At 71.7% G+C, this 57671-nt stretch carries 44 protein-coding genes, 2 tRNA genes and 1 riboswitch; of the genes, 21 read left to right on the top strand and 25 right to left on the bottom strand.

The annotated features are described in order from the left end of the window. Nucleotides 1–191 precede the first annotated feature (191 nt). From AB1578_02180 to AB1578_02140, 9 genes are all read left to right on the top strand, one after another. Entirely contained in the window at nucleotides 192–869 is a 678-nt protein-coding gene (locus AB1578_02180) for a hypothetical protein (GenBank protein ID MEW6486706.1), read from the top strand. Nucleotides 870–1192: 323 nt separating this feature from the next. Then, a complete protein-coding gene (gene gap, locus AB1578_02175) occupies nucleotides 1193–2224 on the top strand; it encodes a type I glyceraldehyde-3-phosphate dehydrogenase (GenBank protein ID MEW6486705.1) in 1032 nt (343 codons plus the stop codon). A gap of 122 nt (nucleotides 2225–2346) precedes the next feature. After that, complete coding sequence (locus tag AB1578_02170) at nucleotides 2347–4707, top strand: PAS domain S-box protein (protein MEW6486704.1); 2361 nt, start codon at nucleotides 2347–2349, stop codon at nucleotides 4705–4707. A gap of 600 nt (nucleotides 4708–5307) precedes the next feature. Beyond that, complete coding sequence (locus AB1578_02165) at nucleotides 5308–5910, top strand: GNAT family N-acetyltransferase (GenBank protein ID MEW6486703.1); 603 nt, start codon at nucleotides 5308–5310, stop codon at nucleotides 5908–5910. 87 nt (nucleotides 5911–5997) lie between these two features. Continuing rightward, nucleotides 5998–6119: riboswitch (molybdenum cofactor riboswitch) on the top strand. Between the two features lie 144 nt (nucleotides 6120–6263). Further along, nucleotides 6264–6902 carry a hypothetical protein gene (locus AB1578_02160; GenBank protein MEW6486702.1) on the top strand — a complete coding sequence of 213 codons (639 nt, stop codon included), beginning with the start codon at nucleotides 6264–6266 and terminating at the stop codon, nucleotides 6900–6902. After that, complete coding sequence (locus AB1578_02155; GenBank protein MEW6486701.1) at nucleotides 6872–7681, top strand: substrate-binding domain-containing protein; 810 nt, start codon at nucleotides 6872–6874, stop codon at nucleotides 7679–7681. Before AB1578_02160 ends, AB1578_02155 begins: the two co-directional genes overlap by 31 nt. Nucleotides 7682–7938: 257 nt before the next feature. Continuing rightward, nucleotides 7939–8631 carry an ABC transporter permease gene (locus AB1578_02150; protein ID MEW6486700.1) on the top strand — a complete coding sequence of 231 codons (693 nt, stop codon included), beginning with the start codon at nucleotides 7939–7941 and terminating at the stop codon, nucleotides 8629–8631. Next, a complete protein-coding gene (locus tag AB1578_02145; GenBank protein ID MEW6486699.1) occupies nucleotides 8628–9626 on the top strand; it encodes an ATP-binding cassette domain-containing protein in 999 nt (332 codons plus the stop codon). Before AB1578_02150 ends, AB1578_02145 begins: the two co-directional genes overlap by 4 nt. Before the next feature lie 159 nt (nucleotides 9627–9785). Then, nucleotides 9786–10670: a four helix bundle suffix domain-containing protein gene (locus tag AB1578_02140; GenBank protein MEW6486698.1), complete on the top strand. Its 885-nt coding sequence runs from the start codon at nucleotides 9786–9788 to the stop codon at nucleotides 10668–10670. Between the two features lie 180 nt (nucleotides 10671–10850). Here the strand turns inward: AB1578_02140 and AB1578_02135 are convergent, their stop codons facing one another. The 7 genes from AB1578_02135 to AB1578_02105 all read right to left on the bottom strand — a co-directional run bounded on the left by AB1578_02135 (nucleotide 10851) and on the right by AB1578_02105 (nucleotide 19692). After that, a complete protein-coding gene (locus AB1578_02135) occupies nucleotides 10851–11330 on the bottom strand; it encodes a DUF3368 domain-containing protein (protein ID MEW6486697.1) in 480 nt (159 codons plus the stop codon). A gap of 1 nt (nucleotide 11331) precedes the next feature. After that, entirely contained in the window at nucleotides 11332–11583 is a 252-nt protein-coding gene (locus tag AB1578_02130; GenBank protein MEW6486696.1) for a UPF0175 family protein, read from the bottom strand. Between the two features lie 172 nt (nucleotides 11584–11755). Next, nucleotides 11756–12586 carry a methyltransferase domain-containing protein gene (locus AB1578_02125; GenBank protein MEW6486695.1) on the bottom strand — a complete coding sequence of 277 codons (831 nt, stop codon included), beginning with the start codon at nucleotides 12584–12586 and terminating at the stop codon, nucleotides 11756–11758. Beyond that, nucleotides 12583–13377, bottom strand: a complete 795-nt coding sequence (locus tag AB1578_02120; GenBank protein ID MEW6486694.1) for a class I SAM-dependent methyltransferase — start codon at nucleotides 13375–13377, stop codon at nucleotides 12583–12585. The genes AB1578_02125 and AB1578_02120 overlap by 4 nt, the downstream gene beginning before the upstream one ends. A gap of 20 nt (nucleotides 13378–13397) precedes the next feature. After that, on the bottom strand, nucleotides 13398–13976 hold the full coding sequence (locus tag AB1578_02115; GenBank protein ID MEW6486693.1) for a flavin reductase family protein: 579 nt from the start codon (nucleotides 13974–13976) through the stop codon (nucleotides 13398–13400). A 23-nt stretch (nucleotides 13977–13999) separates the two neighbouring features. Continuing rightward, nucleotides 14000–16588, bottom strand: a complete 2589-nt coding sequence (locus AB1578_02110) for an amino acid permease (GenBank protein MEW6486692.1) — start codon at nucleotides 16586–16588, stop codon at nucleotides 14000–14002. 62 nt (nucleotides 16589–16650) lie between these two features. Further along, a complete protein-coding gene (locus tag AB1578_02105; GenBank protein ID MEW6486691.1) occupies nucleotides 16651–19692 on the bottom strand; it encodes a DNA methyltransferase in 3042 nt (1013 codons plus the stop codon). Between the two features lie 258 nt (nucleotides 19693–19950). Between AB1578_02105 and AB1578_02100 the strand changes: the two genes are divergently transcribed. Further along, on the top strand, nucleotides 19951–21582 hold the full coding sequence (locus AB1578_02100) for a methyl-accepting chemotaxis protein (protein MEW6486690.1): 1632 nt from the start codon (nucleotides 19951–19953) through the stop codon (nucleotides 21580–21582). 64 nt (nucleotides 21583–21646) lie between these two features. On the opposite strand, the gene AB1578_02095 is transcribed toward AB1578_02100, so the two are convergent. After that, a tRNA-Leu gene (locus AB1578_02095) sits at nucleotides 21647–21733 on the bottom strand. A 115-nt stretch (nucleotides 21734–21848) separates the two neighbouring features. On the opposite strand from AB1578_02095, the gene AB1578_02090 reads away from it, so the two are divergent. The 4 genes from AB1578_02090 to AB1578_02075 all read left to right on the top strand — a co-directional run bounded on the left by AB1578_02090 (nucleotide 21849) and on the right by AB1578_02075 (nucleotide 23725). Then, nucleotides 21849–21924, top strand: a tRNA-Ala gene (locus AB1578_02090). A gap of 241 nt (nucleotides 21925–22165) precedes the next feature. Further along, entirely contained in the window at nucleotides 22166–22516 is a 351-nt protein-coding gene (locus AB1578_02085; GenBank protein ID MEW6486689.1) for a helix-turn-helix domain-containing protein, read from the top strand. Then, entirely contained in the window at nucleotides 22513–22656 is a 144-nt protein-coding gene (locus AB1578_02080; protein MEW6486688.1) for a HipA N-terminal domain-containing protein, read from the top strand. The genes AB1578_02085 and AB1578_02080 overlap by 4 nt, the downstream gene beginning before the upstream one ends. Nucleotides 22657–23095: 439 nt before the next feature. Next, nucleotides 23096–23725, top strand: coding sequence for a CatB-related O-acetyltransferase (locus AB1578_02075; GenBank protein MEW6486687.1), 630 nt, complete (start codon nucleotides 23096–23098; stop codon nucleotides 23723–23725). A gap of 38 nt (nucleotides 23726–23763) precedes the next feature. Here the strand turns inward: AB1578_02075 and AB1578_02070 are convergent, their stop codons facing one another. From AB1578_02070 to AB1578_02035, 8 genes are all read right to left on the bottom strand, one after another. Then, nucleotides 23764–25422 (bottom strand): hypothetical protein, encoded by a 1659-nt coding sequence (locus AB1578_02070; protein MEW6486686.1) that lies wholly within the window; start codon nucleotides 25420–25422, stop codon nucleotides 23764–23766. 11 nt (nucleotides 25423–25433) lie between these two features. After that, nucleotides 25434–26045, bottom strand: a complete 612-nt coding sequence (locus AB1578_02065) for a histidine phosphatase family protein (protein MEW6486685.1) — start codon at nucleotides 26043–26045, stop codon at nucleotides 25434–25436. Between the two features lie 7 nt (nucleotides 26046–26052). Continuing rightward, nucleotides 26053–26790, bottom strand: a complete 738-nt coding sequence (gene cobS, locus AB1578_02060) for an adenosylcobinamide-GDP ribazoletransferase (protein MEW6486684.1) — start codon at nucleotides 26788–26790, stop codon at nucleotides 26053–26055. A 1-nt stretch (nucleotide 26791) separates the two neighbouring features. Further along, nucleotides 26792–27832, bottom strand: coding sequence for a nicotinate-nucleotide--dimethylbenzimidazole phosphoribosyltransferase (gene cobT / locus AB1578_02055; protein MEW6486683.1), 1041 nt, complete (start codon nucleotides 27830–27832; stop codon nucleotides 26792–26794). Nucleotides 27833–28007: 175 nt separating this feature from the next. Then, on the bottom strand, nucleotides 28008–28526 hold the full coding sequence (cobU, locus tag AB1578_02050) for a bifunctional adenosylcobinamide kinase/adenosylcobinamide-phosphate guanylyltransferase (GenBank protein ID MEW6486682.1): 519 nt from the start codon (nucleotides 28524–28526) through the stop codon (nucleotides 28008–28010). A 143-nt stretch (nucleotides 28527–28669) separates the two neighbouring features. After that, nucleotides 28670–31414, bottom strand: a complete 2745-nt coding sequence (gene bamA, locus AB1578_02045) for an outer membrane protein assembly factor BamA (GenBank protein MEW6486681.1) — start codon at nucleotides 31412–31414, stop codon at nucleotides 28670–28672. 53 nt (nucleotides 31415–31467) lie between these two features. Further along, nucleotides 31468–36216, bottom strand: coding sequence for a translocation/assembly module TamB domain-containing protein (locus tag AB1578_02040; GenBank protein MEW6486680.1), 4749 nt, complete (start codon nucleotides 36214–36216; stop codon nucleotides 31468–31470). 114 nt (nucleotides 36217–36330) lie between these two features. After that, nucleotides 36331–36717: a hypothetical protein gene (locus tag AB1578_02035; protein MEW6486679.1), complete on the bottom strand. Its 387-nt coding sequence runs from the start codon at nucleotides 36715–36717 to the stop codon at nucleotides 36331–36333. A 241-nt stretch (nucleotides 36718–36958) separates the two neighbouring features. Here AB1578_02035 and AB1578_02030 point away from each other — a divergent pair, with 241 nt between their 5' ends. Both AB1578_02030 and aroF read left to right on the top strand, forming a co-directional pair. Continuing rightward, nucleotides 36959–37450, top strand: coding sequence for a YbaK/EbsC family protein (locus AB1578_02030; GenBank protein MEW6486678.1), 492 nt, complete (start codon nucleotides 36959–36961; stop codon nucleotides 37448–37450). A gap of 26 nt (nucleotides 37451–37476) precedes the next feature. Further along, nucleotides 37477–38490: a 3-deoxy-7-phosphoheptulonate synthase gene (gene aroF / locus AB1578_02025; GenBank protein ID MEW6486677.1), complete on the top strand. Its 1014-nt coding sequence runs from the start codon at nucleotides 37477–37479 to the stop codon at nucleotides 38488–38490. Between the two features lie 18 nt (nucleotides 38491–38508). Here the strand turns inward: aroF and AB1578_02020 are convergent, their stop codons facing one another. Together AB1578_02020 and AB1578_02015 are read right to left on the bottom strand one after the other, a co-directional pair. After that, nucleotides 38509–40191, bottom strand: coding sequence for a radical SAM protein (locus tag AB1578_02020; GenBank protein ID MEW6486676.1), 1683 nt, complete (start codon nucleotides 40189–40191; stop codon nucleotides 38509–38511). Further along, nucleotides 40188–41630: an MFS transporter gene (locus AB1578_02015; protein MEW6486675.1), complete on the bottom strand. Its 1443-nt coding sequence runs from the start codon at nucleotides 41628–41630 to the stop codon at nucleotides 40188–40190. The genes AB1578_02020 and AB1578_02015 overlap by 4 nt, the downstream gene beginning before the upstream one ends. 210 nt (nucleotides 41631–41840) lie before the next feature. Here AB1578_02015 and AB1578_02010 point away from each other — a divergent pair, with 210 nt between their 5' ends. From AB1578_02010 to AB1578_01990, 5 genes are all read left to right on the top strand, one after another. Next, the gene (locus AB1578_02010; GenBank protein ID MEW6486674.1) at nucleotides 41841–42611 is read left to right on the top strand and encodes a Ku protein; all 771 of its coding nucleotides are present in this window, start codon (nucleotides 41841–41843) and stop codon (nucleotides 42609–42611) included. A 57-nt stretch (nucleotides 42612–42668) separates the two neighbouring features. After that, nucleotides 42669–43481 carry a Ku protein gene (locus AB1578_02005; protein MEW6486673.1) on the top strand — a complete coding sequence of 271 codons (813 nt, stop codon included), beginning with the start codon at nucleotides 42669–42671 and terminating at the stop codon, nucleotides 43479–43481. After that, nucleotides 43478–44383: a non-homologous end-joining DNA ligase gene (gene ligD / locus AB1578_02000; protein ID MEW6486672.1), complete on the top strand. Its 906-nt coding sequence runs from the start codon at nucleotides 43478–43480 to the stop codon at nucleotides 44381–44383. Before AB1578_02005 ends, ligD (AB1578_02000) begins: the two co-directional genes overlap by 4 nt. Nucleotides 44384–44446: 63 nt before the next feature. Then, a complete protein-coding gene (ligD, locus tag AB1578_01995; GenBank protein ID MEW6486671.1) occupies nucleotides 44447–46057 on the top strand; it encodes a non-homologous end-joining DNA ligase in 1611 nt (536 codons plus the stop codon). Nucleotides 46058–46059: 2 nt separating this feature from the next. Next, entirely contained in the window at nucleotides 46060–46770 is a 711-nt protein-coding gene (locus AB1578_01990) for a DUF72 domain-containing protein (GenBank protein MEW6486670.1), read from the top strand. A 286-nt stretch (nucleotides 46771–47056) separates the two neighbouring features. Here the strand turns inward: AB1578_01990 and AB1578_01985 are convergent, their stop codons facing one another. The 7 genes from AB1578_01985 to AB1578_01955 form a co-directional block, all read right to left on the bottom strand. Next, complete coding sequence (locus AB1578_01985; GenBank protein ID MEW6486669.1) at nucleotides 47057–48481, bottom strand: phosphoglucomutase/phosphomannomutase family protein; 1425 nt, start codon at nucleotides 48479–48481, stop codon at nucleotides 47057–47059. Continuing rightward, nucleotides 48478–49575, bottom strand: coding sequence for a 4-hydroxythreonine-4-phosphate dehydrogenase PdxA (gene pdxA, locus AB1578_01980; protein ID MEW6486668.1), 1098 nt, complete (start codon nucleotides 49573–49575; stop codon nucleotides 48478–48480). The genes AB1578_01985 and pdxA overlap by 4 nt, the downstream gene beginning before the upstream one ends. 55 nt (nucleotides 49576–49630) lie before the next feature. Beyond that, the gene (locus AB1578_01975; GenBank protein ID MEW6486667.1) at nucleotides 49631–50548 is read right to left on the bottom strand and encodes a peptidyl-prolyl cis-trans isomerase; all 918 of its coding nucleotides are present in this window, start codon (nucleotides 50546–50548) and stop codon (nucleotides 49631–49633) included. 85 nt (nucleotides 50549–50633) lie between these two features. Continuing rightward, nucleotides 50634–54173 carry a transcription-repair coupling factor gene (mfd, locus tag AB1578_01970; protein MEW6486666.1) on the bottom strand — a complete coding sequence of 1180 codons (3540 nt, stop codon included), beginning with the start codon at nucleotides 54171–54173 and terminating at the stop codon, nucleotides 50634–50636. A 16-nt stretch (nucleotides 54174–54189) separates the two neighbouring features. Further along, a complete protein-coding gene (gene nadA / locus AB1578_01965) occupies nucleotides 54190–55107 on the bottom strand; it encodes a quinolinate synthase NadA (protein ID MEW6486665.1) in 918 nt (305 codons plus the stop codon). Nucleotides 55108–56341: 1234 nt separating this feature from the next. Then, a complete protein-coding gene (locus AB1578_01960; protein MEW6486664.1) occupies nucleotides 56342–56854 on the bottom strand; it encodes a hypothetical protein in 513 nt (170 codons plus the stop codon). 11 nt (nucleotides 56855–56865) lie between these two features. Continuing rightward, nucleotides 56866–57552 (bottom strand): S24 family peptidase, encoded by a 687-nt coding sequence (locus AB1578_01955; GenBank protein MEW6486663.1) that lies wholly within the window; start codon nucleotides 57550–57552, stop codon nucleotides 56866–56868. Nucleotides 57553–57671 lie beyond the last annotated feature (119 nt).

Below are 57671 nucleotides of genomic sequence, written 5' to 3'. Positions count from 1 at the left end.
GAAGAGCTCACGGGATCCTGCGCCGCCGCATGGGAGGCCCCCGGCCCGCCCATGCCTCGACGGTCTGACACGCCGCCTCGTTGGACGTGGGGCGTGGAGAACCCACGACCCTTGACCCCGGTCATGGCCGGCGCCTGCGCGCAACGGGCACCCTGGGCGCAACCCGTGAACCCGGAACCCGCGGAGGCCCGATGCGTACCCGACTCCTCGCCCTGGCCCTTTTCGTGCCCCTGGCCGCCGTCCCCTTCGAGGCGGCGGCCGCCGTTTCGTGCCACTGCTTCCGCGACCGGTCCTTCGACCCCCTCCGACCCGCCGCGGCGGACCCCTACGTGCTCGCCACCGCCCAGAACTCGGTGCTGGCGGCGGTCTTCGGCCTGGAGAAGAAGTCCGTGGTGCAGGCCAAGATGACGGGCGCGGCCAACGAGGACCTGTGGCTGGCCCACTTTGCGGCCGCCCGCACCGGCCTGCGCCCGGCAGAGCTCCTCGACGCCCGGGCCCGCGCCGGCACCTGGGGGGAGGCCCTGGGCTCCCTGGGGGTGGCTCCCGAGCGCCTGGGGGGCGCGTTCCCGGACTTCCTGGAGCGCAACGGGGCAGACGCCCTCCTGGCTTCGGCAGTGGTCGACGCCGTTGCCGCCGAGCGCCTGGCAGCGGTTCCGGCAGAACTAGAGGCCTTGCGGGCCGCCGGGGCGTCGGACGCCGAGACCGTGGCCGGGGCGCTCCTCTTCCGGCTCACGGGCACCCCACCGGTGCAGACCCTCGCCGCCGTCCGCAAGGGCTCTGCGACCTGGGGAGGGCTCTTCCACGCCGCGGGGCTGGAACCCGCTGCCATCGGCGACGCCGCCGCCCGCCTGCTGCGCCCGCCCCCGTAAGGGGGCGCTGTTCCGATCCGTGTGGGTTCGCGTAGCGGCTGAGAGCTCGGGAATACGGCCGTTCACCCGTAGGGGCGCACAGTGTGCGCCCGCGCTCGGACCCACCCCGAACCCTCCGGGCGCACGCAGTGCGCCCCTACGCGCCGAGACGCCGGGGTTCGCTCACCAGCGGATCCACCCACACGATCCGTAAGAGCCCCCGCCGCGCCGCCCGGCGGGAGGGCCGGCGCCTCAACTCGGGTTGCGGTCCGGCCGATCCTGGGTAGGCTGGCCGCGGTTGCGGCCTCGCCGCCCCCTTCTTCCATCCCACAGGAGGAACGTCCATGGCAGTGCGCATCGCCATCAACGGCTACGGCCGCATCGGCCGCCTCGTGCTCCGGGCGGCCAAGAAGTACAAGAAGGACTTCGACTTCGTCGCACTCCACGACCTGGCGGACATCGAGGCCCTGTACATGGTCACCAAGTACGACTCGATCCACGGCCGGTTCCCGGGCAACGTGGAGCTCCAGGGCGACAAGCTCGTCATCGACGGCGACGCCATGCAGGTCATCAGCGGCGCGAGCAAGCGCAGCAGCGACCCCCTGGATCTTCCCTGGAGGGACTACGGCGTCGACTACGTGGTGGAGTCCACCGGCGTCTTCCGCAAGGTGTCCCAGCTCGAGGGGCACCTGCGCTCGGGCGCCCGGCGGGTGATCCTCACCGTACCCTCCAAGGATCCCCTGGAGGCGACCATCGTCATGGGCGTGAACGACGGCGTCATCGGCCCGGACCACACCATCATCTCCAACTCGTCGTGCACCACCAACTGCGCGGCGCCGGTGGCCAAGGTGCTGCACGAGCACTGGGGCATCGCCAAGGGGTACCTCTCCACGGTGCACGCCTTCACCAACGATCAGCGGCTCTTCGACTACCCCCACAAGGACTTCCGGCGGGCGCGGATGGCGACCCTCTCCATCATCCCCACCTCCACCGGGGCGGCCCAGGCCCTGGGGCTCGTGATCCCGGAGCTCGACGGGCGCATCGAGGGAATCGCCTTCCGGGTCCCCGTGCCCACCGGCTCGCTCATCGACCTCACCGTGATGCTCGAAAGGAAGGCCACCGCCCCGGAGATCAACGAGGCCATGCGGGCCGCGTGCGAGGGAGGGCTGCGGGGCATCATGGCCTACAACACCGACCCCATCGTCTCGGTGGACATCATCGGAAACCCCCACTCCGCCATCTTCGACGCCGAGCTCACCCACGTGCGCAAGGACCGCATGGCCAAGGTCGTGGCCTGGTACGACAACGAGTGGGGCTACTCCGTACGCGTAACCGACCTCATCGAGAAGGTCGCGCGGATGGACGGGCTGCTGTAGAGGAGCGGTCCGCCCTAAGCTCTCAACGGACAGCGGGCAGCTCGGAGCGGGGGGAGCTTGGGGAGGAAAGCGGGTGCTGGGCCGCTCTGCCCGGGCAACCCTAGTTTCTCACTCGGTGTGACATGGAAGACAGCCGCGACGCCACAGCCAGGGACAGGCTCCGCATCCTGGAGACCGCGATCCAGGCTTCCATCGAAGCCATCGCCCTTGGCGACCTCCAGGGGCGGCTCACCCAGGTCAACCCCGCGTTCCTGCGCCTGTGGGGGTACGACGACGAAACCCAGGTGCTGGGGCGCTCGTCCCTCGAGTTCTGGAGAGACCCCGGCGCGGCCCAGGCTGTGGTAAGAGCCCTCTGGGCCGGGGGAAGCTGGCGGGGCGGGCTCACCGGAGTTCGGCGGGACGGCGGGGAGATCGAGGTGGAGGTCTCGGCCACCCTGGTCCGGGACGAGGGGGAAAACCCCCTGTGCCTGCTCGCCTCCTTTGCCGACGTCACCGAGCGCAACCGGGCCGACCGGGAGCTCCGGGAGTCCGAGGGGCGCTACCGGAGCATCGTCGACGCCTCCCCCTGGGGCATCCTCCAGTACCGCCTGGAGCCCGGGGACCGGCTCGTCTTCGCGGGCGGGAACCCGGCGGCCGACGCCATCCTCGGCATCCGCTGCGCCGCACGGGTGGGAAAGACGATCGAGGAAGCGTTTCCTCCTCTGGCGGCCACCGCCATTCCCGGCGCCTACCGCGAGGTGGCCCGCACCGGCCGGCCCTGGGCATCGGAGCACGTCACCTACGAGGACGAGCGGATCTCGGGCGTCTACGCCGTGCGCGCCTTCCGGGTGGCCCCGGGGGAGCTCGCGGTGGCCTTCGAGGACATCACCGAACGGCGATCCGCAGAAGACCACCTGCGCGCCTCGGCCCAGCGTATCGAAGAGCTCTACCGAAAGGCCGTGGAGCAGGAAGAGCTCTATCGCTCCCTCCTGCGCTCCATCCCCGACCCGGTGGCCCTCTACGACCTGGAGGGCAACGCGGTCTACCTGAACCCGTCCTTCACCGAGACGTTCGGTTTCACCGCCGAGGAGATGGTCGGCCGGCGCATCCCCTTCGTCCCGGAGGCCGAGGCCCCGGGAACCGCCGAGACGATCCGCCAGGTTCTCGCCGGCCAGCCCTGCCGGGGGTTCGAGACCCGGCGCCTGGCCAGGGACGGCCGCATCCTCGACGTGGTGCTCAGCTCCTCGGTCTACCACGACCACCGGGGAAAGGCGGCCGGCATCGTGGTCGTCCTGCGCGACGTGACCCGCAGCCGGCAGGTGGAGCACCAGCTCCTCCAGGCCCAGAAGCTGGAGGCCGTGGGTACCCTGGCGAGCGGCATCGCCCACGACTTCAACAACCTCCTCCAGGCCATCACCGGGTATGCCGAGCTCTCCCTGGCCGAGCGCCCCGAGGGCCGCACGGCCCGCTTCCTCGCCGGCATCGAGGAGGCCGCCCGGCGCGGGTCCGACCTGGTGAAGAATCTCCTGGCCTTCAGCCGCGCCGGTCAGCCCAGGCGGCACGTCGTGGACCTGGGGGCCGAGGTGCGCCGCATCGCCGAGATCCTGGAACGCACCTTTCCCAAGATGATCCGGATCCGTCAGGAGGGGGCAGACCATCCGGTCCTGGTGTGGGGGGACCCGGCCCAACTCGAGCAGGTGCTCCTGAACCTGGCTACCAATGCCCGGGACGCCATGCCCGACGGAGGAACCCTGACGTTTCGCCTCGAAACACTCGCCGCCGACTCCCCCCTGCTTCCTTCCGGGGCCGGACCCCCGGCCCAGCGGTGGGTGCTCCTGGCGGTAAGCGACACCGGCAGGGGCATGGCCCCGGAGGTCGCGGAGCACGCCTTCGAGCCCTTCTACACGACCAAGGGCGTGGGGCAGGGCACAGGGCTCGGGCTCTACAGCACCTACGGCATCGTGCAGCGCCACGGAGGGCACCTCACCTTCGAGACCGCCCAGGGTCGGGGTACGGCCTTCCGGCTCCTCCTCCCGGCCGCCGAGGCGCCCGACGTTGCCCCCGCCCCGGAGGACCCGGCGGCTCCCGCCGCCGGGCGGGAGGCCACGGTGCTCGTGGCCGACGACGACCCTGCCGTCGTAGAGGTCGTCGCCGACTACCTCGACCACGCAGGCTACCGGGTGCTCACCGCCCGCAGCGGAGAAGAGGCCCTGGCGGTCTTCGGGCGCAACCCCGAGGCCGTGGACCTCGTGCTGCTGGACCTGGGCATGCCGGGGATGGGCGGGAGGAAGTGCCTGCGCCAGCTCCTGCGCATCCGGCCCGCAGCGCGGGTCCTGGTGGCCAGCGGCTACTCCCCCGCCGAACACGCCGAAGCCACGGTGGAGGAAGGAGCCGCGGGCTTCGTGGGCAAGCCCTACCGGCTGCGAGAGCTCGGCGCCCGCATCCGCGAGACCCTGGCGAGCCCGATTCCTCCCTCTCCCCCCCGGGGGAGAGGTTTGGGGTGAGGGGGCAGGCACCTGGCTCCGCGAAGGCGGTGGGTGTCGGCTGTGATTTGGATTGCGATTCGATCCGGGCCGGGGGGGAGGGGGTACCCCCTCCCCACCCCTTTCGGTATCCGCCCTGCCGGGTCCCCACCGCGGGACGGGACGCCCCTCCGCAGTGGAAACCTCCGTCCCGCCGGGCTCGCCGCGAACCCGAATCCCGACATCGAGAACGGCGTTTCGCACGCGGGCAGGTCCGCAAGTCCTGCTCCGGCCGCCGCCGAGACACCCCCTGCGTCCCGCTTCGCCCACTCCCCCCTTTCGGCAGCTCCAGGCCTGCCAGGGCTCCGCGGCAAAGCCCACCGCGGGTCCGGTTGCACAAATGGCATTTGGAACGCCGCCTGTTCCTGGATTTGTGGAGCTGCTGCGCTTGCCGTCCGACGAACCACCCACGGCCTCGGTCCATACAGTGGTTCCGCACGGACGGCATTGGAACCGAACAAAGACAAGCAAACAGCGTCTTGTAGGATTCGGAGATGCCGGGTTCGGCTCTTCTTGGAACGTCGGGCACGCTCTGCTATCTTTCTGGCATTCTTCTTTGCGTGTCTGACAGGATTCCATTCCATGGATGCCGCCCTCGACCCCGTGCCTTCTCCCGTCTCCTGCTCTCTGATCCAGAAGGAAGGGGCCGGTAAGCTGTACCGGCTGCGGGGCAAGACCTACCGCGTCTACCCCATCGGCCCCGGCGAGCCGCGCCGCATCGCAGAGGCCGCGGGCGAGGCGGCCCATGCCCGGGACTTCGATCCGGCGCGGTGGGTGGTGGGGCTGGCCGTCGCGGAGGCGGCGGCAGACGACGGCCCTGCCTCGGAAACCGGAGCACCCCTGGGCTTCTACGCGGTGGCCCACAACGGCGATCCCACCTGCTTCGACGACACGTTCCTGTTCGTGTGCCCCGAGGCCCGCGGAAAACACGTGAGCCTGCTCCTGCTCTACGCCATGTACTCGGAGCTCCTGCGAACGTCGCTGTCGTTTCGGCTGCGTGAAGCCATCGACCACCCCCGGTTGCGCCTCCACGCCCGCTGCGGCTTCGCCCCCCCGGTGCGCCGGCTCGTGGACGGCAAGGTGGAGATCGGCGGCTACGACCTCCACGCCCTGCTCGCCCGCATCGAGTCCGAAGACGAGATCGTGGACCTCTCCCTCCAGGCGCCCCCCTTCCCCCTGCACTGAGCCAGGGCCCGTTCGCGCCCAAGGGCCGCGCACCCCAGCCGCCGCTCCGGAATGCTCGCACTTGACACGGGCACGCCGCCCCGGTAAGTTCGCCCCCGTCTCCGAGCGAAGCGGCCTACCGGCGAGAGAGCCTACGGTCGCCAGCCAACGGGCCCGGGTGGAAACGCCCCGGCCTCCCGCGCTTGGAAAGGAGACCGGAAGGGTGCCTTGCACGAGCTACAGGCCCTCCCCTGCGCGGGGAGGGCTTTTTTGCGTCGCCCCTCCCCGCGCCTCCTTTCCCTGTTTTCGCCCTGGGGTCGCCCCTTCGGGGCATTCTTGCGGGACGCGATCCCGCACAGGAAGAGGAGGAGAGCATGAGAAGGCCTGCGGTCATCGGGATCCTGGTGTCGGGGATGCTCCTGTGCGCCGCCGCGCAGCCGGCGGCGGCCGCGGTGGATCTGCTCCAGCGGCTGGTGGAGAAGGGCATCCTCACGGAGGAGGAGCGAAAGGAGCTCGCCAAGGAGCAGGACGTGGTCTCCGCCCACCGGGGGCGGGGCTTCTCCTGGGCGACCCCGGACGGCAGGTTCCGGGCGGAACTCTACGGGTACGGGCAGGTGCGCTACACCTTCGACGACCGGGACCAGGGCGACAACCGCAGCAACTTCTCGGTGCAGCGGGCCCGGCTGGGCCTTCGCGGCAACGCCTTCCTCAAGGACCTCAAGTACCAGCTCTTCCTCAACGTGTACTCGGGCGACCAGAACGCCGTGTCCCTTTTCGATTGGTTCGCCGACTACACCCCCCTGCCACAGCTGGGTCTCCGGGTTGGCCAGTCCAGTTGGCGTTCTGAGGGGGGACGGACCACAGGCGTGGGGCGGGCGGTTCCGCACAGCGGGTTCGCCCGCGGGAGGGCGGCGGGGCGAGCCCCGCCCTACGGCTGGGGTTTCCAGGGCTCACCCCGAGAACAGACACAGGAGGATGACCCATGCGACGCGTTCTTTCTGCATTGTTCATGACGGCGCTGATGGTCCTCGCGTTTGCCGCTCCGGGCCTCGCCCAGGAGCGCCTGCGCCTGAGCACCACCACCAGCACCGAGAACTCGGGGCTCCTCAAGGTGCTTCTGCCGCCCTTCGAGGCGGCCCACAACGTCAAGGTCGACGTGATCGCCGTGGGCACGGGAAAGGCCCTCAAACTCGGCGAGAACGGCGACGTGGACGTGGTCTTCACCCACGACCCGGCCCTGGAGGACCAGTTCATGGCCGCCGGCTTCGGGGCGAACCGGGAGAAGGTGATGCACAACGACTTCGTCGTCGTGGGGCCGGCGGCCGACCCCGCCGGACTCAAGGCCGCCCAGACCGCCGCGGAGGCGTTCCAGCGGCTCGCCGAGGGCAAGGCGTCTTTCATCTCCCGGGGCGACGAGTCCGGCACCCACCAGAAGGAGAAGGCCCTCTGGAAGGCCGCCGGCGTCGAGCCAAAGGGCGCCTGGTACGTCCCGGCCGGCCAGGGGATGGGCGAGGTCCTGAACATGGCCGACGAGAAGCGCGGCTACGCCCTCACCGACCGCGGCACCTACATCGCCTACCAGAGCAAGATCGAGCTGCCCATCCTCTTCGAGGGCGACCCGGTCCTCTTCAACCCGTACAGCATCATGGCGGTACATCCCGCCAAGCACCCCCACGCCAAGTACGATCTTGCAAAGAAGCTCGTGGCGTTCGTCGTGAGCCGCGAGGGCCAGAAGCTCATCGCCGGGTACACCCTGCACGGCCAGCAGCTCTTCTTCCCGGACGCGAGGTAGGGAGAGGCGGGTTGCGGGTTGCAGGTTGCGCGTTGCAGAAGTGGCTGAGCGTCGCTAGCCAGGCCCTCGACCCGCAGCACGCCTTGCGCAACGAGCAATCCTACGCGTTGTAGAAGCCGCCAACCCCAGCGAGAAGCTCCCCAACTCGCAACGAGAGTTCCTGCGCGTGGCGTGTTGCCCGTGGCGCGTTGGAGAAGCGAACCGCCGACGCCAGCCAGGTCCCCAACCCGCAACGCGCCACGCGCAACGAGCGAGCCTTGAACTACTTCCTCACCTCCTTCGCCGCCGCCAGGAAGCTTTTGACGGCCTTCGACCCCGAGGTCTACTTCGTGGTCTGGACGTCGCTCAAGATCGCCACGGTCTCGGCGCTCCTGGCGGCGGTGGCCGGGATTCCCCTGGGGCTCGGCCTGGCCCTGGCGCGGTTCCGGGGGCGGGGCTTCCTTCTCCTGCTCCTGAATACGGCCATGGCCTTGCCCACGGTGGTGATCGGGCTCTTCGTGTACGCGCTCATCAGTCGCAGGGGACCCCTCGGGGAGCTTGGGCTCCTCTTTACGCCCACAGGGGTGATCATCGGCCAGTTTCTTCTCGCCCTTCCCGTGGCCGTCCACTACGCCCACTCCGCGATCCAGGCCCTGGACCCGCGCCTTTTTCTCACCATCCGCACCCTGGGCGCCCGGAGGAGCGCCGCGGCCTGGAAGATCCTGGCCGAGGCCCGCTTCGGCGTCATGGCCGCCGTGGTGGCCTCCTTCGGGCGCACCATCGCCGAGGTGGGGGTGGCCATGATGCTGGGCGGCAACATCGAAGGCTTCACCCGCACCATGACCACGGCCATCGCGCTCGAAACGAGCAAGGGCGAGTTCGAGCTCGCGCTCGCTTTGGGGCTCGTCCTGATGGCGGTGGCGTTTGCCGTCAACGCCGGCCTGTTCCTGATCCAGAGGAGGGCACCGTGAACGCCTATGCCCTGCACGGCGTCGCCTTTTCCTACGGCGGGCCGACGGTTCTCTCGATGCCGGAGCTCGCCATCCCCGCGGGGGATATCACGGCCCTCCTGGGGCCCAACGGCTCGGGAAAGACCACTCTCCTGCACCTCCTGGCCTTCCTCGCCCAGCCGTCGGCGGGCGAGCTCTCCTTCTTCGGGGAGCCTGTCCGCCCGAGGGCCTTCGCCAGCCTGCGGCTGCGCGTGAGTCTGCTGCTCCAGAGCCCCTACCTCTTCCACGGTTCGGCCTCGGCCAACGTGGATTGGGCGCTTCGGATTCGGGGCGTCCCAACAGCCCAGCGGGGGCCGCGGGTCGAAGCGGCCCTCGGGCGAGTGGGCCTTGCCGGCCTGGCCCACCGCCCCGCCCGCCAGCTCTCGGGGGGAGAGGCCCAGCGGCTGGCCCTGGCGCGGGTACTGGCCCTGGAGCCCCAGGTCCTCTTGCTGGACGAACCGACCAACCACCTGGACCAGACGAGCGCGACGGCCATCGAGGAAGCCGTCGCCGCATACAACAGGGAACGGGGGACCACGGTCGTGCTCGCCAGCCACGACCTCGGCCTGGCCCGCCGCCTGGGCGCCCGGATCCTGCGGGTGGAGGATGGCTCGGTGCGGGGAGGGGAAGCGGACAACGTCTTCCGGGGCCATCCCGTGCCCGGGGAGCCCGGCGCCTTCGACACGGGGCGCCTGCGCCTGGCGGTCCACCGGCTGCCCCCCACGGCGTCGTGCGTCGAGGTGAGCCCCCGGGAAGTCGTCCTTGCTACAGGCGACTTTCCCTCCTCGGCCCGCAACCACCTGGCGGGAACGGTGGTGCGCGCCGAGATGATCAACGGCGACCAGGTCCGCGTGGTCGTGGACTGCGCAGAGCCCGTGGTCGCCCTCGTGACCCGCGCGTCCTGGGAGGAGCTGGGGCTCACCGTGGGCCGAAACGCCGTCGTCTCCTTCAAGGCCACCGCGGTGCGGGCGTACTGACGGCTCGGTAGTTCCGAGCGACTTGACACCTCGCAGAGCGTGGGATAGGAGGGCGCCTGCGGCGGGAGACGCCGAGGCTGGCGGCATCTCTGCCAGGCCACGCACCTCGGCTCCGGAGCCATCGCAGGGGGGGAAGCCGTCGGGGAGGGTTCTGCGGGCATGAAAAATGGCGAACAACCACAGGCGCCGGGCGGATCCCCCAAGCTGCGCCCCAGCGGCGGGTACCGGAAGCTGCGGTCCTTTCAGTCGGCGACCGTCGTGTACGACGCCACGGTCCTCTTCTGCTCCCGCTTCCTCGACAAGCGCTCCCGCACGGTCGACCAGATGGTGCAGGCCGCGCGCAGCGGCCGCCAGAACATCGCCGAGGGAAGCCGCGCCTCGGCGGCATCGAGCCAGACCGAGCTGCGGCTGGTAAGCGTGGCGCGGGCCAGCCTCGACGAGCTCTTGCTCGACTACGAAGACTTCCTGCGCCAGAAAAAGCTGCCCCTCTGGGGCAAGAGCTCCCCGGAGGCGCGGCAGGTGCGGGAGGTGGGGCGGCAGCAGGGTTTCGACCGCTCACATCCGTCCGATCCGCCCGATCCGACCGATCGGCCCGATCCGACCGATCGGTCTGACCCTGGCGCCCCGGCAAGCCTCTTCGGCCCCTATGCCCCCTGGCTCGACCATGGCGACCCCGCCGTGGTGGCCAACGCCGTGATCTGCCTCATCCACCAGGCGAACTACCTCCTGGACCGCCAGATCGCCGGCCTGGAACGGAATTTCATCACCGAGGGCGGCTACAGCGAGCGGCTGGCCGCGGCGAGGATCGCCGAGCGGCGCCGGCAGGGCGGCGCCCCCGGGCCCGATGCCGCCCCCGAGGCGCCGGCCTGCCCCCTCTGCAGCCAACCCATGGCCCTGCGCACCGCCCGCCAGGGCCCGCGACCGGGCTCCCAGTTTTGGGGCTGCTCGGCCTTCCCGCAGTGCAAGGGCACGCAATCGCTCCAGGGATCGTCTCCATCGGCCCCATCGGCCCGATCCGCCGGATCCGACCGATCGGTCCGATGAAGAGCACCCCGCCGCCCCGGCCGCAGCGTGCGAGGCCGCCGGGGCGCCGCCAGGTCCTCGAAGGCCCGCCGGTAGATCTCGGCTTCCTCGGCGTAGTCCCCCGGGGGCGTGAGCAGGGGGAACCAGCTCGCCAGGTCGCGGTAGAGGCGGGGGAGGGAGTGGGGCGGGGCGGCGGCCCGGCTATGGTGCCTCTCCCGCGAGGGCGAGCACTGCAGCCCGGGTCCTGGAGGCCAGCCGAAAGCCGAGCGCGTCGAGCGAGTCGAGGAGAGGGGCAACGGCATGCAGGAGACCTGCTTTCTTCGCGTCGACGAGTACCCCCAGTGTGCCTGTCAACGGAAGATGCAGGGATTCGGCCATTCGCCGGGCGAGTGCGTCGTCGAGGATCGCCACAGCCCCCGCCGACTCCAGCACCAAGGCGAGCACTTCGGCCTCGCCGGGGCCGAGGTCGGCCAGAAGAGGCAGCGCAGGTGTACTGCGGGGGACGCGGACGACGATCCAGTCAAGGGACTCGGGATCAGGCAGATCGATGCCACGGGCGCGGCCTTCAGCCAACTCCCGCACCACCGCCGGGGGAATGACGAGGGTTCCGACCAGGGTGCGCAGAAGATCGAGTCCACCAACCTGATGCAGGTACTGGAGTGGAGACGTGTTGCTGATCACCTCACGCAAGGCGCGTCTCTCTCGCCAGCTCTTCTTGCGTGAGACGGAAGGTGTCGACGTCGAAATCGGCCAATCGCGTCAGGAACACGGTGCGAGGCACGCCGGCGAGCCGGGCAGCGGCACCTGAAGACAGGCGGCCAAGCTCGAAGAGCTTGACCGCAGCCGCCATGCGCAACGCATCGCCCACCTTCTCTTCTGGAACCTTCAAGGCCAACGCGACCTGGCTCGGCACATCGAAAACGATCTGGCTCATGGGGGATACCTCCATTCGTGCTTCCCGGGGCAGGCTAGCCTGGACACGCAGAGCGGTCAATGGGCGAGACAGCCGCACCGAAGGGCGATACACGATCCGCACCCACCGCCTGCCCCACGCGTTGAGGGATCCGACCGATCGGTCCGGCAATGAGAACCCCGTCGCTCCCCTCCTACCCCCCGACCCCGAATCGTACCCCCAGGGCCGCGTCGTAGAGGTTCAGGCTTTCCTTCTCCGAGCGCCGTGCGGTCACCCGCACGAAGCCCACGTAGCGCCCCTGGTCGCGGTCCAGGGCTTCGGCGTCGGAGGGAAAGGGGCTCTTCCCGGTCTTCTCCACCTCCCGCTCGAAATCGCGCCAGTGGCGCCACCCGTCGGGCTGCATCCCCGCCTTCACGTCCGCCACCTTGCCGCACCGGCTCCAGAGCTCCTGCCACCACGCCGCCGTGTGAAAGCTCCAGCACTCGTCTTCCCAAAAGACCTTTCCGTTGGACTGGGGCTCGGCGAGGTGGGCCGGGACCCCTGCCTCGAAAGGGCGCACGAGGCCGGGCACCACGACCCCCAGCACCCCGCCGGGGCGCACGAAGCCGCTCCAGTACCCCAGGTAGAGGTCGTCGGTGCCGAAGTAGTGGTAGGCGTCGATCGAGACGGCGGCGTCGAAGAAGCCCTGGGGAAAAGGCAGCGCGTGGGCCTCGGCCCGCAGGGGGTACACGAGCTCGCCCGCCCCGGCGGCGCCCACCCGGCGCCAGTTGGCGTCGGGGTCGATCCAGAGGTCGCAGGCCCACACCCGCACCCCGAACTCCCGGGCGAGGAAGACGCTCGTCAGCGCCGTGCCGCAGCCCAGGTCGAGCACCCGCATCCCGGGCTCCAGGCCGAGCTCCTCGCAGAGCCACTCCGCCAGCCACAGGGGGTTCGGTCCCATCTGGTGCTCCAGAACCCAGGCCGGGTCGTAGCGGTTGGAGCGGGGAAACTCCGGCCGTGACAGGGCGGACGCCGTCTCGCTCATGAATTCCCCTGCGCGGCCCTGCGGCCCGCAAACAGCTCGTGGGCTCCGGAAGGCAGCGTGCTGTGGGCGAAGGGCCGCGCCTCGAAGCCGAAGCCCGCTGCGGTGATGGCCTGGGCCCAGGTCGCCCGGGGGAAGAGCCCCAGCACGTGCCGGTCGGCCACCGCCTCGAGGGTGCCGTCGGCGTGGCGCAGCAGGTACGCCATGTCCGCCAGGTACGTGTCGTCGCCCGGGTCCGGGTCCCACACCCACTCCAGGTACCGGAGTCCCCGCCCGGACCCGCCGGGTTCGTCGCTGCCGCCGTGCTCGGTGCCCGGCCGGAAGCTCTCCCGCACGAAGTCGGGGCAGAAGAGCGCCGCACCCCCCGGCGCGCAGTGGGCGAAGGCAGTCCGTGCCGCCGCCCGCAGGTCCTCCGCGGTGGTGAGGTACCCCACCGCGTCCTGCAGGAACACCGCGTCGAACTGCCGCCCCAGCCGCACCGTGCGCATGTCGCCGGCGACGTGGGCGCACTCGGGGTTGAGCGCCCGGCTCACCTCCAGCATCTCGGGGGAGAGGTCCACCAGGGTCACCTCGAACCAGGCCTTGAGGTGCGAGGCGTTGTGCCCGCCGCCGGAACCCAGCTCCAGAAGGGTGTGCGGCCGCCGGGGCGCCGTGAGCGCGAAGAAGGCCTCCCGATAGATCCCAGCCTCCTCGGCGTAGTCCCCCGGTGGCGTGAGCAGGGGGAACCAGCTCGCCAGGTCGCGGTAGAGGCGGGGGAGGCTCGGGGATCGATCCGTGGACCGCAGACGCGTCATGGGGGCTCCCGTCGGCGCCGTCACCCGCCCCCGTCCCGCGCCTTCCACTCCCGGCCCACCCGGAAGGCCTTGCCGACGGCCTTCCCCACCTGCCAGTAGTTCCCGTCGGTAATCGAGTAGATCAGCGGATCGACCAGCCCCATGTCGGGTACACCCTCCGCCAGGCACGTCTCCTCGGCGTGCACCTCCACGATCTCCCCCACGTGCAGGTGGTGGGTGGGGAGCTCCAGGGTCTGGACCAGGCGGCACTCCAGGGCCAGGGGACACTCGCGGATGAGCGGTGCGCCCTCTACCGTGCCGGCCTCCGTGGTGAAGACTCCCGACTTGTCCTCCTTGGCCCCGCTCACGATGCCGCAGTAGTCCGCCCGCGCCGCGAGCGCCGCCGAAGGGATGTTGAGGCTGAAGGCCCGGTTGGCCTGGATGCCCCGCTCGGTGTGGCGGCTCGGCCGCACCGCCACGGTCACCATGGGAGGCACGTGGTTGGCCATCCCGCACCAGGCGGCGACCATGTAGTTGGGCACCCCGTCCACCAGGGTGCCGACGAGCACCGCAGGCTGGGGGAGCAGGAAGGGCTTGGGACCGAGCTTCACCTTCGACATGGATTCCTCCTTTCGGGTGGACTTCACTCTGCCTGCTTCCTGTCTTCTCCTGCCGGCTGCGGTTCCCCGGCTTCCTCCGGGCCGGCACCGCCAATCTCCGCACCCAGGGCTTGCGCTCCCCGGGCCGCCGCTTCGGCCTTGGCCGCGGCCTTGGCCGCGCGCCGGGCCAGATTGGCGGCGGAGGACTGGGCCTCCAGGGCCTCCTCCTCGAGGCGCCCGAGGTCCGCCTCCGGGGCGCCGGAGGACGCCGCCTCGCGAAGGGCGCGCAGCTTGGCCTCGGCGTCGGCCGCGGCCTGCTCCGCAGCCTTCTCGGCCTCTCGGGCCTTCTCCTGCGCCGCGACCGCGGCGTCGACCGCCGCCGCCCGCTCTCCGGCCGCCCCTTCCTCGGGCTCGGCCCCCAGGTCGATGTCCTCGGCGGCGAGCACCAGGGCCGCGATCGGCAGCTTCTCCAGAGACTCCTCCACCGGCCCGCCTGCGGGGCCCACCAATCGGTTGCCCCGCAAGCGAAAGGGCAGGAAGACCAGTGCCGCGTCGGCCGAGTGCTCGGCCAGGGTCTCCGGGATGGGATCCGAAACCACCAGGGGCTCCCCGGGGATCCGCGCGTCGGCGAGGGTTTCGCGCAAGGCCTCCAACTGCTTTTCCTCGGGCTCCCTGTCCCGCGTGGCGAGGACCCGGATGCCCGCCTCTTCCCAGCCGGGGGTCCGGGTCACCAGGTAGGCCAGCAGGAGCATGAGCCTGCCGGTGGCGTCGTCCTGCAGCCACACGTCGATGCGACGCTCTTCCTCTGCCCGGTCCTCCAGGGCCGCCCACTCGGCATCCTTCGCGTCCAATACCACCAGGTTGAGCCCCAGTCGGTAGGTCGCGCGCAGGTTGCGGCCGTAGCGCCCCCGCCCCTCGTCGGTCTCTCCGAACCGCTCCTCCCGCCAGTTGAGGAGCACCGTGTTGGCCCGCAGGGGCCCGACGCCGGTAGCCTGGACCAGGACGGGCACGCCCACCTCCAGGGTGGGCGCGGCCACCACCAGGGGAAAGGCATGAAACCCACCGGCGAAGAGGGACTTGCGGAACGCCTCCTGCGCTTCTTCGCGCTCCCGGAGCATGCGCACGCCCTCGCCCTCCAGAATCCGCACCGCGGTGGTCAGCCCGCTGCCCCCCTCGAGCCACGAGGCGAAGCGCAAGAGAGCACCCCTACGCTCCGGGTCGTCGGAAAAGGCCAGCAGGATCGGGCGCCAGTCCCGGGGATGCTCGGGCTCCTTGGCTGCTCCGAGCAGGTGCTGCCGGACCTCGTGCAGGTGGTAGGAGCGCCGACTGTCGGCCCACCGAGCCGGGCCGGCGGTGCGCTTCAGGTACTGGTAGATGGCCCCGAGCACGCCCATGGCCACGAGCCCGGCCGCCAGGTCCAGGGCGAGCATGGAGCCCAGGCACAGCAGCCCGCCGAGCAGGCTCAGCCGGGCGTCGAACCAACGGAACCGCGGCCGGAACGAAGGGCTTTGGGCGCGTGCCTCGAAGTAGGTGGCGTAGTTCAGGAGGCCGTAGGAGATGAGGAAGAACATGGATACGACCCGCGCCACCAGGTTCAGGTTCCCCAAGGCGATGGTGGCAGACGCGATCCCGGCGGAGAGGAGCACAGCCCGCCGGGGATTGTCGGCGGGCCCGGCTCCGGCGGCGAAAAAAACGAGGGCGGGGAAGATCCGGTCCTTGGCCGTGGACTGAAGGATGCGCGGCGCGCCGAGGAACGACGCCATGGCCGAAGAGAGGGTCGCCGCGACCACGCCGGCGTCCACCAGGAAGCCAACCGACGCCACCCGCTTCATGGCGGCGTAGTCCTGGATCAGGGTCTCGGCGGGCATCGTGGCGGCGAGAAGAATGGTCGCGGCGAAGTAGACCAGGATCGAGACCCCCACCGCGAGAAACGTCCCCAGGGGGAGGCTCCGGCCCGGGTCCTTCAAGTCCCCGGACATGCTCACCCCCTGGGTGAAGCCGGTCACCGCCGGAAAGAAGATGGCGAAGAGCGCCCAGAACCCCAGGCCTCCGGGGGGGGAGCCCCAGTTGGCGGCCAGGAGCTCCAGGTCCCACCGGCCCAGCCCTCCGGCGAAGAAAGAGACCAGAGCCGCCCCCAGGGTGGCCATGACCACGTACTGGAACCGGGTCGCCCAGTCGGCGCCCAGCCACGCGAAGACGAAGAGGAAGGCCACCGCCAGGGCCGCCACCGCCTGGGGTGAGGCAAGGGCCGTGGCCGGAAAGAGCCCCGCCACGGCCTCGCCGAAGCCCATGCAGTAGAACGCGATGGAGACCGACTGGGCCAGGAAGAGCACCACGCCGATGGCGCCGCCGAACTCCACCCCGAGGGTACGGGAGATCAGGTAGTAGTCGCCGCCGCCCTTGACCTTGAGGTTGGTGGCGATGGCGGAGAGCGAGAAGCTGGTGAGAACCGAAATGGCGTTGGCGAGAGCCACGATGAGGAGCGCCCGGCCCAGGCCCGCGTTGCCCACCACGAAGCCCAGGCGCAGGAAGAGGATGATGCCGAGAATGGTGAGCACGCTGGGGGTGAACACCCCCGCGAACGTCCCCAGGGTGCCCTGGGCCTGCTGTATGCCTCGGCTGCGCCGGTCCACCCCGCTCCTCCTGCCCCGCACCCTGCGGGCACGGCCCGAAACCTACCCGAGGACAGGGGAGGCTACAAGAACCCGCTGCGCTCCCGGTTGAGCGCGAGCAGCTTCTCCAGAATGGCCTCGTCCGAGAGGCCGGGGTCCCAGCCGTAGGCGGCGAAGACCGCTTCGTCGAGCTTCCGGTGGGCGAGGTCGAGCCAGGCGGGGCGCTGGTTGTAGAGGTTGGTGAGGGTGCGCTTCTTGAGGCGGGCCGCGGCCTCGGCGCCCACCGGGACGTGGCGGGGGTAGCGCACGGTGCCGATGCCCCGGGCGTCCGGGTCGCGCACGTAGCGTCTCCAGGGCCCGTCGGCGGACCCCGGAAACTCCAGCACCTCCTCCCGCGTCCACTCCGGCGGGTCGAGCCAGCGCCGGCGCAGCTCGTCGAGCTCCCGGGCGGCATCCGCAACCGCGGCGTAGGGCGGGGCTTGCCCCGCCGAACCCGGAGGCCCGAGGGCGCGCGCCGGGGCAAGCCCCGACCTACGGTCTTCGGCGATGGCTTCCCGGTAGGGCCCGCTCGGCGCGCCGCCCCTAACGATGCCTTCGGGGAAGGGGAAGGTCTCGAAGCAGGTGGTGGGGGTGTAGCGGGGCCGGCTCTCCAGTTGGGTCCCGAGCCGAAGCGCCCAGACCTCGTGGATGCGGGAGTGGAGGAGGCCGAAGAAGGCGTCGTCGGAGCGGGCGAAGACGATGAGCTGGTGGTCTGGCAGGGTGGGGGCCTCCATCCAGACGAACAGCCGATGCTTGGAGACCGTGGTCGTGGCGAGGAAGCGCGGCAGCGGGGCCAGGGCGGCCCGCATCCCCGGACGCGCCTCCACGTGACGCCACCACAGGTGGCGATAGGTCTCCCGCGCGTTTCCGGCACGCTGGGGCAGCACGTATGTTCGCGCGTGCTCGAAGGGCGCTTCGTAGGCTGCCGCCTCCGCTTCGCCGCGCTCCCCGAAGTCCACGATCCACACGCCTCGGGGCCGTCGGGTCACGTCGAGGCCATTGGTCCACGGGACCACCACGTCCGCGTTTGGCCGGCCGTGGGGCGTGGGTTCCGTGAGCATGGGCCGGGCGGCCTCCTCGCTCAGGTCGAAAGGCCCCCCCTTGGTGTCCCCCATGAACGCGAGGCCCACGTTCCCGGCAAGGCGCCGGGCCGAGGCGACATCGGCCGCCGCGCCGAGGTTGGCGTGGATCGCGGCGACGGGCTGCCCGTCCAGCACGCGATCGGACGCGATGCCGGCATCGAACCCAACCATGGACACGTGGACGGCGGCTCCGTCCAAGATCCACTGCCGGTCGCTCTCGGCGAAGAAGATGTCGCCGGTTTCCTTGATCCGCTCCAGCACCTTGCGGTTCGCGCCCCCGCGAATGCCCTGGGTGGCAAGGAGGCCCGCGCGACCGCACCGGGCCTCGGCGATCATGGCGCGTGCCTTCTCGAACCAGTAAGCGCACAGATCGGCCTCGGCCGGGACCCGGCCCTTCCAGAGGGCGAACAGGCGCTCCACGTACCCATCCCCAAGCTCCGCCCGCAGCTTCTTCCCGCCCAGGAACGGCGGATTCCCCACGATGAAGTCCACGGCGGGCCACTCGGGCTCCCTGGGCTGCTCGGGGTCGGTGAGGTCGAGGATGGCGTCCATGAGGAGGAAGTTCCGGTCCATGGGGCGCAGGATGGGCTCCTGGGTGACCCCGAAGCCGTTGGCCCGGGTCCACTGGAGGTAGCCGATCCACACGGTCATCTGGGCCAGCTCGTGGGCATAGGGGCTGACCTCGATGCCGTGTAGCTGCCAGGGGCCCACCATGGGGAGGAAGGACCCCAGGCCCCGTTCCATGGCGTAGACGATGGCCTCCTTCTCCAGGTCCTTGAGCTTCTGGAGGGTCACGTAGAGGAAGTTGCCCGAGCCGCAGGCGGGATCGAGCACCTTGACCTGGGAAAGGCGGATCAGGAAGCGGTGGACGACCGAGGTGGCCTCGCCCCGGGCCTTCTTCTGGTAGGGAGCGTTCGCCGAACGCAACCCGGGGGGCGGACGGCTCGGCGAGCCGTCCATACCGGGGATCTTCCGCCCCGTGGCCAGGAGGCTGTCGCAAACCTGCTTCGCCTCCTCCCACTCGCGCCGCAGGGGGGCCAGCACCACGGGGTCCACCAGGGTCTCGATGTCTTCGCGGCTGGTGTACTGGGCTCCGAGCTGGGCGCGCTGGGCGGGGTCGAGGCCCCGCACGAAGAGGGTGCCGAAGATGGAGGGGTCCACCGCGCTCCAGTCGAGCCGGCCCGCGGCGGCCAGGCTCGCAAGCTCTTCTTCCTCCAGCTCCAGGGCCTCGGCCGAGGCGAAGAGCCCGCCGTTGAACCGGCGGATGGTCTCCAGGCCGAAGTCGCCGCCCCCCGCCATGGCCTCGAAGAGCTGACCCGCCAGGCGGGCGAAGCGCGCGGGCTCGGGGCGGGTCTTCTCCAGGAGGCTGGTGAAGAGCCCCGCGGGCAGAAGCCCGATGTCCTCGGCGAAGAAGCAGAAGACCACCCGGTCCAGGAAGGGGGCGACGGCCTGGGGATCGCAGCCCCGGGCGCGCAGGGCCAGGGCGATCTCGCCGATGCGGCGCGCGGCCTCGGTGGTGACCGCCTCGCTCGTGGCGCCGGGCTTGAGCTTGGCCGGGGCGTGGAAGAGCGCGTGGAGGATCTCGAGGTTGCGGGGGCTGCCGAGCTCGGCCAGGGCAAGCTCGTGGACGGCCGTGGCGGTGGCGGTGAAGTTGGTGCGCACCACGATGAGCTCCAGGTCGCACACCACCAGGAGCGGCGGGTTCTCCAGCGCCTCGCGGTACTGGAGGAGCTGGTCGTAGGCCGCCCCCAGGTCCTTGTGCCGCCCTTTGTACTCCCAGGCAAAGCACCCCCGCTTCCACACGTCGGCCCAGCCCTGCCGCGACGTGCCGGAGCCGTGCCTGGCCGCCCCCTTCTCGAAGGTGAACCACTCTCCCGCCGGGTCGGCCTCGGCCGGCTTGGGGTGACCCACGAGCTCGCACAGGTCCAGAAAGTGCTGCTGCGCCGCCTGCCGCTCGCCGAGCTCGGCCTTCTGCCACTTGGCGATGAACTGGGCCGGATTCATGAAGCCCTCCCGGAAGCTCGTCCTTCCCGGAAGATACAGGGCCGGCCGCCCTCGGCACAACAGGGGAACCGGTTCACTACGGAACCTCGCCCCCGGGTGCAGGCTTCGCGCGACGCCCGCCGACCCGGGAGCCCGGAATGTTGTACAATTCTTCTCAAGTCTTACGGTCGGCAACCCGAAACAAGAGGGGCGCTGCCGAAGGCGCCCCCTGGGCGCCAACTCACGGCTCATTCACCTGCAGGGGAGAGGAGGAACCCCATGGGCTGGAAGGACGTACCGGTTCGGTGGAAGATCGCGGTGTGCTTCCTCTTGCAGCTCGGGGTCACGGCGGCCGGGGGCCTTCTGGCCTTCTCGGCGGCCGAACGCATTTCGAACGCGGCCCACCGGGTTCGGGACGACCGGGCGGTGGCGGACGCTCTCGCCCAGGGGCTGCAGAAGGACGTCCTTCGCATGTGGCAGTGGCTCACCGACATCTCGGCCACCCGGGGGCTCGACGGGCTCGACGACGGCTTCGCCGAGGCGGAAGAGAACTACCGTTCCGCCCAGGCCATCCTGGACCGCCTCGAGGCCCACATGGGGGCCTCGGGGGACGAGAATGCCCTCTCGGCGGTGAAGGCCATCCGGGAGAGGATGGGGCCCTACTACCGGCTCGGCGTGCGCATGGCCCAGGCCTACGTGGCGGGGGGCCCGGAGGCCGGCAACCGCCTCATGGGCGACTTCGACCGGGAGGCCGAGGCCCTGGAAGAGGCCTTGGAACCCTTCGTGGAGGCAGCCCACGCGGGGCTGGCGGCAGACATCGAGGCGGTGACCGCGCTGGTGGACCGGCTCAAGGCGGGCGTGATCGTGGCGGTGGCTCTTTCCCTGGCCCTGGTGGCGTGCCTGGGGTGGACCCTGGCCCGCTCCATCACCGTGCCCCTGGCCCAGGTGCTTTCCCTTACGCGATCGGTGGCCTCGGGGGACCTGACCCGGTCGGTGGCCGCAACCCGCCGGGACGAGTTCGGGGAGCTCTCGGCGTCGATGAACCAGATGTCGGGGCACCTGCGCGAGGTCGTGATCCACCTGGCCTCGGCCGCCGAGAGCCTGGCCGCCACGTCCCAGGAGCTCTCGGCCACCACGGCCGAGATGGCGGCGAGCAACGACGAAGTATCGGTGCAGTCCCAGGGCGTGTCGGCCTCCGCCTCCCAGATGCGGGCCACCGTGGACCAGCTCGCCCAGGGCAGCCAGTCGGTGGACCGGTCCGCGTCGGAAGCCCTGCGCCAGGCCACCGAAGGCGGAAAGGTCATCGGCCGCGCCCTGGAGCGGCTGGGGGAGATCGCCTCCGTCGTGGGCGACGCCAGCCGCACCGTGGGCGCCCTGGGAGAGCAGTCGGAGCGCATCGGCGACATCCTCTCGGTGATCGAGGACATTGCCGACCAGACCAACCTGCTGGCGCTGAACGCGGCTATCGAAGCGGCCCGGGCAGGGGAGCAGGGCCGGGGCTTCGCCGTGGTGGCCGACGAGGTGCGAAAGCTCGCCGAGAAGACCGTGCGCGCCACCAAGGAGATCGGCGACATGGTCGTCACCATCCAGCGAGAGAGCCGCAACGCGGTGGCCGCCACGGCCAACGGCACCACTGCCGTGGAGCGGGGCGTGGAGGAGGGCAGCCGAGCCCAGGCGGCAGTGGCCGACATCGAAACGCGCGTGCGAGCCGCGGCCGCCGAGGTGGGAGTGATCGCCGCCGGGGCGGGGCAGCTTGCCCAGATGCTCGGAGGCGTCTCCATCAACGTGGAGCAGATCGCCCAGGGGGTGGAGCAGAACGCCGCGGCCTCGGGCGAGGTGGCCCGTACCGCCGTGGCCCTCTCGGAGAGGGCGGAAGAACTGCGAGCGCTGACCGGGCGGTTCCGGGTGTAGCAACCCGCCCCTGCGCACCCACGAGAAAGGGGTTGCGGCCATGCCGCAACCCCTGGATGCCCTCTGGTGCCGAAGGTCGGACTCGAACCGACACGGGTGTTACCCCACTGGATTTTGAGTCCAGCGCGTCTACCAATTCCACCACTTCGGCAGGTGTCGGCGGAGTATAGGGAGGCGGCCGGCGGGGTGTCAAGACGGGCGCCGGGCCTGGCAACGGGCCGGTTGACACCTCCGGGAAGCGTCTGCTATAAGGCTGCTTCCCTCGTGGGGCTGTAGCTCAGCTGGGAGAGCGCTTGAATGGCATTCAAGAGGTCGTCGGTTCGATCCCGATCAGCTCCACCACGAATTTCAAGGGGTTAGGCGAAAGCCTAACCCCTTCGGTTTTTTCCCAGGCGGGAGTTTCCCGTCCAGCATCGCTGACGCCGCGGCGTCTCCCCCCAGCAGCGCGTGAGGGTACTTCCCCGTACTCGTAGAACTCCTCATTCATCGGGATTCTTCTCGCGCTCAGACCACCATCCTTTTTGTCGCAGCTCGTGGCGAGTTGGTGTAGAGTTACCCGCATAACTCGCTATAGGAGCCGACATTGAAGATTGACGCACTCGTGAGCGATGCCATCGTTCTCGCAGAGCTCGGCCGCCGGCTGGGCAAGCGGCGCGTGGAGCGCGACCTCACCCAGGCCGCGTTGGCCCGGGAAGCCGGCGTCGGAAAGCGGACCGTGGAAAGGGTCGAGGCCGGCGAAACGGTCCAGGTTACGACGCTCCTTCGCATCTTGCGTGTCCTGGGCCTGCTCGAGTCCCTGGACGCGGCGATCCCTGAACCTGGGCCCCGCCCCATGGACCTGCTGCGGCTGCGGGGGAAAGAGCGCAAGCGCGCATCGTCCGGGGCCCGTCGGGGGAAGGCCGGCTCCCAGTGGTCCTGGGGGGACGAGACGTGACCACGGTCGGGGAAGTCAAGCTGTGGGGACGCACGATCGGCGCCGTTGCCCTGGAGGAGGGGGCTCAGGCCGCCTCCTTCGAGTACGACAGAGCGTTTCTGCAAAGCGGCATCGAGGTCTCGCCGCTGCACAGCCTTTGACGTGACCTACAGCTTCCAGCCCGCCGGCAGATGGACCTCCGTGCACCAGATGACCTTGAACGGCAAGCGGGATCACTTCACGCGCGATGATCTGCGCACGTGCGCGCAACGGGTTGCCCTGAGGCGGGGCCGCGCTGAAGCGATCTTGCAGGAGGTCCGCGCCGCCGTGTCCCGGTGGCCCGAGTATGCGCAGGAGGCAGGGGTTCCATCCCAATGGCGAGACCTCATCGCCCATTCCCACCGCATGGACCTGTAGCGCAAGATCCTTCCACAACCTCGCCCGGCAAGAGCCGGGCACGGCTTTTCTGCGATTGCCCTGCCTGTCGGATTCGGTCATCTCGTGGACCTGGGCGAGCGCTCGGAGGTAGGATGCGGCGAGATTCCCACCCCTTGGTCTGCCCGGGCCCGGCCCAGCCGACGCTTTTCCAAGAGTGACCCGTTGATCGGACCCGACCCCGCCAACCCCCATCCCCTCGCCGCTTTTCCCCGGGTGTGTTTCGTTCGCAACACGGTGTCCAATCCCAACATCGTGGTGGGCGAGTACACGTACTACGACGACCCCGACGACGCCGAGAACTTCGAGAGAAACGTCCTCTATCACTACCCGTTCGTCGGAGACCGCCTCGTCATCGGCCGCTTCTGCGCCATCGCCACGGGCGTGACGTTCCTCATGAACGGGGCCAACCACCGCCTGGGGGGAATCTCCACCTATCCCTTCGAGATCTTCGGGAACGGCTGGGAGAGGGCGGCGCAGGCGGGCGAGGAGCCCAGCCGGGGAGACACGGTGGTGGGCAACGACGTGTGGCTGGGGTACCGGGCGACGGTTCTGCCCGGCGTGCGGATCGGCGACGGGGCGATCGTCGCCGCGTGCTCGGTGGTGGCCGCCGACGTGCCGCCCTACGCGGTGGTTGCCGGCAACCCGGCGCGGGTGGCTCGCATGCGGTTTTCCGCGGCGGCGGTGGAGGAGCTGCTGGAGATCGCGTGGTGGAACTGGCCCCCGGACAAGATCACCCGAAACATCGAGCGAATCGTCTCGGCCGACGTGGCGGCGCTGCGGGCCGCCGTCTAGCCGAAACACCTCTCGGAACAAACGATCCCCGCGGCCGCCTAGAAGGCCGACCACTCCACCCCCGCCAGCCCCAGGTAGCGCAGGGCGCTCCCGAACTCGTCGCGGTTGCCGCCGGAGCCGTGGGCTCCGAAGGCGAAGAGGCGCCAGTGGTCCGAGAGGTTCCACTCGGCGAAGCCGGTAACGAGCTGGCTTCCGTCGTCGAGGTTCTGGGTGCTCCGCAGGAGGAGGGTGAGGCGGCGGGCGATCTCGGTGTGGAGGTACTGGACGAACAGGTAGTTCCTGCGCAGGAGGCGCAGGCGGGTGGAGAAGCCGTCCGGATCCGGGGCTGCGAGCCCTGCCGCCGCGAGTGCGCCCGCCCCGTGGGCCAGGTCGAAGAACCGCTCGGCCTCGGCGTCGTCGTAGCCCTCGCGGTAGTAGAGATACTCGGCCGAGAGGGTGGGGCCAAGGCGGAGCGTGTAGGCCGCCCCCAGCAGGGACGTGGGAAACCACCGCGGCACGTCCTTCTTCGTCTCCTCCAGGGCGACCCCCAGGGGGGGCGGGCCGTCGGCGGGATAGCGCGCGCGGGTGCCCCGGGAGACCCCGGCCTCGGCGTAGAGGAGCAGGGCCTCGGTCGCGGTCACCTGGCCGTAGCCGCGCAGGGAGGGCCGGACCCCGGTGCCGGCGTGGAGGAGGAGCGCCCCGTGGGCGGCGTACCCCAGGTAATCGAGCTTGAGGGCCTGGGACCCGCGCCACTCGCCGCCGGGCACATCCCCCTCTCCCCGCCCGGTGTTGGCGATCCACGAGAGGGTCCAAGCTGCCGTGGGCAGCCATACGACCCGGGCGAAGTCCATCCCCGGGACCTCCCGCACGGGGTTCTCCCGCCCGTTGTCGGCGAAGAAGGGGTTGGAGGGGTTGGCGAGCTGCCCGGGACCCCACTGGAGGTTCTCGCGGCCAAGAGATGCGAAGAGGTTCTGCCGGAGCCGGAGCTGGGCGGAGCCTTCCAGCAGCACGACCTCGGCGTCGGTGTCGGAGTCCCCCGCCGCGGGACCCTCCTGCCAGTGCTCCCGGGCCCACCGGGCCCGGGGCTTGGCCAGGAGGGAGAGGCGGCCCAGGTCGGCCGAGAGGTCGAGCCGCACCTCGCCCTCCGAGACCTGGCGGGGCAGCGCCAGGAGACGGTTGTCGGGGTTGAGGCCCCCGAGGGACGGCTTCTGGTAGCGGTGGGAGCCCAGGAGGCGCAGGGTCGCCGAGCCCCGCTCGCGAAGCGCCCCGGCGAGGTCCGGTGCCTCCTCCGCCTCCTCCGCCTCCTCCGCTTCCGAAGCCTCGCCGGGGGCGACCCGGACCACGAGCGTCCCCGCTTCGCTGCGGGTTTCCGCCACGCCGTACCCCTGGGGCAGGGTCAGGAGGCTCTCGGCCTCCCCGATGACCCCGAGGGACAGCCGGTAGGCGGCCATCCGGGGGCCCGCAAGGCGAAACGCTCCCACTCCCTTCACCTCCCAGGCGAGGGAGAAGCGGTTGGCGTCGCCGCCCAGGAGGGGCGAGCGGATTCCGGGATTGGCGGCCGCGAGCTCTTCGCGCAGGCCGGGCCGGCGCCAGCCGTCGGGAGCCGCCAGCGCGTGGAGGAGGGTGCGGGGAACGCGAAAGGAGAGCTCCTCCCGGGCGTGGGCCGCCGGCCCGGAAACCGCCCCCAGGGCCCACAGGACCGCGAGGAGCGCCGACACCCCCCGGGGCCTCATTCGGCGCACCCGTTGACGAGCCGCACCACCGAGCGCCCGTCGGGGAAGTACTCCACCAGGTTCAGGCACCCGTAGTCCTGGGCCAGGGAGTGGAAGCGGCCGAGGGGCAGACCCAGGGCGTCGAAGAGGATCACCCGGTTGACCCCTCCGTGGGCCACCAGGCAGAGGGTCTCCCCCGGGTGGCGGGCCAGCACGGACCGGAGGGCGGGGAGCACCCGGGCGCGCAGCTGGGCCAGGCTCTCTCCCCCGGGCAGGACGAAGCCCTCCAGGTCGGCCCACCAGGCCTCCAGCAGGGCGGGCTCTTCGCGCCAGACCTCCCGGTACGGCCGGTCGTCCCAGCGGCCCATGTGGAGCTCCCGAAACGCCGGGTCCTCCCGCACGGGGAGGCCCCGGGCCCGGGCCACGGCCGCCGCGCCCTCCCGCGCCCGGGAGAGGTCCGACGCGTAGACCGCCGCGAGCGGCTCTCCGGCCAGGCGCCGGGCGGCCCGCTCCATCTGCTCCACCCCCCGGGGCGTCAGCGCCACGTCCACGTGCCCGTGGAGCACGCCGTCGCCCCCCACGTCGCCGTGGCGCAGCAGGTGGAGCCGGGTGGGCGCGGAGGCGGTCAAGAGATCCTCAGAAGAGCAGGTGGAGGCAGAGCAGGAAGAGGATCTCTCCGGTTTCCTCGGCAAAACCCAGGGTATCGCCGGTCACCCCCCCCAGGCGGCGGTGGAAGAACCCCTTGAGCCACCCCGTGTAGAGCAGGGTGAGCCCGAACGCCAGGAGGCCCCGCCACCCCAGGAGGAGGCACGGGAGCGCGGAGCCCAGGAGCGCCAGGTTCAGGGTGCCCCGGTCCAGGTGCTCGGTGTAGGGGGTGCCCAGGCCCGCCCGGGGCCGGGCGTAGATGCTCCCGTAGGCAAGCCACACCACGCTGCCCCGGGCGACGGCCGGGGTGAGCAGCAGCCCCCACGCCCGGATGCCCTCGGGCAGTAGCCCCAGCCCCAGGGCCTTGGTGAGGATCGCCAGGACCAGGGCCGCCGCCCCCACCGCCCCCACCCGGCTGTCCTTCATGATCTCCAGTGCCCGCTCCCGCGTCCAGCCCCCCGCCAGGCCGTCGGCGGTATCGGCCAGGCCGTCGAGGTGGAAGGACCCCGTGGCCCAGGCGAGCAGGGCCACGAGCACCGCCCCTTCGAGAACGCCCGGGAGCCGGTGCCCCAGCACCCAGTGGAACGCCACGAGCCCCGCCCCCAGGGCGAGCCCCACCAGGGGGAAGGCCCCCATGGCGCGGGCGAGCTCGCGCGGGGAGAACTCCCGCGCCTCGAAAAGGGGGATCGCGGTCAGGAACTGGAAGGCCACCGCGAAGCGCGACGCCATTTCAACCCTCCCGGTTGGAGACCCCGGCCTCCCCGAAGGTGGCCATCTCCGAGAGGATCTTGGCCGAAGCCTCCAGGACAGACATGGCCAGCGCCGCCCCGGTGCCCTCCCCGAGCCGGAGCTCCAGCACCAGGAGGGGGTTGTGCCCGAAGTGCTCCACCATCCGGATGTGGGCCCGCTCCTGGGAGAGGTGGGAGAGGAAGAGGTAGTCCGCTGCCGCCGGCGCCAGGCGCACCGCCACCAGGGCCGCCGAGGTGGAGATGAAGCCGTCCACCGCCACCGGGAGGCGCCGGGCCGCCGCCCCCAGGCACAGGCCGGTCATGGCCGCGATCTCGAGGCCGCCCACCTTGGCGAGCACGTCCAGGGGATCGGTGGGATCGGGGCGGTTCACCGCCAACCCCCGGGCAATGGCGTCGGCCTTGCGCCGGAGCCCCGCGTCGTCGACCCCGGTGCCCCGCCCCACCACCTCGTCGGGGGTGAGCCCCGTGAACGCCGCCAGGATGGCCGAGGCCGGGGTGGTGTTGCCGATGCCCATCTCGCCGACGCCCAGGAGGTCCACCCGGTCGGCGGCGGCCCGGGCGGCGAGCTCCTCCCCCACGCCCACGGCCCGCAGTGCCTCGTCCCGCGTCATGGCGGGGCCTCGGGCGAGGTTTCGGGTGCCCCGGGCCACCTTGGCGTGGATGAGCCCCCCGGCGCCGCCGAAGTCGTAGTCCACCCCCACGTCCACCACCGCGATCTCGGCCCCCACGTGCCGCGTGAGCACGTTGATGGCCGCGCCGCCCCGCAGGAAGTTCAGCACCATCTGGGGCGTCACCTCCCGGGGAAAGGCGCTCACCCCCTCCTCGGTCACCCCGTGGTCCCCCGCCAGGGTATACACCCGCTTGCGGCGGATGGCGGGCCGGGTGGTGCGCTGGATGGCGGCCAGGCGCCGGGCCACCTCCTCCAGCCGCCCCAGGCTCCCCGGGGGTTTGGTCAGATCGTCCAGGCGGGCCTGGGCAGCGGCCAGGTCCGCGGGGGCCAGGGGCTCGATGCGCCCCACCAGGGCGCGAAGCTCGTTCTCGGTCACGGGTGCCTCCTCAGAAGGGAAAGGGGAGATCGTACACAAGAAGGACCCGCGGGGAAACCCGCGCCCCGTCCGCAGGAGCGGGCTTGTCCGCGAACGGGCCCTCTCCCCGGAACCGGCCTCCCGAGCCCGGGATTCGCGGCCGAGGTCGCCCCTACCGCAGGCGCAGGGGCAGGCCCGAGACCACCAGGTAGGCCTCGTCCGCGCGGGCGGCGACCTCCTGGTTGAGCTTGCCGGCCAGGTCCCGAAAGCGGCGGGCCAGGGCGTTCACGGGCACGATGCCCGACCCCACCTCGTTGGTCACCACCGCGAGGCGGCCCGGGTAGGCCTCCAGGGCGGCGAGAAATTGGGAGACCGCGGCTTGGACCGCCCCCTCGTCGTCTCCGTGGGCCTCCAGGACGTTGGAGGCCCAGAGGGTCAGGCAGTCCAGGAGCGCCCCCCCGAACCCCGCCGCCTCCGCCAGGGCGGCCGGAAGATCCAGGGGCTCTTCCCGGGCCGCCCACCGCTCCCCCCTGTCGGTCCGGTGGGCCGCCACCCGGTCTGCCATCTCCGGATCCCGCACCTCGGCGGTGGCGATGTAGAGCAGCCGCCCGGGCCAGCCCTCGGCCGTCTTCTGCGCAAAGCGGCTCTTTCCGCTGCGGGCGCCGCCGGTGACGAAGACGATGTGGCGCAAGATGCCTCCTTGGGGGGTCGGCCGAGTTGGGGAGCCATGGGACGTATGGGGGTCATGGGACGTATGGGACGTATGGGACCTATGGGACCTTTGGGTCGGACGGAACCGGCGCTCTATGCCCCATGCTCTATGCCCTATGCTCTTCAGAACACGTTGCCGATGGTGAAGTACCAGACCCAGGCGTCCTCGCCCTCCCGGGGGTCGAGGTTGAAGCCCAGGTCCAGGGAGAGGGGACCCACGGGGGTGAGATAGCGCAGCCCGCCCCCCGCGCCCTGTCGGATGCCCGTGCTCCCGGGGAAGCCCGGGGTCCGGTTCCACACGTTGCCCGCGTCCCAGAAGGCCGCTCCCCCGAGCTGCTTCCACAGGGGAAACCGGAGCTCCGCCTTGAGGTTCCCCATCACGTCGCCCCCCACGGGGGTGCCGTCGGCGGCCCTGGGCCCGGCCTCGTCCTTCTGGAACCCCCGCAGGGTGCTGCGCCCTCCCAGGAAGAAGCGCTTGTTCACGGGTAGATCCGCGGCGCTCCCCAGGCGCACGGCGATCCCCCCCCGGGCCAGCAGCGCCAGGGTCACCCTCCCCGCGGTGAAGAACCCGCTCGCGGACCCCAGGTATCGCTCGTACTCCACGTCGGACCCGAAGGCGTTCGAGGCCCACTCCACCTGGACGGTGTGGTGGTAGCCCCGCCGCGGGTTGAAGGGGTCGTCCCGGGAGTCCCACACGAGCACCGGCCCCAGGGCCGAGAGGAGATAGGCGTTGATTTGGTCCTGACCCACCACGGTTTCGTCCACCACGTCGGCGAGCTCGTTGTCTTCGATCGTGTAGAAGAGGGAGCCCCTGACGTTCTCCCCGAACTCCCGCTCGAGAGACGCCTGGAAACCCAGGGAGGAGAGGTTGTACGCGTCCCGGTTCTGGTAGCTCTTCACGAGCGTCAGGCCCAGCTCGAGGCGCCGGCCCAGGAGCCACGGCTCCCGGAAGTTGACCGCCCAGGACCGGTCCAGCTGGTCGAAGTCGTACCGAAGGCCCAGGCTGCGCCCGGAGCCCCAGAGGTTGGCGTGGGAAAGCGAGGCCGAGCCCTTCACCCCCTCCTCGGTACCGTAGCCCAGGCCCAGGGTCACGCTGCCCGCGTCCTGCTCCTCCACCTCCACCCACGCGTCGCGCACCTCGTCCCCCGGATTCCGGGTCAAGGGCTCGATGCGCACCCGCTGGAAGAACCCCAGGCGGTACAGGCGCTGCCGGCTGCGCTGCACCTCCTGGGGATCCCAGAGATCGCCGCTCCGGAAGGTGAGCTCCCGCTGGACCACCTTGGTCTGGGTGCGGGCATTCCCCGAGACCACGGTTTCGCCGAACCGGACGCGCGGGCCGCCCCGGATGCGGTAGGTGGGGTGGACGAGGCCCGCCTCGTAGTCCCGTTCCACCTCGAGCTCCACGGCGGCCTCGGGGTGGCCCCGCCGTTCCAGCTCCCTCAAGATGCGCAGCCGCGCCTCCCCCAGCTCCCCGGGGTCGGACGGAGCTCCCGGCCGGAGGGCGGCCGCCGCCTGGATCTCGCCGGGATCGAGCGCCCCGTTGCCGTCGAAGGCGATCTCCCCCAGCCGGTAGAGGCGCCCCTCGTCCACGCGCAGGCGAAGCGACGCCTTGCCCGCGGGCGACACAGACAGCCCCGCCACCTCGACCCGCGCCTCCGGGTATCCCCGGGAGGCGTAGTAGTCCACGACGACCTGGAGGTCACGGTCGAGGGCCTCCTGGGTAAGAGGGGGGGGGCGGACGATCCCGCCGACCACGAGGGAGAGGTACTGCCGCAGGCTCGCCGACGAGACGTTCTTGTTGCCCTCGAACGCCACCTCGGCCACACGCACCCGGGGCCCGCGCTCGGTCCGGAAGACGATGCGGCGGCGGCCGTACGCCCAGGTATCCTCGGTCTCCACGGAGGCGTGGTAATGGCCCTGGGCGCGCAGGTACTCCTCCATCAGCTCGGCGGTGCGCTCGATCCAGTGGCCGTCCAGGGGTTCCCCGAAGCGCCCGCGGGCGATCTCCCGCAGGGCATCGGCGGCCCACTCGTCCACGTCCTCCACCCGGACGTCGATGGCTTCTCCCAGCGTCAGGGGTAGCGAGAGCACGGCGCCGTCCCCCTCGGCGCGAAAGGCGGCGCGCCCGATCCGGGCTTCCGGGTAGCCTTCCCGGTGCAGCACGTCCACCACCCGGCGCACTCCGTCGCGCAGCTGCCGCCGGGAGGCCGGCGCGCCCTCCCTCAGCCCCAGGAGGGCCACGAGCCGGGGGCGCTCCATGGGGGGCACCCCGTCGTCGCCCGGCTCCTCCAGCGCCTCGATGCCCTCCAGGCGAAGGATGCGCTGGGGCGCACCCTCGTCGATCTCGATCACGAGGCGCAGCCACAGGCCGTCCCCCACCGGCTCCACGCGGTGCCGCACCTGGACCGAGGGAAAACCCTCGTTCTCGTAGAGCTCGCGCAGGGCCTCCACGTCCCGGGCGAACACGGTCTCGCTCAGGGGGCGGTCCACCCGGGTCTCGAGGCGGCCCCGCAGGGCCGCGTCGCGCAGCGCCCGATTCCCCCGCAGGCGCACACTGCGCACCAGGGGCTCTGGTACCACCTCCAGCGCCAGGGCGACGGAGCGCTCCTCCAGGGCCCCCCGCACGATCACGTCCCGCACCCCGACCTTCTGGGCCAGGCGCAGCAGGCCTCTCTGCACCCTCCGGATCTCATAGACCTCTCCGGGGGCGAGGCCGAAGAGCTGCCGGATCTCCCGGTCCGGGACGAGGCTCGGGTTCACGATCTCGATCCGCGCCACGCGACGGCCTTGCGCCGCCGACAGATGGGTGTCGTAGGCCTGCGCCGTCTTCGGGAACAGGAGCAGTGTCCAGAGCAGGCACAGGACCAAGAGCTTCGGACGTCGCCGGGCCCGGGACGGTTGAGAGGTCGGGCCGGCGCGCGTCATCGGAACGGGAACCGCCAGCGGATCTCGCCCCCCAGGGACCCCTGGGCCTGGGCGCCCCGGTCGGTCCAGGTGCCGAGCAGGGAGACCCGAGGGGTGAGGGAGTACTGGGCCTCCAGGGTCTGCTCGGTCTCGCCCCCGATGGCGGCGGAGTACCGGGCGAACAGGGACCTGGTGATCGCCTTGCCCACGGTGACCCGGGGCACGGTGGTCTGGGTGGCCGGAGAGTAGGCGGGGTCGATGGAGAACTGGTCGAAGCCCAGGAGCTCACCCACCTCGGTCTCGAGCTCGTCCTGGAGCCGGCCGGTGAAGAAGCTTGCGGCCTCGGCGGCGGTGAGCGCCTGGGCGTCCTGCATTTCCCCGGCCGTGGTTCCCAGGGTGAGGAGCGCCACGATGTCGTTGTGGGGAAGGGTGGGCAGGCTCGAGAGGTTCACGTGGTAGTCGTCCAGGGGCCCCGAGATGTCGACGCTCACCGAATACTGGCGCACGGTGGTGCGCACGTGCACGTCCAGGACGGGCACGGGGCGGGTCTCGCCGAGGAACTCCACGGAGCTGCGAAGGACCTCGTACTCCACGGCGCGCAGGCGCGCCGTTCCCTCCCGCACCTCGACCCGGCCCCAGAGCACCGGCCTGGGCAGGTATCCGCGGGCGCGAAGGTCCACAGCCAGGGACAGGTCGGCCAGGTTGTTCTCCACCCGCAGGTTGTCGTCTCCCCGAACCGAGACGTCCACGAAGACCGTCCCGGCCTCGGGCACGCCCCGCACCTCCCGAGGGCGCCGCTCCAGGGCCTGGAAGATCAGGGTCTTCAGGTTGACCCGCTGCTCGTAGAGAAACTCCTTCAACCGGACGTCGCCCCGGATCTCGGGCCGGTCCACCGTGCCGGTGAGCAGCAGGTCGGCATCGAAGAGGCTGTGCACCCTCGGGGGGCGCTCCGGGGCGATGTTTCGCAGCTCGGCCAGCAGCCGCAGTGAGCCGGGGCGAAGCCCCTCCATGCCCACCACCCCTTCCACGTGGGCTCGGCCCATCCCCACCTGGGCGTCCACCCACTCGATCACGAAGCCCTTCTCCGCGTCGAAAAAGCCCGACGCCTCCAGATCCTCGATGGGTAGATCCAAGGCCTCCAGGGCCAGCGTCGCACCGGGCTCCACCGCGATCGGTCCGGCCAGGCGAGGGGAGGCCCAAGGGCCCCGCCACTCCAGCTCCGCCCGGGCCGTGCCGGAGCTGCGCCGTACCCCGGGCACCCAGCGTCGCAAGACGTCGAGCTCCAGGGTTGCCTGGGCGTCCAGGTCCCACGCCTCGCCGGGCCGGAACTCCCCCGAGGCGGAAAGCCCGAAGCCGTTCCCGGCGAGCCGCAGGCTCTCGATTCGCACGTCTCCCCGGTCGTACGCAAGCCGCACGGGAACCGGCGCCTCCAGGGCGATCGGCTCCAGCGCCACGCGCAACCGGGAGAGCTCCAGCCCAGCCGACACCCCGCTTTCGGGAACCCAGCGCACCTCGCCCCGGCCGTCGGCCTCCCCCCCGAAGTCCTCGGGAATCGCCAAATGGGCCACCCACCCCTGCAGGGGCACCGCCTCCAGCTCCACCACGGCCGAGAGGGCCTCTCCCGGGGCCCAGCCGCCGCGCAGCGCGACGCCGCGGCCCTCCTGTGCCGAGAACTCTGCCCGGCCGCCGTCCCAGGAGGCCGACCACTCCCACAGGGAGGGAAGCGCCGGCGCCCACGCCAGGCCTTCGATGCGTCCGGAGGCGGTCGCCTCCCCCACCGTGCCGCCCTCCCCCCGCGCGCTGGCCCGGGCGGTGAGGAGCCCTTCCAGGGGCCGCAGGGGATGGTCGTCGGGAAGCAGCGCCGTTGGGGCAAACCGGTCGAGCTCCACCCGGGCGCGCCACGCCGGGCGGGCCGGCTCTTCCAGCTGCGCCTCGAGCATCACCCCCTGGGAGTCCACCCGGATTCGGGGACGCCCTCCGGGGCTCTCGGCGCGAAACCGCCACTCGGGCAGGAGAACCCCCCCCGCCACCACCAGACCGGTCACCGTGCCTTCCAGCTCCAGGTCGTCCACAGCCCCCACGGCAGCAGCCGCGCCCTGGGCGGCCCGGAGCCGGTCGAGGGAGGCGACGGCCCGCCCCTGGGCGGTCATGCGGCCCACCGGCACGGGGGCCAGCGGGCGGAAGCGGGCCAGCCGCAGGTCACGCAGGGTGACGCCGAGCTCCAGGGGGGTGCCTTCCCGGAACGAGGCGAGCCCCGTGACGCTCGCCTCCCCGCTCCAGGCCGAGGCGGAAAAGCTCAGGCCCTCCGGCTCGTAGTGCCCCCCCACGACCACCCGCTCCAGGGCGACGTCCTGCCAGGAGACCCCTGCCGCTTCCCCTGTCCAGGAGACCTCCAGTGCCGGCTCGCTGCCCCCCAGGGCTCCCCGGGCCTGGACCCGGCCCGTGAGGCTCTCGCCCCGGAGCCCCTGGGGCAGGAGCTCGGAGGGCAGCGCCCCCCAGGGAAGAGCGGCGAGGACGGCGTCTGCCGCCAGGGGAAGGTCCTCCGAGAGACCCAGCTCGGCCCGCACCGACAGGCCCGTGCCGAACGCCCGGGCCTCCCCTTCCACGCCCCCATTCCCGTAGCGGGCTTCCACTTCCACCGCCCCCAGGGATCGCCCCAGCAGGACGAGCTCCGGGAACCGCCCGGCCACCGACACCGTGGGAGACCCGTACGCCCCCTCGACGCGCACGTCCCCTGCGAAGGCGCCCTGGGTCGGAGACTCCCACCCCAGTGCCTCGGCCAGGACCTCCGGCCGGACCTCGGACACCCCACCTTCGAGGCGAAACGCGTCCCGATCCCCTTCTCCCCGAACGCGCGCCACCGCACCGTAGGCCCAGAGCTCGCCCGCTTCGAGCGTCCAGGAAGCAGCAGAGCCGCGGCCTCGGGCCTCCACCCGGGATACTTGAAGTCCCCCTCCCGAGACCTCCGTGGCGCCGGCTTCGCCCGCAAACCAGGGGCCCGCGAGCGGGCCCCCCAGGCGCCCCCGCGCCCACGCAGCGCCCCCCAGCCCCCCGGGGAGAACGAGGCCGGCGGCCCCGGCGAGGCCCGCGAGGGTCGAGACCTCGGGGATGGCGGCCCCCACGTCGAGGGCATACTCGCCCTCCGGGTAGAGCCCCACAGTGCCCGACCCTTCGAGTCGGCCCGCGGGCCCCTCCACGACCGCAGACTCCAGAGTGAGGTCACGCAGGTCGTATCGGGTGGTTGCCCGGAGTCTGCCCAGTTCCTCACCCCAGAGCTTCACCGAGGCCAAATCCAGGTCGTACGAGAAGACCAGCTCGTCGTAAGACCCTCCGAAACTCCCCACCGCCAGGCCCCGGGCGTCAAACCCCCCCGGCACATAGGCCCGCACCACTTCCAGGTCTCGAATCGTTACGTCGGTATCGAGCCACAGGCCCTCGGCGTAGACGAGGCGCCCCGTGGGGATGACGACGGCCGCGGAGGGAGACTCCACCCGGGTGGCTCCGAACCGGATCTCCCGCGCCCCCACCGTGAGGTTCGACGTGAGCGAGCCGGAAGGAAGGGCAAAGACCGTCTCGCGCCCTCCGGCCGGGCCAACGGTCACGTCCAGGTCCCGAGCCCGGGCGTCCACGCGACACTCCAGGGCCAGCTCGGGCGCCAGGGGTCCCTTGGCTTCGAAGGTGCCCGACCCATGCACCCCCACCGGAAACCACCCCGGCACGAGGAGCCCCATGAAGGCGCGAAGGTCATAGTCCTCGGCCTGGCCGCGGGCCTCCAGGGCAATCCCCTCTTCCCACCCCAGGCGGCCCTCCACTGCGGCGGCCCGGACGGCGGAACTGCGGGCCTCCAGCGCCGAAAAGGACACCCCGCCCCGGTCCGCGGTCCATGCGGCCGAGGCCCCGTCCACGCGAACCTGCGCGAACCTGCCGGCTTCCAGGCGCAGGCTTCCCCGGGCTTCCGGCCGCTCGGTGGTGCCTGCGATCGTGGCGGCGACCGCCACGGCCGTCTCCACGGGTGCGAACTTCCCCAAGCCCACCGCATCGAGCCACGCCCCCGGGAGCTCCCGCAGGGAGACCGAGGCCGCCGCCTTCAGGTCGAGCAGCCGCCAGGGTCCCACGCGCCCCGAGGCCTCCAGGCTCAGGCGCGTGGTCCGAAGCTCCAGCCGGTCCACCCGCACCGCCGCAAAACGCCGCTGACCCTCGAACGCCAGCAGCTCCAGCGTCTCCTTCTCCCCGCGCCAGGTGACGCCGCCTCCGGCGAGCCGGGCGGTTCCCCGGTTCTCGGCCCAGGCCACCTCGACGAGGGGAAGCTCGAGCCGAAGGTCCAGGTCCGGCAACGCCAGGGCCACCGCACCGTCCGTGACCCGGAGGGCTTCGAAGACCACCGGGGGCAGGCCCCGCGGCTCCGGCCGGGCCTCCCCCGGGGGGCGGGGCGCGGGCCGCAGCTCCCCTTCGAAGTGCGGCGCGACCGCCTCGGCCTCCAGGTGCAGGGTTCCCGAGAGGGACTTGAAGAAGCGCAGGCGCACGCCCAGGCTTTCGGCCCGAAAGACCCACTCGCCCCCCGCAGACCGCGCCTCCAGCCCCGAGAGGCGCAGGGAAGGCCCCCAGGGGTCGAAGTCCGCTTCCCCTAGCCGCACCTCCACGCCCCCGGCCAGGGCCCATGCCGGGGCCTTGCGGGTCAGATACCGATCCACGGCGGGCAGTCTCAGGGCCCAGAACACCGCGACCGGCACCAGGAACAAGAGGGCGATGACGAGGACTCGTTTCAACGGAAACGGCTCTCTCCCGTCCCGTGCGGTGATTGAATTTTGCCGGTAAATCCAGTGTTCGAGGATAGTCGGCGGCGCGCGAAGGTGTCAAGAAACCGGCCGGGCCGGCCTTCGCTAGAGGTAACGCACTTCCTTGGTGGCGGCGTTGAGGACGAAGATGCGGTCGTTGTTGCTCTGGGGGTCGGCGGGGAAGACGAAGAAACCGGGCCGGTTGGGAGCAAATCCCTGGGAGTACCCGATCAGGGTCTCCCCATCCTTGAAGCGGACCTGGATCCTCTTGCCGAAGCCGGCCCGCTCCACATCGGTGCGCTCGCGGTAGGTGCGGTCGCCGCCGTAGTCCTTGACGAAGAACACCGCTTTCACACCGGTCAGGGAGACCTCCCGCACCTCGCCGGTGTCCTTGTCCGTCAGGTGGAACTTGTCCTTGTTGGGAAAGAAGTCGTTGGTGACGCCCTTGCGCAGGGTTCCCCCGGAGAAATGCACCACCACCGTGTTCTGCATGGGAGCCGCTCCTTTGCTGTCCGTTGCCCGGCCGGCCGCCGGCCTTCCCTGTCAGCCCCCGGCCCGAGCCGGAGGAACTGGTCCCCGCACCCTGCGATTGGAACGAAGGGGACCTCGTCTTGTCAAGGCGCCCGGGGTTCGGGGAGGCACACTTGGGCATGGCGGCGCCGGCCTCCCCCCGTGTAGAGTTCCGGGGCCGCGGGGCCCTTGCCCCGGCGGGAGCCGCCCGGAGGAGAGCCCCATGCCCACGATCGAAGAGGTGAAGGCGCACCTGGCCCAGCGGGGGGTCGAGGTGCGCCAGTTCGCCGAGCCCACCCCCACGGCGGAGACCGCGGCCCGAGCCGTGGGGTGCTCCCCCGGAGAGATCGCCAAGACCGTGCTCTTCGTCGTGGGCGGCGTGCCGGTTGCGGTGGTTACCAGCGGGGACCACAAGGTGCTCGGCAGCAAGCTCAAGAAGGCGACGGGCCTGACCGGGAAGGTCCGGCTCCCCAGCGGCGACGAGGTGGCGCGCCACACGGGCTACGCTCCCGGGGGCGTGTGCCCCTTCCTCCTGCCCCCGGGGCTCCGGATCGTGGTGGACCGGTCGCTCCGGCGGTTCCGCACGGTCTACCCGGCGGCGGGAGACGACCACTCCGCGGTGCCCCTCTCGGTGGACCGCCTCCTGCTGCTCACCGCGGCCCGGGAGGTGGACGCCTGCGAACCCCTGGAGGGGGAGGTTCTGGCCGCGAAGTAGCGGGCCGCGTGTGGAGGAGGATTGCCATGCTGATCGTCATGGAGCAGAGCGCGTCTGCCGAGCAGGTGGAGGCGGTGTCGGAGCGGGTGCGCAGCCTGGGCCTCACCCCCCAGCCGATCCCCGGCGGAAGCCGGGTGGCCATCGGCGTCCTGGGAAACCAGGGGTACGTGGACGAGGCTCCGTTTCGGGATCTGCCCGGCGTGCTCCAGTTCATCCACGTCACCAAGCCCTACAAGCTCGTGAGCCGGGACTTCCGGCCCCGGGACACGGTGGTGACCATCGGCGGGGTTCCCGTGGGCTGGGGCGAGGAGCCCGTGGTCATCGCGGGCCCCTGCGCCGTGGAGAGCCGGGGGCAGATGCTGGCCGCGGCCCAGGCCGTGAAGGCCGCGGGCGCACGGGTGCTTCGGGGCGGCGCCTTCAAGCCCCGCACCGGCCCCCACTCCTTCCAGGGCCTGGGGTTCGAGGGGCTCGAGATCCTGGCGGAAGCCGGCAGGGCGGTGGGCCTGCCCGTGGTGACGGAGGTCATGCGCATCGACCAGCTCGAGCGGGTCGCCGCCGTGGCCGACTGCATCCAGATCGGCGCCCGGAACATGCAGAACTTCGACCTCCTCAAGGAGGCCGGTAGGGCGGGCAAGCCCGTGCTGCTCAAGAGGGGCATGAGCGCGACCCTGGAGGAGTTCCTGGCCGCGGCGGAGTACATCCTCCTGGAGGGCAATCCCCAGGTGATCCTGTGCGAGCGGGGTATCCGCACCTTCGAGCGGGCGCTGCGCAACACGCTGGACCTGGCGGTGATCCCCTACCTGCGGGCGGAGACCCACCTGCCCGTCATCGTGGACCCGAGCCACGCCCTGGGGCGCCGGGACCTGGTGACCCCCATGGCGAAGGCCGCGCTGGTGGTGGGCGCTGCCGGCATCATGGTGGAGGTCCACCCGGACCCCAAGACGGCCCTGTGCGACGGCCCCCAGTCCCTGGACGGGGGAGGCTTTGCCCGTCTCATGGCAGAGGTGGAGGCGCTGCGCCGCGCGATGTCGCGGGTCTGACGCAGCCCGCCCGGCGCCTTACGGGGCCGCCCCCGGCCCCGGCAGGGGGGCGAACGCCGCGTGATTCGAGGTGAAGCCCGAGGGCGTGCGGGCGAGGATCGGGCGCAGGTCGGGGTGGCGGCGGGCCCCGGCGACGAGCTCCCGCAGGCGCCGGCGGCCCGCCCGCGCCCCCGAAGGCTCCGGCCCGCCCGAGGGGTGGTAGAGGGAGAGGTCGGTCTCCGCGAAGCCACGAGCGTCGTCCGGCAGCCCCGCCTCCAGGGAGCTCCCCCGGGGCAGGTGAAACAGGGCCAGATTCGCAAAGGTGATCCAGGGTGCGTGGTCCGCCGCCCATTCCACGGTGGACTCGGCCTCCTCCCGCGTTTCCCCCGGAAGTCCGAAGAGCAGATAGACGAAGGTGCGGATGCCGGCCTCCGCGAGGTTTCTCAGGACCGACCCGGCGTCGGCCGCCCGGGTGCCCTTCCCCATCCGGTCCAGGAGCCGCTGGGACGCGGTCTCCACCCCCAACTGGAGCAGGGCGCACCCCCCCTCGGCGAGCTCCCGGGCGAAGCCGGGCTCCAGGAGCTGGCGCTCCAGCCGGGCAAACCCGTACCACGCCACCCCCTCCCCCCGCAGGCGCCGAGCCAGGCGGCGCAGGAGCGCCGGGGGCACGGCGTCGTCGGTGAGGTGCAGCCGGGTGGCGCCCACGGCGTCCCGCGCCCGCAGGATCGCCTCGGCCAGGGCTTCCGGAGTGCCGGCCCGGAAGGGCTGGCGGTCCTGGGCGGCCTCGGGGCAGAAGGCGCACCGCCGCCAGTAGCAGCCCCGGGAGGCGGCCAGAGGCAGGAGGGGACCCGGCGCCAGGTAGCGGCCCCAGGGCCAGCCCGCGGGATCGGGGGCGAAGCACACCGGGGAGATCCCGGCGCTGCCGGCGGGGCTCCAGGCCCCGAAACCCGGAGCCAGGAGCCCGGGCGCGTGCGCGGGCCGCCCCCCCCGGGCCAGGAGCTCGAGGGCTGCCTCTCCCGGGCCGGCCACGAGACCGTCCCACGCCTGGAACACGGGCGACGCGGGTGTGAGGCGCGGCCCCCACGACGTGACCGAGCCCCCCCCCAGCACCAGCCGCCCCCGGTACCCCAGGCGCCGCAGCTCTCCGGCCAGGGCAAAGGCCGGAAGGAGCTGGGAGAGGTAGGTGGCCGAGACCCCGATCAGGGCCGGGTCTGCGTCCAGCAGGGGGCGGGCGGCGGCTGCCAGCTCGGGGAAGAGGGGCAGGCGCTCCGGCTCCCGGGACACGGCCAGGAGGTCCGCGGAAGAAAGGGGGGAGAGCCCCGGCACCTCCAGGTCCGAGACGCTCCAGCGTGCCCCCCGGGCCCGGGACAGGGCCCGCCACCCCTCCGCCACCGCGTCCAGCCCGGCCCGGTAGGGACCCCACTCCCGATAGGTCTCGGCCCGGCGAAGCGCCGCCAGCCCCTCGGGCGCCCGCCGCACGGCCCGCCGGGCCGAAGAAAGGGGCGGTCCGGCAGCCCCCCCGGCGGCCTGGCGGGCCGCGCCCGCCTCCAGGGAGGACGCAGACAGGAGTCGTTCCTGCACCTCCAGGTTGAGGTCCGCCACCTCCACCGCAATCCCCCGGGCACGCAGGTACCCGGCCAGGGCCAGGAGCCCCGGCGGGGGCTCGCAGGCCTTGGCGTGGGGGGGCTGGACGAGGAGGACGGGGAGGCCCGGCCGGGTCACGGCGCCTCCTCGGAGCCGGCTCGGGCCGGACGAGCCGCGGGGATGGACCGGGTCAGCGACGTGGCCAGCGCCAGCAGACAGGCCAGGAGCCCCACCCCCAGGGCAGCCCGCCACCCGGCCATGAAGGCGGCGTGGAGGGCGGGGGTGTGGCCGTCCAGGGACCCGCCCCCGGCCCTCGCGTAGAACGCGGAGAAGGTCGCTCCTCCCAGGGAGATCCCCAGCACCATCCCAAGGTTCCGGGCCACCGCGGCCACCCCCCCCGCGATGCCGAGGCGCTCCTGCGGCACGCTGCCCATGATGGAAGAGGTGTTGGGCGGGTTGAAGAGTGCGCTGCCCGCCCCCAGGAGGGCCAGGGCCGCCAGCACCCAGCCGAAGGCCGTGGCCGGGCCGAGGAGGAGCAACGCCAGGAGCGAGGCCGCGCGCACCGCGAGCCCCCAGGCGGTGAGCCGTCCATAGCCGACCCGGTCCGAGAGGGCTCCGGCCCAGGGCGCGAGAAGCGTCATCACCAGGGGCGCCACGGTGAGGGTGAGCCCCATGTCGCGGGGACCGAGCCCCCGGACGTGGGTGAGGTAGAAGGGGGTGAGGAGCACGGCCACGAACCCGGCCAGGTACGAGAGCACGGCGGCCGCCGTGGCTGCGGAGAAGGCGCGGTTGCGAAAGAGCCCCAGCTCCAGGAGGGGCTCCCGCACCCTGGCCTCCCGCAGGGCGAAGGCCGCGAGCCCTGCCGCACCCGCGGCCGCCCACGCCAGTGCCGGCGCGACTCCCCACTCCCGGCCCCGGTTGAGGGCCAGGAGCAGGGCGGTGCACCCGAGGGTCAGGAGAGCCGCGCCGAGGAGATCGAACGCCTGATGCTCCCGCCCGAAGCGCAGGGGGGGCAGGAAGCGCACCGTGAGCGCAAGCCCCAGGACCCCCAGGGGAAGGTTGAGGAGAAACAGGCTCCGCCAGCCGGAAAGCCCCAGGAGCAGCCCGCCCAGGGCCGGGCCGCTCGTGAGCCCGAGCGCCACCGTGGTACCCACCAGGCCCAGCCCCCGCCCGCGCTGTTCCGGGGGGAAGACCGCGGTCACGATGGCTGCGGAGCACGCCATCACCATGGCGGCACCCGTGCCCTGCACGACCCGGGCGGCGATGAGCTGCAAGGCCGTGCCCGAGGCGGCGCACAGCCCCGACCCCACGGTGAACACCGCGAGCCCCGCCAGAAACACCCGCCGCTGCCCGTGGATGTCCGCCAGGCGCCCGAACGCCAGCAGGAGCCCCGTGATGGCCAACAGGTAGGCGTTGGGCACCCACTCCACCAGCGCCAGGGGCACCTGAAAGTCGGCCAGGATCGAGGGCAGGGCCACGTTGACGATGGAGGAGTCGAGCGTAGCCATGAAGACCCCCAGGGCCACGCAGGAGAAGGCGGGCCAGGGGGAGGGGCGTGCCGTGGGGTCCGGGTTCATGGCCGGACTGTGGCCCAGGGGCGGGCGCGGGGTCAAGCAGGGGTTGGGTGCAGCACGATGCGCGAGGACGCGACCCCGCGGCCGGGCTCCTGGGGGAGCGACGCGACGAGGCCGGTGTCCTCCCTCGGTGGACACCGGCCAGACCCGTGCCATACTTCGGCGGCGCCTCGGGAGGGCGTGGATGATGGAACGGGGCGAGAGGGAGCGGCGATGGCGGGACGGGCTCTGTGGAAGGGGGTCATCCGGTTCGGGGAGACGAGCGTGCCGGTCAAGCTCCACTCGGCGGTTCGGGAGGAGCGCGTCCGCTTCCACCTCCTCCACCGCAAGGACGGGGTGCGGCTTCGCCAGCTGATGATCTGCGCCTACGAGCAGAAGCCGGTGCCGGTAGAGGCCCAGACCAGGGGGTTCGAGGTGGAGGAGGGCAAATACCTCCTGATCGACCCGGAGGAGCTGGAGGAGACCGCCCCCGAGGGGAGCCGGGCGATCGAGGTCCACGAGTTCGTGCCGGCCCGCCAGGTAGACCCCCTCCTCATGGAGCGGGTCTACTACCTGGAGCCCGACGGCATCCTGGAAGGCTACGGCGAGCTCGCGGCGGTGTTGGGGGAGCTGGGGGCGGCCGGGATCTGCACCTGGACCATGCGCAAGCGCTCCCATCTCGGCGCCCTCCAGGCGCGCGACCAGGTGCTGCGCCTCGGCACCCTTCGGTACGCCGACGAGGTCATCGGGGTGGGCTCCCTGGAGCTCCCGCAGATCCCGGTCTCCGAGAAGGAGGTGGAGATCGGCCGGACCCTGATCGGCCAGCTCGCCGCCCCCTTCGCACCGGAGAAGTTCCAGAACGAGCACCAGCGGCGGCTCCAGGAGTTGATCGAGAAGAAGGCGCGGGGCGAGAAGGTGCGGGTCCTGCGGCCCCGGCAGCTGGAGCCCACGGCGCCGGACAAGCTCCTGGAGGCCTTGGAGGCGAGCCTGAAGAAGGTGGCCTGAGAGCCTGTGGGAGCCTGAGAAGGAATCGTCGCGGGCAGACCGGATGGCGAGGCGCGCATGAGCTCGGGGAAGGGACGCGGCATGACCGGTCAGGGGATCTGGAGCGGCACGATCAGTTTCAGCCTGGTGGCGATCCCGGTGCGGCTGGTCCGGGCGGTGGCGCCGGGTCGCATCTCCTTTCGGCTGCTCCACGCCGCGGATCACTCGCCCCTGGCGCGTCGGATGGTCTGCCCCGAGGAGGACGCGACCGTCCCTCCGGAAGAGATCGTCCGGGGCTACGAGCTCGCCCCCGACCACTACCTGCCCATCACCGAAGAGGAGCTCGAGTCGGTCTCCCCCGAGCGCAGCCGCACCATCGAGATCCTGGAGTTCATCGACCTCTCCGAGGTGGACCCCGTCTACTTCGACCGGCCCTACTACCTGGTGCCCCTCAAGGGCGGAGAGAAGGCCTACCGGCTCCTGGCCGAGGTGATGGGCCAGACCGGGAAGGCGGGGCTGGCCAAGTTCGTGCTGGCCGAGCGGGAGTACCTGGTGGCGGTGACGAGCCGGGAGGGTGCCCTGCTGCTGGTCACCCTCCACTACCACGACGAGGTCTCCCCGGCCGGGGAGCTCGCACCCGAGGGCAAGACCTCGAAGGCCCGCAAAGCCCGCATCCGGGAAGACGTGGAGGGCCTCCGGGCCGACTTCGACCCGGGCAAGTACGCGGACCGGCGGCGGGAGAAGATCCTGGCCCTCCTGCGGAGGAAGGCCGAGGAGGAAGCGCCGGTGGAGTCGCCCGGGGTGGGCGAGGAGGAAGGCGAGGAGGCCGGCCCGCCCGACCTGATGGCGGCCCTGGAGCAAGCCATGCGCGAGGTGAAGAAGGGCCGGTGAGCCGCAGGATCGTGGACATCGCCGGCCGGCGGCTCTCCCTCGGCAACCTGGAGAAGGTGCTCTACCCCGCCTGCGGCTTCACCAAGGCCCAGGTGCTCGACTACTACCGCCGCGTCGCGCCCCTCCTCCTGCCCCACCTGCGGGGCCGGGCGCTGACCCTCAAGCGCTACCCCGACGGGGTGGAGGGAGAGTCCTTCTTCGAGAAGCGCTGCCCCCCCCACCGGCCGGCCTGGGCCGGGACCGCCGAGGTCCTCCAGGAAGACGGCGAGCGCCGCACGGTCTGCGTGGCGGACGACCTCGCGACACTGGTCTGGTTGGCGAACCTGGCCGCCCTGGAGCTCCACGTGCCCCTAGCCCGGGCCGCCTCGCCCCAAACCCCCGACGCCGTGGTCTTCGATCTCGACCCGGGAGAGGGGGCAGACGTGCTCCACTGCGCCCGGGTGGCGATCCTCCTGCGGGACCTCTTCGCGCGGCTGGGGCTCGGGAGCGCCGTCAAGACGTCGGGCCAGAAGGGACTCCACGTGTTCGTGCCCCTGAACCGGCCGGGGGCCACCTTCGAGGCGACGAGGACCTTCTCCCGGGCCGTGGCCGTGACCCTGCAGCGGACCTGCCCGGACCTGGTCACGGCGAAGATGGCGAAGGCCGCCCGCCGGGGGCGTGTCTTCCTCAACTGGGAGCAGAACGATGCCTCGAAGACCATGGTCTGCGCCTACTCCCTGCGGGCCCGGGAGGAGCCCTGGGTTTCCTGCCCCTTGGCCTGGGAGGAGCTGGAGCGCCGGGAGCGGGCCGGGGACCGGCAGGGGCTCCGGATCGGCCCGGAGGAGGCCCTGGCACGGGCCGAGGCCGCGGGAGATCCCTTTCGGGACGTGCTCTCGAAGCGCCAGAAGCTGCCGCACCTGTAGCCCTCCCTTCCCCTCCTCCGGGGGCTCGAGCCGGTGCCACGGCAGACGAGGTGGAGCAAGCCCATGGCCGACGAGACACTCAAGGAGTACGCGTCCAAGCGAACGTTCGGGGCGACGCCCGAGCCCGCGCCGGCGGCGGGCTCGGGGGGCGGGCCGCTCTCCTTCGTGGTGCACAAGCACGCGGCCCGCAACCTCCACTATGACCTGCGGCTCGAGCTCGACGGGGTGCTCGTGAGCTGGGCCTGCCCCAAGGGGCCCTCCCTCGACCCTTCCGTGAAGCGGCTGGCCGTCCGCGTCGAGGACCACCCCCTGGACTACCGGGACTTCGAAGGGGTGATCCCCGAGGGAAACTACGGCGCCGGGCCCGTCATCGTGTGGGACCGGGGCACCTACCGGCACCCGGCGGCGGGGGACCCGAGGGGGGGCGAGGCGCTCCTTCGGGAGGGGCTGCGGCAGGGGGATTTGAAGTTCGTCCTCGAGGGCGAGAAGCTCCGGGGCGAGTTCGCCCTGGTGCGGACGCGCCGGGGCGAAACGTCCTGGCTCCTGCTCAAGAAGAAAGACCGCCACGCGAGCGGGGCGGAGGTCCTCGCCCGAAACCGCTCCGTCGCGTCCGGACGTGCCCTGGAAGACCTCCTGGAGGCCGGCTCCGAGGCGCCAAAGCCCTCGGACCGAAAGCGGGCCGACCGCCTGCGTCTGCGGGAGGTGCTGGAGGGCGAGGACCTTGCGGACGCCCCTGCGGGCCCCATGCCGGGCGCGGTCCGCCCGATGCTCGCCACCCCGGCCCCGGAGCCCTTCGACGACCCGGAGTGGGTCTTCGAGGTGAAGTGGGACGGCTATCGGGCCGTGGCCGAGGTCCGGGACGGCGCCGTGAAGCTCTCCTCCCGCAACCTCCTCCCCCTGGAGGAGCGGTTCGCCCCCATCGTCGAGGCGCTACGGGAGTGCCGCTTCGAGGGGGTGCTCGACGGCGAGGTCGTGGCCGTGGACGAGCGGGGGCACCCCGACTTCCAGCGCCTCCAGGACTACCCCCGGGCGGGCGGTCACCTCCTCTACTGCGTCTTCGACCTCCTGCACCTCCAGGGGCACGACCTCACCGGCCTGCCCCTCGTCCGTCGAAAGGAGCTCCTCCAAAGGGTCCTGCCGTCCTCCCCGCGGCTTCGCTTCAGCAGCCACGTGGCCGGGGAAGGGGTCCTTTTCTTCCGGGTCGCGAGGGAGAAGGGGCTCGAGGGGATCGTGGGCAAGCACGCCCGCAGCCCCTACCTCCCGGGCACGAGGAGTCGCCAGTGGCGCAAGGTCAGGGCGACCCGGGCCCAGGACGCCGTGATCGGGGGCTTTACGGCGCCCCGGGGGGGGAGGCGGCACCTCGGCGCGCTGGTCCTCGGGGTGTACGAGGGCAGCGAGCTCGTCTGCATCGGCCACGCGGGAGGGGGCCTCAAGGCCGAGCACCTGCGCCGGCTGCGCGAGCGGCTCGAGCCCCTGGTGCAGGAAACGTGTCCCTTCCGGGCGGTGCCGCGAACCAACGCGCCGGCCACCTGGGTGCGGCCCGAGGTGGTGTGCGAGGTGGGCTACTCCGGCTGGACCCGCGAGGGGCTCCTGCGACACCCCGTCTTCCTGCGCCTGCGAGACGACAGGGTTGCCCGGGAGGTGGTGCGCGAGGGCGGCGAAGAAGAGAGGTGACCATGGAGCTCTACGTCGGAACGAGCGGGTACTCGTACCCGGAGTGGAAGGGGCTCTTCTATCCCGAGAAGATCGCCCCGAAAGAGATGCTGCGCTTCTACGGGGAGCGCCTCAACGCGGTGGAGATCAACTACACCTTCCACCACATGCCCACCGAGAGGGTCCTCGTCCCCTGGGCAGAGCGGGTCCCCGAGGACTTCGTCTTCGCCCTCAAGGCGCCCCAGGTCATTACCCACGTGAAGCGGCTAAAGGAGGTGGAGGAGCCGGCGGAGTTCCTCTTCCGCACCGTGCGGGTGCTGGGCGAGCGGCTCGGGCCGCTGCTCTTTCAACTTCCGCCGAGCCTGCGCGCCGACCGGCCGCGCCTGGAGGCCTTCCTGGGGCTGGTGCCCGCGGGCCTGCGCTGCGCCTTCGAGTTCCGCAGCCCCACCTGGCTCGAGGCCGGCATCCCGGACCTCCTGACCGGCGCCGGCCACGCCCTGTGCACCGCCGACACCGACGAGAGCCCCGCCCCGGAGCTTCCCGCCGCCGCGGCCTGGGGCTACCTGCGCCTGCGCCGCTCTGCCTACCCCGATGCGGAGCTCTCCCTCTGGCTGGCGCGGATCCGCCGCCAGCCGTGGGAGAAGGCCTTCGTCTTCTTCAAGCACGAAGACGAAGCCAGGGGCCCCGACGAGGCGCTCCGCTTCCGGGAGCTCGCCGCGGCCCCCGCCGGGTAACACTGCCGGCCCGGGTGCGGGCCGGCCAGGCCCGGCACGCGCGGAGGGACTCGACGGACGGCAGTAGCCGCGGGCCCGTTACTGCCCCACGGTCCGTCGCCTCCACCGCAGCGGGCCGGGAACGGTTCCACAAGGGAAGCACAGGCCGGACAGACCGGGACCGTTGGAGTGACAATAACGCTGTGCGCAAGAGCATTGCCACGGTCAGCCCAGGAACCCAAGGTCCTTCGGCAGTCCGTCGGACAACGGACACCCGATAACGGACCCGTCACCCACCTGCAACAGGCTACGCGCAACCCGCCAACCGCTTTCCCTCCTCGAGCAGCTCCCGCACCTCGGCCTCGCTTCTCGCCTCGGCGTAGATGCGAAGGAGCGGTTCGGTGCCGGAGGGGCGAACCAGCAGCCAGGAGGCGTCGTCGCGCAGGAAGCGGGTGCCGTCGAGGCGAAGCACCTGGGCGACCCGGGCGCCGGCCAGGGCGGGAGGATCGTCGACGTCGGCCATGCGCGAACGCACGGCGGGCGCCTCGGCGGGATCCAGGGGCAGGTCCAGGCGGTCGTAGGTGAAGTAGCCCACCTGGTCGAAGATCTCCTGGAGGTAGGCCCGCAGGCCCCGGCCGGTGCGGGCGACGATCTCGGCGAGGAGCAGGGCGTTCAGGAGCCCGTCGCGCTCGGGCAGGTGGGCGGGGATGCCGATGCCCCCGCTCTCTTCGCCGCCGATCAGGGCGGGCCGTGCGAGCATGGCCTCGCCGATGTGCTTGAAGCCGATGGGGGTGAGCGTCACCTCCATCCCGTAGCGCTGCGCCAGGAGATCCACGAGGGACGTGGCGGAGACCGCCTTTACGGCGCCTCCGGGCAGGTCCTTCTCCTCCCGGAGGTATCGCAGGAGCACCGCGAGGATGCGCTGGGGGGAGAAGTAGCGCCCCCGCTCGTCCACCGCGGCGATCCGGTCGGCGTCGCCGTCGTTGGCGAGCCCCAGGGCGCACCCCTCGAACTTTACGACCTCGGCGAGTCGCGAGAGGTTGGCCTCCACCGGCTCGGGGGCCGTGCCGCCGAAGCCGGGGTTCCACTCGCTACGCAGCTCGCGCACCCGGCACCCGGCCTCCTCCAGGAGGCGGCGGAGCCCCGGGCTGCCGCACCCGTGCATGGCGTCCACGGCCACGGCAAGGCCTGCCCGCCGCAGGGCGGCGAAGTCCACGAGGCGCCCCAGGGCTTCCCGGTAGCCCCGCCAGGCGTCGAGCGCCGCCAGGAGTCCCGCCCCGCGGGCCTCCTCCAGGGAGAGGCACGGGATCTCGTCCCCCGGGGGTTGGGCCTCCAGGTGCTCCTCCACGGCGCGGCTCACCGAGGCCCGGGCGGCCCCGCCGAAGGGCTCCTTGAGCTTGATCCCGCTCCACTCGGGGGGGTTGTGGGAGGCGGTGATCCCGATGCCCCCCGCCAGCCCCTGGTGCCGCACCGCCCAGGAGAGGAGCGGGGTCGGCTCCGGCGCCGCGGCAAGTCGCACGGGGATGCCCCGGGCCGCGAGCACCCCCGCGGCCTCGGCCGCGAAGCGGTCCGAGAGGAGCCGCCGGTCCCAGGCCACGGCCACTCCCCGGGCGGCGGTGCCCTCGGCCTCCAGGTACGCGCCGATGGCCGCGGACACGCGGCGCACGTTGGCGAAGGTGAAGTCCCGGGCCATGACGCCCCGCCAGCCGTCGGTGCCGAAGCGGATGGTCATGGTTGGCGGCGACGGGTGGCCATCGGCTTGTCCGACCCGTCCGACGGGTCGGAGAGGTCGGACCCGTCGCGAGCCGCCCGCCTTCGGCGGGCGATCTCGGCGGCCCAGCGGATGGCCTCCCGGAAGCTGTCGGGGCGGGCGGCGCCCCGGCCGGCCAGGTCGAGGGCGGTGCCGTGGTCGGGGCTCGTGCGCACCAGGGGGAGGTTCAGGGTCACGTTGACCCCGTCCCAGAAGTGGAGGAGCTTCAGGGGCGCCAGGCCCTGGTCGTGGTACATGGCCACCACCGCGTCGAACTCCCCCTGCGCGGCGCGGTGAAAGGCGCTGTCGGCGGGCAGGGGGCCCACGGCCCGGATCTCCGCGGCCCGGGCTTCCTCCAGGGACGGCGCGATGACGTCGCGCTCCTCGAAGCCCAGCACGCCCCCTTCCCCCCCGTGGGGGTTCAGGGCGCAGACGGCGAGGCGGGGGGAGGCAATCCCCAGGTCCCGCTCCAGGCCCCGGTGGGCCGCGGTAACGGTGGCGAGCACGGCCTCCCGGGTCACCTGGCCAGGCACCCGGGCGAGCGGCAGGTGGGTGGTCACCAGGAACACCTTGAGGCGCGGACCCCCGAGCATCATCACGGCCCGGTGACCCGGGCCGCACAGGCTCGCCAGGAGCTCGGTGTGGCCTGGAAAAGGCCGGCCGGCGGCGTGGAGCCCCTCCTTGGAGAGGGGGGCCGTGACCAGGCCGTCTACCTCTCGCGCCAAGGCGAGGCGGGCTGCGAGCTCCACCGCTTCGGCGGCGACCCTCCCGGACCGGGCGGTAGGGCGGCCCCAGCTCCAGTCGGCCGGTGGGGCCCGGTCGGCCCGCTCGGAATGATCGGGCCGGTCGGGCCGGTCGGGCCGCCCCGCGGGCTCGGACGCCGCGGGCTCCCGGATGCGCCACCGGGCCAGGTCGAAGCCCCCGGGGACGAGGCCGGCCGCCGCGGCCCACACTGTCCGGGGCCCCACCAGCACCGCCTCCACGCCGGGGGGCAGGCCCGCCGCGAGAGCCTTCAGGGCCACCTCCGCGCCGATCCCCGCGGGTTCGCCGCAGGTGAGCGCGAGGGTCAGGGTCACATCTTCCTCACGATGCGGGCCTGGGCCTTGAGCCCAACGCGCAACACGCAACGGGTCACATCTTCCTCACGATCCGGGCCTGGGCCTTGAGGGACTCGATCCAGGTTTGGAAGAGCTCTTCCTCCCGGTCCAGGAAATAGCGCTCCCGCACCCGATCGCGCACCTCCTCGAAGTCGGGGATGCGCCCGCCCTGGCGGTCGGCCACCACGAACACGTGGCAGGCTCCCCGCATCTCCACCACCGGGGTCACCCCGCTGGGGTCCGCCTCGCGCAGGGCGTCCCGGACCTCCTCCGAGAGGTTCGCGAGCGGCACGTAGCCCATGTCGGCGCCCGTGGCCGAGGGGGAGACGTCCCGGGCCACGGAGGCCGGATCCTCCCCGGCCAGGAGCCGAGCCCTTGCGGCCTCCGCGGCGCTGCGCGCGTCGTCTCCCCGGGCCTGGACGTGAAAGAGCCGCACCGCGTCCGGGTCGCAGAACTCCGCCACGTTCTTCAGGTAGTGCTCCCGCAGGGCCTCGTCGCTCACCTGGAGGCGGGCGCGAAGCGCCCGTCCCGCCACCTTGAGGCGCAGGATCTGGGAGCGCACCTCCCCCAGGTACTCGCCGTAGTCCATCCCCTGGCCTTCGATGACCCCCCGGAATCCCGCCTCGTCGAGGCCGTTTCGCTTGCGGATGTCGGCCACGGCCCGCTCGACCTCCTCTGCGGCCACCGCGACCCCCATGCGCCGGGCTTCCGACTCCACGAGGGCCTTCTCGATGAGGCCCTCCAGCACCTGGTCCCGGGCTCCGGGCCCGGAGGCGAGGCCGGTGCGCTCGGCCAGGACGAGGGCCTGCTGGAGTTCGCTGCGCGTAATGACCCGGCCGTCGACCACGGCGGCGAGGCCGTCTACGGGCGCGCTTCGGGCCGCGGGGGCCAGCGCTGCGGCGCACGCCAGGGTCAGGGCGACTGCGGAGGACAGGAGGAGGCAGGGCTTCATGGAACCTCGAAGGGGTCCGGCGCCGGGAAGGACGGGATGAGCTCGGGCGGGCGCGAGGAAGATACCGCTCCGAAACGCTAGCACATCAGGAGAGGCGGTTCAACAGCTCCCGGGCGGCGGCGAGGACCTGGGTGGCTTCGAGGGGGCCGGTCTTCCACAGGATCCGGTTGTCGGGGGTGACCCGGAAGCGCTCCGGCTCGCCCTGGACCAGGGCGAGCACCCGGTCCGGGTCCACCCGGGGGGACTCGCCGAAGGCGAGCACCAGGTCCTTGCCCGTGTAGTCGCAGCTCACGGCCCGCAGGTCCACGAGGCGCCGGCGGATCTTCATGACTTCGAGGAGGTTCTCCACCGGGAGGGGCACCGGGCCGTACCGGTCGATGAGCTCGTAGCGGATGTCGTCGAGCTCGTCGGGGCCCGCGGCCCGCGTGAGGCGCTCGTAGAGCACGAGGCGCTGGCGGGGGTCCTCCACGTACTCCAGGGGGAAGTGGGCGGGGACCTTGAGGCGGATCTCGGGCTCGGGGGCCTTCTCCACCGGCTCGCCCTTGAGCCGTCGCACGGCCTCCTCCAGGAGCTCGGCGTAGAGGTCGAACCCGATGGCGGCCATCTGGCCCGACTGGGCCTTGCCCAGGAGCTCCCCGGCGCCCCGGATCTCCAGGTCGTGGGTGGCGATCTTGAACCCGGCGCCGAGCTCGGTGAACTCCTGGAGGGCCTGGAGGCGCTTGCGGGCGTCGCCCGTGAGCTCGGCCTCCTCGGGGGCGAGGAGGTAGGCGTAGGCGCGCAGGTTGGAGCGGCCCACCCGTCCCCGGAGCTGGTAGAGGTCGGCCAGGCCGAAGAGGTCCGCCCGGTTGATGACGATGGTGTTTGCCCGGGGGATGTCGAGGCCCGACTCGATGATGGCCGTGCAGACGAGCACGTCGAGCTCTCCGGCCACGAACTGCTCCATCACCTTCTCGAGGTCGCGCTCGCGCATCTGTCCGTGCCCGACCCCCACCCGGGCCCCCGGCACGAGCCGGCGCACGTGGTCGGCCATGCCCGCGATGGACTGCACCCGGTTGTGCACGAAGTAGACCTGCCCCCCCCGGTGGAGCTCGCGCTGCAGGGCCTCGCGGATCACGTCGTCGTCGAACCGGGCCAAGCTCGTGCGCACCGCGAGGCGGTCCGCCGGGGGGGTCTCGATGATGGAGAGGTCCCGCACCCCGGAGAGCCCCATGTTGAGGGTGCGGGGGATGGGGGTGGCCGAGAGGGTGAGCACGTCCACCCGGGCCCGGAGCTGCTTCAAGCGCTCCTTGTGGGACACCCCGAACCGGTGCTCCTCGTCCACCACCACCAGGCCCAGGTCCTTGAACTTCAAGTCGCGCTGGAGGAGCCGGTGGGTGCCCACCACCACGTCCACCCCGCCCCGGGCGATCCGCCCGAGGATCTCCTTCTGCTCGGCCGGGGAGACGAAGCGCGAGAGCATCTCCACGGTGAGGGGGTACCCCTCGAACCGCCGCCGGAAGCTCTGGAAGTGTTGGGCGGCGAGCACCGTGGTGGGCACGAGCACCGCCACCTGCCGGCCCCCGGTCACGGCCCGGAAGGCGGCCCGGATGGCCACCTCGGTCTTCCCGTACCCCACGTCGCCGCAGATGAGGCGGTCCATGGGATGGGGCCCCTCCAGGTCCCGGAGCACGTCGTCGATGGCCCGGAGCTGGTCGGGGGTCTCCTCGTAGGGGAAGGTGGACTCGAACTCCCGGTAGGCGAGGTCCAGGGGGTCGTAGGCGGGGCGGGTGGCGAGCTGGCGCCGGGCATAGAGCTCCAGGAGGTCGTGGGCCATCTTCTCGATGCCCTCGAGGGCCTTGCGGCGGGCCTTCTCCCAGGCCTTGCCTCCGAGCTTGTCCAGCCGCGGCAGGCCCTCGCCGGGGCCGGAGTACTTCTGCACGAGGCCGATCCGGGTGACCGGCAGGTAGAGCCGGTCGCCCCCCTCGTACTCCAGGTGGAGGTAGTCGCCCTCTTCCCCCGCCACGTCCAGGCGCACGAGGCCCCGATACAGGCCCACGCCGGAGTCCTGGTGGACGATGGCGTCGCCCGTCTCCAGGTCCGCCAGGGTCGACCGAAACCCCTGGCGCGTCGCGGGGGCGGGGCGGCGCACCTTCTCCCCCAGGATCTCGGCGTCGGAGACCACCGCGAGGCGCTTGGCCGGGAACCGAAACCCCCGGGCCAGGGCCCCCACGGCCGCGTGGAGCTTGCCGTCGGGGGCGGGGTCTTCGGGGAAGGCCTCGCTCTCCCCCAGGCGCACCCCGTAGGAGGCGAGGAGGTCGCGCAGTTTCTGCACGGTCCCAGGGCTCTGGCACACGAGCCACAGGGCCACGCCCTTCTCCCGGGCCCGGCCGATCTCCTCCACCAGGGGGGTGAGGAGGCGCTCGCTCCCCCGATTCTGGCGAAGGGCCGCCGAGAGGTCCTGGTTGGACTGGGTCGAGAAGGCGATGGCGAGGCCGGGCCCCCCGGCGGTCTCGAGCTCCTCCAGGTCGAGCCGGGCCGTGGAACCCGCAAAGGCCTCCCACTCCCCGGCCCCCAGGTACACGTCGGCCACCGCCGGCACCACCTGCTCGCGCTCCACGGCCCGGGCGTGGGAGAGCCGCGCCTCCTCAAAGAGCTCCCGGGCGCGCTCCTCCACCGGCCCGGCCTCGTCGAAGACCGCCAGGGTCCCCGCCGGGAGGTGGGCCCACAGGGGGACGGCCGCCTCGCAGAAGTAGGGGTAGAAGAGGTCCCGCAGGGGCGAGACCGCGGAGGAGCGCAGGCTCTCCAGGGCCTCGGCGGTCTTGGCCCGCGGGAGCCCCAGCTCCCGGCAGCGGGCCCGCAGCCGGGCCGCCGCCCGCTCCACGGCCTCGGGCCCGGCGACCACCTCCCGGGCCGGGAGGAGCACGGCGGCCTCCAGGCGCAGGGTGGAGCGTTGGGTGACCGGGTCGAAGGTTCGGATCGACGCCACCTCGTCGCCGAAGAGCTCGATCCGCAGCGGCTGGGGGTAGAAGGGGGCGAAGACGTCCACGATTCCCCCCCGCAGGCTGACCTCCCCGGGCTCCGCCACCTGTCCCACGGCGTGGTAGCCGCTCTCCACGAGCCGGCGGGCCAGGACCTCCCGGTCCAGGGCGTCGGCCACCGCCACCCTTGCCTGCGCGCCTTCGAGGACCTCCGGGGGCAGGGTGCGCTGGAGGGCCGCCCCCACGGGGGCGACCAGGGCGAACGGCCCCGGGTGACGCGCCCGAGCCAGCGCGGCGATTCGCCGGGCGGAGACCTCCGGCAGGGGCGGGATGCCCTCGAAGGGGGATGCCTCCCACCCCGGGAAGAGCACCACCCGGGCGTCCGCCGGGGAAGCCGGGGGGCCGGCCCCGAGAAAGAACCGAAGCTCGTTGGCGAAGCGGCGCGCTTCGGTCAGGGTGGCCGTGAGGACCAGGGCCGGCGCGCCCCGCTCCCGCAGGAGGCGCGCGAGCAGGTACGCCCGGCTCGACCCCCGCAGCCCCTGGGCCCGCACCCGGCGGTCGCGCCCGAGCGCGTCCAGGAGGTGCTCGAAGCGGCCGGCGGGGCGCTCGCCCAGTGGGGCCGACGGGACCGATGGGGCTGACGGGGCGGAGGAGGGGAGGGCGGACACGGGAGGTTCGAGGCCTCTACTCGTCGCGTCCCGCCCGGAGCATCTTGTCCAGGGCGGCGGCCGCGCGGGTTCGGATCGCCTCGGGAACCGAGACCACGGGTTCGAGGGTCTTCAGGGCGTCGCGCACGTCCTCCAGGGTGGTGAGCTTCATGTTGGGGCAGACCAGGTCCTCCGACGGCGCCACGAAGGTCTTCCCCGGGCTGTCCTTCCGCAGTCGGTGGAAGAGGCCGGTCTCCGTGCCCACGATCACCGTGTCGGCTTCCACCGACTTGCAGTAGTCGATCATCCCCGAGGTGCTGCGCACGGCGTCGGCCAGGTCGAGCACCTCGGGGCGGCACTCGGGGTGGGCCACGAAGGGGGCTCCCGGGTGCCGCCGCCGGGCCTTGCGCACGTGCTCGGCCCGCAGCCGGTGGTGGGTGGGGCAAAAGCCGTCCCAGAAGCGCACCTCCTGGTCCGTGTGGCGGGCCACCCACTGGGCCAGGTTTCGGTCCGGCGCCAGGTACACGACGGGGACCTTCAGGCTCCGGGTCACCTTTACCGCGTTGGCCGAGGTGCAGCACACGTCGCTCTCCGCCTTCACCTCGGCGGAGGAGTTCACGTAGGTGACGACGGGCACCCCGGGGTTCTCCTCCCGCACCCGTCGCACGTCGGCGGCCGTGATCATGTCGGCCATGGGGCAGCCCGCGTCCAGGCGCGGCAGGAGCACGGTCTTCTGGGGCGAGAGGATGGCCGCGCTCTCCGCCATGAAGTGGACCCCGCAAAAGACGATCACCTCGGCGTCGGTGCGCGCCGCCTCCTGGGAGAGCGCCAGGCTGTCCCCCGTGAAGTCCGCCGCGTCCTGCACCTCGGCGCGCTGGTAGTTGTGGGCCAGGAGCACCGCCCTGCGCTTCCGCACGAGCGCCCGCACCTCGCGCCGCACCGCCTCTTCGCTCATGGGAAAAGCCCTCGCTGGGTCTCGGGAAGGGCCGGATTGTACGGACGGCCCGGGGGGGCGTCAAGAAAGGGGGCCGTCCCGGATCCACGACATGGGCGGGGAGCGGGGTCCGGGAGCCCCTGCGCTCGCGCCGGGCAGGAAGGGCGAGTGTCGCGGAGCTTGGGAGGGGCGAGAGCAGCCGAAGCCGGCCGAGGGCCAGCGGCAGAAGAAAGGGCCACGCGGCCCGCCGGGTTCGGTGGTGCCCGTGGTTGCGGTGGTTGGTGCCCACACGAGTCTACTGCAAGACGAGGCCAGCGGGCGCCGGGTGGAGAGAATGACAACGCCCCGTCCGACTTCCCGGAGCAGGTTTGGCGGGCCCCGGGGCTGAGGCGGCCCTGGGCCTGATCTCGCGGGGGATTCGCTCGGCATATTGAATCCCTGCCACACCCAGGTCGAAGGCCGCCTGCAAATCCACCCACGAGCGCGCGTGGCCGCCGAAGTGCCGCGCCAACCGCTTGGCCGTGTCCGCAGAGACGCCCCGCCGCTCGCGAACGACGCCGTTGAGCCTCAGCCCCCCCGTGGAGGTTGGATGTCCAGGTCTATGAACTCGCCCTCTTGCTGGCAGGATGGGCATTGCTTTGGCTTTTGGCCATACAGTGAACGCATGTGACAAATTCGGCAGTCAGTGTAATTGCAGGTTGGGCATCGCTCAGACTCTGATCTCCAGCCGCACTTGGTGCATTCCCAGTTATCCATAAAGGGTCTCCAGAAACTCGAGGGCCCGCCGGCTTCCACTGTGGAACACTCGTTTCGCTTCCATGCGGGCGCCCGACAGAACAGACGTGAGCCGTCCTACGCTCCGACCCCCCGTTTCACTCAGCGGCCTGCTCTCGTTTCCTGGGGGAGGGCTTCTCCCATCTGGGGGGCAGGCGCCGCTTCCGTTGGAACCTCCGTATCGTCTTGAGTTCGGGGGAAGTGGTCGCTTTAGCGCACCTTGTCCGGCTACCCGGTCGGCACTCGCCTCCAAGCATGCTGAGGTCCCCCCTCGGGGGCTGTAAGGGGACAAATGACTTGCGACAGGACGGGAGGGGGTGGGATTGGACGGGAAGGGGTGGGAAAGTTGTTGTAGGAGAAGGGTTTGAGGGGGATTCGGGGGGTCGCGGTCGCGCGGACTTGGTGTCTGCGACAGGTTGTGGATAACTGGCCGGTGGACAGAACTGCTGCGACACGATCCCCCTTGCATCAACGCGGGATGTCAGGCGCGATCGAGGCAGTGCCCGCACCGGCTACAGCGGAGCACCTTGCGGTTCATGATCAGAAGCCAACCCACGGTGCCGCCAATCAGGGATGAGATGGAGATGGCAAGGCCGGCGAACACAGTGGTCGACCGCGAACCAGCGGGACCCCACGGACCAGGCGCCGCCGGGCTTGCGCTCGCAAACAACCCCAAGACCGCAACAATGAAACCGCCGACGATGCCCGCCATGGCCGGTAGCGCGATAAAGAAACCCGAGGCGCGCACGATCTGAGGGAACCTGGGCACTTCGGTCGCCACGACGGTCTTGGGTGCCTTGCACAGGGGGCAGTCGAAGCGGTTCTCGGTGGGGCGCGCTATCGCTGGGTTGTTGTCTGGGATCACGTCGTCCACAACATCGAGCACCCTGGTGATGCCCGCCTCTCTCGATTCCTTCGCCAACCCGCACCCCCCACACGCCGGCGCGTTGTCGCTGATCTTCTTGCCGCAGCTCGGGCAGGTGATGATGGCCATGGTCCCCTCCGTTACATGCGCTTGCCGGCCCAGACGACGCGGCCGATGACTTCTACCTGATCGTCGTCGAGCGGGTAGACCATCGCCGCATTGGCGGGGTTGTCGCTCAGGGCCTTGATTGCGTTGTTTGCCAAGAACTGGACGCGCTTGACGTGGATGGCGCCATAGGCCCGGAAGACGTAGATACCTTCTCTTGCCGGGCCCGTGCGCCACCTCTTCACCAGGATGACGTCGCCCGGTTGAAGGGTCGGCGCCATGGAGTCGCCCTCTACATATAGTAGATAGAGGTCGTCCACCGCAGCCCCTAGCTCGTTTTTGAGCCAAGAGCGCTTGAAGTGGAGCCAATCCACGACACGCTCGCCCGGCACCTCGGCCCCCGGCCCGGCCGAGGCCCGCGGTTCGTACACGGGCAGCGCCGCGAACTCGCCGCTCTCGATCACCCCCCCACCGCTTGCCTCCCCTGCCCCCTCTCCGCGCCGCATCGGGCCTTCGCCCCGCAGTAGCCACGTCTCGCTGAGGTCATAGGCCTCGCACACGTTCCGCAGGAAATCAGACCTAGGGAGCCGCTTGCCCAACTCATAGCGGTCAAGCGTGCCCCTGCTGACACCAAAGCGCTTAGCGAAACTCTCTGGCGATTCCCCCCCTCTTAGCCTTCTCAACCGTTGGCCGACGGTTTCAGCCGTTTGGACTTCGCCCATGATCCAGCCTTCTAGGGTTGTCGGTGAAGATGGGTCTACCGACAACCTCCCGACAACCACGCGGGTCAGGGTTGTCGGTCACGTAAGTGCGCGCGAATACCGCAGAATTAGAAAAAAAC

This window comes from Thermodesulfobacteriota bacterium (assembly GCA_040756475.1).
In the GTDB taxonomy this organism is placed as follows: domain Bacteria; phylum Desulfobacterota; class Deferrisomatia; order Deferrisomatales; family JACRMM01; genus JBFLZB01.
This window is presented reverse-complemented; position numbering and strand designations above follow the sequence as displayed.

Coding starts and splice junctions, on each gene's coding strand:
- AB1578_02180 (MEW6486706.1), top strand. CDS start 192: ATGCGTACCCGACTCCTCGCCCTGGCCCTTTTCGTGCCCCTGGCCGCC.
- gap (MEW6486705.1), top strand. CDS start 1,193: ATGGCAGTGCGCATCGCCATCAACGGCTACGGCCGCATCGGCCGCCTC.
- AB1578_02170 (MEW6486704.1), top strand. CDS start 2,347: ATGGAAGACAGCCGCGACGCCACAGCCAGGGACAGGCTCCGCATCCTG.
- AB1578_02165 (MEW6486703.1), top strand. CDS start 5,308: ATGGATGCCGCCCTCGACCCCGTGCCTTCTCCCGTCTCCTGCTCTCTG.
- AB1578_02160 (MEW6486702.1), top strand. CDS start 6,264: ATGAGAAGGCCTGCGGTCATCGGGATCCTGGTGTCGGGGATGCTCCTG.
- AB1578_02155 (MEW6486701.1), top strand. CDS start 6,872: ATGCGACGCGTTCTTTCTGCATTGTTCATGACGGCGCTGATGGTCCTC.
- AB1578_02140 (MEW6486698.1), top strand. CDS start 9,786: ATGAAAAATGGCGAACAACCACAGGCGCCGGGCGGATCCCCCAAGCTG.
- AB1578_02130 (MEW6486696.1), bottom strand. CDS start 11,583: ATGAGCCAGATCGTTTTCGATGTGCCGAGCCAGGTCGCGTTGGCCTTG.
- AB1578_02125 (MEW6486695.1), bottom strand. CDS start 12,586: ATGAGCGAGACGGCGTCCGCCCTGTCACGGCCGGAGTTTCCCCGCTCC.
- AB1578_02120 (MEW6486694.1), bottom strand. CDS start 13,377: ATGACGCGTCTGCGGTCCACGGATCGATCCCCGAGCCTCCCCCGCCTC.
- AB1578_02115 (MEW6486693.1), bottom strand. CDS start 13,976: ATGTCGAAGGTGAAGCTCGGTCCCAAGCCCTTCCTGCTCCCCCAGCCT.
- AB1578_02105 (MEW6486691.1), bottom strand. CDS start 19,692: ATGAATCCGGCCCAGTTCATCGCCAAGTGGCAGAAGGCCGAGCTCGGC.
- AB1578_02100 (MEW6486690.1), top strand. CDS start 19,951: ATGGGCTGGAAGGACGTACCGGTTCGGTGGAAGATCGCGGTGTGCTTC.
- cobS (MEW6486684.1), bottom strand. CDS start 26,790: ATGGCGTCGCGCTTCGCGGTGGCCTTCCAGTTCCTGACCGCGATCCCC.
- AB1578_02035 (MEW6486679.1), bottom strand. CDS start 36,717: ATGCAGAACACGGTGGTGGTGCATTTCTCCGGGGGAACCCTGCGCAAG.
- AB1578_02030 (MEW6486678.1), top strand. CDS start 36,959: ATGCCCACGATCGAAGAGGTGAAGGCGCACCTGGCCCAGCGGGGGGTC.
- aroF (MEW6486677.1), top strand. CDS start 37,477: ATGCTGATCGTCATGGAGCAGAGCGCGTCTGCCGAGCAGGTGGAGGCG.
- AB1578_02015 (MEW6486675.1), bottom strand. CDS start 41,630: ATGAACCCGGACCCCACGGCACGCCCCTCCCCCTGGCCCGCCTTCTCC.
- AB1578_02010 (MEW6486674.1), top strand. CDS start 41,841: ATGGCGGGACGGGCTCTGTGGAAGGGGGTCATCCGGTTCGGGGAGACG.
- AB1578_02005 (MEW6486673.1), top strand. CDS start 42,669: ATGAGCTCGGGGAAGGGACGCGGCATGACCGGTCAGGGGATCTGGAGC.
- ligD (MEW6486671.1), top strand. CDS start 44,447: ATGGCCGACGAGACACTCAAGGAGTACGCGTCCAAGCGAACGTTCGGG.
- AB1578_01990 (MEW6486670.1), top strand. CDS start 46,060: ATGGAGCTCTACGTCGGAACGAGCGGGTACTCGTACCCGGAGTGGAAG.
- AB1578_01985 (MEW6486669.1), bottom strand. CDS start 48,481: ATGACCATCCGCTTCGGCACCGACGGCTGGCGGGGCGTCATGGCCCGG.
- AB1578_01975 (MEW6486667.1), bottom strand. CDS start 50,548: ATGAAGCCCTGCCTCCTCCTGTCCTCCGCAGTCGCCCTGACCCTGGCG.
- nadA (MEW6486665.1), bottom strand. CDS start 55,107: ATGAGCGAAGAGGCGGTGCGGCGCGAGGTGCGGGCGCTCGTGCGGAAG.
- AB1578_01960 (MEW6486664.1), bottom strand. CDS start 56,854: ATGGCCATCATCACCTGCCCGAGCTGCGGCAAGAAGATCAGCGACAAC.
- AB1578_01955 (MEW6486663.1), bottom strand. CDS start 57,552: ATGGGCGAAGTCCAAACGGCTGAAACCGTCGGCCAACGGTTGAGAAGG.